This is a genomic window from Kordia sp. (assembly GCF_050633145.1).
Classification (GTDB): domain Bacteria; phylum Bacteroidota; class Bacteroidia; order Flavobacteriales; family Flavobacteriaceae; genus Kordia.
The window spans coordinates 114,173-171,843 of sequence record NZ_JBOEFY010000002.1 but is presented as its reverse complement, the minus strand read 5'-3'; the positions used below and the strand labels follow the sequence as shown (position 1 = coordinate 171,843).

50 protein-coding genes (2 of these 50 running past the window's edge) are annotated in these 57,671 nt (G+C 33.6%); 15 read left to right on the top strand and 35 right to left on the bottom strand.

From position 1 onward, the window contains the following. Positions 1–356, top strand: partial view of a glutathione peroxidase gene (locus ACRBBL_RS01205; protein ID WP_431367204.1) — the 3' portion only. The gene continues 130 nt to the left of window position 1, outside the view; only the last 356 of its 486 coding nucleotides appear in the window; its start codon lies off the left edge, out of view; the stop codon is at positions 354–356. 428 nt (positions 357–784) lie between these two features. Here the strand turns inward: ACRBBL_RS01205 and proC are convergent, their stop codons facing one another. From proC to gcvP, 3 genes are all read right to left on the bottom strand, one after another. Further along, complete coding sequence (gene proC / locus ACRBBL_RS01200; protein WP_431367203.1) at positions 785–1,579, bottom strand: pyrroline-5-carboxylate reductase; 795 nt, start codon at positions 1,577–1,579, stop codon at positions 785–787. A 1-nt stretch (position 1,580) separates the two neighbouring features. Then, complete coding sequence (locus ACRBBL_RS01195) at positions 1,581–2,639, bottom strand: 3-oxoacyl-ACP synthase III family protein (RefSeq protein WP_431367202.1); 1,059 nt, start codon at positions 2,637–2,639, stop codon at positions 1,581–1,583. 228 nt (positions 2,640–2,867) lie between these two features. After that, positions 2,868–5,714, bottom strand: coding sequence for an aminomethyl-transferring glycine dehydrogenase (gene gcvP / locus ACRBBL_RS01190; protein WP_431367201.1), 2,847 nt, complete (start codon positions 5,712–5,714; stop codon positions 2,868–2,870). Positions 5,715–5,861: 147 nt separating this feature from the next. On the opposite strand from gcvP, the gene ACRBBL_RS01185 reads away from it, so the two are divergent. Next, positions 5,862–6,677: a hypothetical protein gene (locus ACRBBL_RS01185; protein ID WP_431367200.1), complete on the top strand. Its 816-nt coding sequence runs from the start codon at positions 5,862–5,864 to the stop codon at positions 6,675–6,677. Here ACRBBL_RS01185 and ACRBBL_RS01180 read toward each other — a convergent pair whose 3' ends face one another. From ACRBBL_RS01180 to ACRBBL_RS01130, 11 genes are all read right to left on the bottom strand, one after another. After that, the gene (locus tag ACRBBL_RS01180; protein ID WP_431367199.1) at positions 6,678–6,935 is read right to left on the bottom strand and encodes a hypothetical protein; all 258 of its coding nucleotides are present in this window, start codon (positions 6,933–6,935) and stop codon (positions 6,678–6,680) included. 11 nt (positions 6,936–6,946) lie between these two features. Continuing rightward, a complete protein-coding gene (locus ACRBBL_RS01175) occupies positions 6,947–7,501 on the bottom strand; it encodes a sigma-70 family RNA polymerase sigma factor (RefSeq protein ID WP_431367198.1) in 555 nt (184 codons plus the stop codon). A gap of 72 nt (positions 7,502–7,573) precedes the next feature. Continuing rightward, the gene (locus tag ACRBBL_RS01170) at positions 7,574–8,041 is read right to left on the bottom strand and encodes an SRPBCC family protein (protein WP_431367197.1); all 468 of its coding nucleotides are present in this window, start codon (positions 8,039–8,041) and stop codon (positions 7,574–7,576) included. 35 nt (positions 8,042–8,076) lie between these two features. Continuing rightward, positions 8,077–8,508 (bottom strand): hypothetical protein, encoded by a 432-nt coding sequence (locus ACRBBL_RS01165; RefSeq protein ID WP_431367196.1) that lies wholly within the window; start codon positions 8,506–8,508, stop codon positions 8,077–8,079. Positions 8,509–8,548: 40 nt separating this feature from the next. Then, entirely contained in the window at positions 8,549–9,466 is a 918-nt protein-coding gene (locus ACRBBL_RS01160) for a TIGR01777 family oxidoreductase (protein ID WP_431367195.1), read from the bottom strand. A 92-nt stretch (positions 9,467–9,558) separates the two neighbouring features. Then, on the bottom strand, positions 9,559–9,960 hold the full coding sequence (locus ACRBBL_RS01155; RefSeq protein ID WP_431367194.1) for a hypothetical protein: 402 nt from the start codon (positions 9,958–9,960) through the stop codon (positions 9,559–9,561). A gap of 6 nt (positions 9,961–9,966) precedes the next feature. Beyond that, entirely contained in the window at positions 9,967–10,320 is a 354-nt protein-coding gene (locus tag ACRBBL_RS01150) for a hypothetical protein (RefSeq protein ID WP_431367193.1), read from the bottom strand. 401 nt (positions 10,321–10,721) lie between these two features. After that, entirely contained in the window at positions 10,722–11,609 is an 888-nt protein-coding gene (locus ACRBBL_RS01145; RefSeq protein ID WP_431367192.1) for an SAM-dependent methyltransferase, read from the bottom strand. Then, positions 11,606–11,938, bottom strand: coding sequence for a hypothetical protein (locus tag ACRBBL_RS01140; protein ID WP_431367191.1), 333 nt, complete (start codon positions 11,936–11,938; stop codon positions 11,606–11,608). Before ACRBBL_RS01140 ends, ACRBBL_RS01145 begins: the two co-directional genes overlap by 4 nt. 85 nt (positions 11,939–12,023) lie before the next feature. Then, complete coding sequence (locus ACRBBL_RS01135) at positions 12,024–12,527, bottom strand: GbsR/MarR family transcriptional regulator (RefSeq protein ID WP_431367190.1); 504 nt, start codon at positions 12,525–12,527, stop codon at positions 12,024–12,026. A gap of 437 nt (positions 12,528–12,964) precedes the next feature. Further along, the gene (locus tag ACRBBL_RS01130) at positions 12,965–14,998 is read right to left on the bottom strand and encodes a M3 family metallopeptidase (protein ID WP_431367189.1); all 2,034 of its coding nucleotides are present in this window, start codon (positions 14,996–14,998) and stop codon (positions 12,965–12,967) included. A gap of 166 nt (positions 14,999–15,164) precedes the next feature. On the opposite strand from ACRBBL_RS01130, the gene ACRBBL_RS01125 reads away from it, so the two are divergent. Both ACRBBL_RS01125 and ACRBBL_RS01120 read left to right on the top strand, forming a co-directional pair. Then, entirely contained in the window at positions 15,165–17,618 is a 2,454-nt protein-coding gene (locus ACRBBL_RS01125) for a T9SS type A sorting domain-containing protein (RefSeq protein ID WP_431367188.1), read from the top strand. 81 nt (positions 17,619–17,699) lie between these two features. Next, a complete protein-coding gene (locus ACRBBL_RS01120) occupies positions 17,700–18,488 on the top strand; it encodes a T9SS type A sorting domain-containing protein (RefSeq protein WP_431367187.1) in 789 nt (262 codons plus the stop codon). A 563-nt stretch (positions 18,489–19,051) separates the two neighbouring features. Here the strand turns inward: ACRBBL_RS01120 and purE are convergent. Both purE and ACRBBL_RS01110 read right to left on the bottom strand, forming a co-directional pair. Next, complete coding sequence (purE, locus tag ACRBBL_RS01115; RefSeq protein ID WP_431367186.1) at positions 19,052–19,537, bottom strand: 5-(carboxyamino)imidazole ribonucleotide mutase; 486 nt, start codon at positions 19,535–19,537, stop codon at positions 19,052–19,054. A 1-nt stretch (position 19,538) separates the two neighbouring features. Then, a complete protein-coding gene (locus ACRBBL_RS01110) occupies positions 19,539–20,693 on the bottom strand; it encodes a 5-(carboxyamino)imidazole ribonucleotide synthase (protein WP_431367185.1) in 1,155 nt (384 codons plus the stop codon). A gap of 154 nt (positions 20,694–20,847) precedes the next feature. Here ACRBBL_RS01110 and ACRBBL_RS01105 point away from each other — a divergent pair, with 154 nt between their 5' ends. The 5 genes from ACRBBL_RS01105 (at position 20,848) to ACRBBL_RS01085 (ending at position 25,223) form a co-directional block, all read left to right on the top strand. Continuing rightward, a complete protein-coding gene (locus tag ACRBBL_RS01105) occupies positions 20,848–21,993 on the top strand; it encodes an adenylate kinase (protein ID WP_431367184.1) in 1,146 nt (381 codons plus the stop codon). Beyond that, positions 21,983–22,789 (top strand): DUF3050 domain-containing protein, encoded by an 807-nt coding sequence (locus ACRBBL_RS01100; RefSeq protein WP_431367183.1) that lies wholly within the window; start codon positions 21,983–21,985, stop codon positions 22,787–22,789. The genes ACRBBL_RS01105 and ACRBBL_RS01100 overlap by 11 nt, the downstream gene beginning before the upstream one ends. A gap of 19 nt (positions 22,790–22,808) precedes the next feature. After that, entirely contained in the window at positions 22,809–23,807 is a 999-nt protein-coding gene (obgE, locus tag ACRBBL_RS01095) for a GTPase ObgE (RefSeq protein WP_431367182.1), read from the top strand. Positions 23,808–23,869: 62 nt separating this feature from the next. Further along, positions 23,870–24,310: a hypothetical protein gene (locus tag ACRBBL_RS01090; RefSeq protein WP_431367181.1), complete on the top strand. Its 441-nt coding sequence runs from the start codon at positions 23,870–23,872 to the stop codon at positions 24,308–24,310. A gap of 223 nt (positions 24,311–24,533) precedes the next feature. Then, on the top strand, positions 24,534–25,223 hold the full coding sequence (locus ACRBBL_RS01085; RefSeq protein ID WP_431367180.1) for a Type 1 glutamine amidotransferase-like domain-containing protein: 690 nt from the start codon (positions 24,534–24,536) through the stop codon (positions 25,221–25,223). A 187-nt stretch (positions 25,224–25,410) separates the two neighbouring features. Here the strand turns inward: ACRBBL_RS01085 and ACRBBL_RS01080 are convergent, their stop codons facing one another. Continuing rightward, positions 25,411–26,067, bottom strand: coding sequence for a carboxypeptidase-like regulatory domain-containing protein (locus tag ACRBBL_RS01080; RefSeq protein WP_431367179.1), 657 nt, complete (start codon positions 26,065–26,067; stop codon positions 25,411–25,413). A gap of 178 nt (positions 26,068–26,245) precedes the next feature. On the opposite strand from ACRBBL_RS01080, the gene ACRBBL_RS01075 reads away from it, so the two are divergent. After that, positions 26,246–26,629 (top strand): cyclophilin-like family protein, encoded by a 384-nt coding sequence (locus ACRBBL_RS01075; protein ID WP_431367178.1) that lies wholly within the window; start codon positions 26,246–26,248, stop codon positions 26,627–26,629. Positions 26,630–26,635: 6 nt separating this feature from the next. Here ACRBBL_RS01075 and ACRBBL_RS01070 read toward each other — a convergent pair whose 3' ends face one another. Together ACRBBL_RS01070 and ACRBBL_RS01065 are read right to left on the bottom strand one after the other, a co-directional pair. Beyond that, positions 26,636–28,417, bottom strand: a complete 1,782-nt coding sequence (locus tag ACRBBL_RS01070; RefSeq protein WP_431367177.1) for a T9SS type A sorting domain-containing protein — start codon at positions 28,415–28,417, stop codon at positions 26,636–26,638. Between the two features lie 153 nt (positions 28,418–28,570). Continuing rightward, a complete protein-coding gene (locus ACRBBL_RS01065) occupies positions 28,571–35,197 on the bottom strand; it encodes an MG2 domain-containing protein (protein WP_431367176.1) in 6,627 nt (2,208 codons plus the stop codon). A gap of 166 nt (positions 35,198–35,363) precedes the next feature. Between ACRBBL_RS01065 and ACRBBL_RS01060 the strand changes: the two genes are divergently transcribed. The 4 genes from ACRBBL_RS01060 (at position 35,364) to ACRBBL_RS01045 (ending at position 38,320) form a co-directional block, all read left to right on the top strand. Beyond that, complete coding sequence (locus tag ACRBBL_RS01060; RefSeq protein ID WP_431367175.1) at positions 35,364–36,494, top strand: hypothetical protein; 1,131 nt, start codon at positions 35,364–35,366, stop codon at positions 36,492–36,494. Positions 36,495–36,575: 81 nt separating this feature from the next. After that, positions 36,576–37,094 carry a hypothetical protein gene (locus ACRBBL_RS01055; RefSeq protein ID WP_431367174.1) on the top strand — a complete coding sequence of 173 codons (519 nt, stop codon included), beginning with the start codon at positions 36,576–36,578 and terminating at the stop codon, positions 37,092–37,094. A 12-nt stretch (positions 37,095–37,106) separates the two neighbouring features. Then, complete coding sequence (locus ACRBBL_RS01050) at positions 37,107–37,751, top strand: hypothetical protein (protein ID WP_431367173.1); 645 nt, start codon at positions 37,107–37,109, stop codon at positions 37,749–37,751. Between the two features lie 50 nt (positions 37,752–37,801). Further along, complete coding sequence (locus ACRBBL_RS01045; protein WP_431367172.1) at positions 37,802–38,320, top strand: hypothetical protein; 519 nt, start codon at positions 37,802–37,804, stop codon at positions 38,318–38,320. A 68-nt stretch (positions 38,321–38,388) separates the two neighbouring features. On the opposite strand, the gene ACRBBL_RS01040 is transcribed toward ACRBBL_RS01045, so the two are convergent. The 3 genes from ACRBBL_RS01040 to ACRBBL_RS01030 all read right to left on the bottom strand — a co-directional run bounded on the left by ACRBBL_RS01040 (position 38,389) and on the right by ACRBBL_RS01030 (position 45,707). Beyond that, positions 38,389–38,643, bottom strand: a complete 255-nt coding sequence (locus ACRBBL_RS01040; RefSeq protein WP_431367171.1) for a hypothetical protein — start codon at positions 38,641–38,643, stop codon at positions 38,389–38,391. 341 nt (positions 38,644–38,984) lie between these two features. Beyond that, positions 38,985–39,239 carry a hypothetical protein gene (locus ACRBBL_RS01035; RefSeq protein ID WP_431367170.1) on the bottom strand — a complete coding sequence of 85 codons (255 nt, stop codon included), beginning with the start codon at positions 39,237–39,239 and terminating at the stop codon, positions 38,985–38,987. Between the two features lie 369 nt (positions 39,240–39,608). Beyond that, complete coding sequence (locus ACRBBL_RS01030; protein WP_431367169.1) at positions 39,609–45,707, bottom strand: alpha-2-macroglobulin family protein; 6,099 nt, start codon at positions 45,705–45,707, stop codon at positions 39,609–39,611. 294 nt (positions 45,708–46,001) lie between these two features. On the opposite strand from ACRBBL_RS01030, the gene ACRBBL_RS01025 reads away from it, so the two are divergent. Further along, a complete protein-coding gene (locus ACRBBL_RS01025) occupies positions 46,002–46,955 on the top strand; it encodes a tetratricopeptide repeat protein (RefSeq protein ID WP_431367168.1) in 954 nt (317 codons plus the stop codon). A gap of 4 nt (positions 46,956–46,959) precedes the next feature. Here the strand turns inward: ACRBBL_RS01025 and ACRBBL_RS01020 are convergent, their stop codons facing one another. From ACRBBL_RS01020 to ACRBBL_RS00960, 13 genes are all read right to left on the bottom strand, one after another. After that, the gene (locus tag ACRBBL_RS01020; protein WP_431367167.1) at positions 46,960–47,271 is read right to left on the bottom strand and encodes a type II toxin-antitoxin system RelE/ParE family toxin; all 312 of its coding nucleotides are present in this window, start codon (positions 47,269–47,271) and stop codon (positions 46,960–46,962) included. Further along, the gene (locus ACRBBL_RS01015) at positions 47,259–47,492 is read right to left on the bottom strand and encodes a hypothetical protein (protein ID WP_431367166.1); all 234 of its coding nucleotides are present in this window, start codon (positions 47,490–47,492) and stop codon (positions 47,259–47,261) included. The genes ACRBBL_RS01020 and ACRBBL_RS01015 overlap by 13 nt, the downstream gene beginning before the upstream one ends. Before the next feature lie 92 nt (positions 47,493–47,584). Then, complete coding sequence (locus ACRBBL_RS01010; RefSeq protein WP_431367165.1) at positions 47,585–48,523, bottom strand: DUF3137 domain-containing protein; 939 nt, start codon at positions 48,521–48,523, stop codon at positions 47,585–47,587. Next, the gene (locus ACRBBL_RS01005) at positions 48,520–49,089 is read right to left on the bottom strand and encodes a LemA family protein (protein ID WP_431367164.1); all 570 of its coding nucleotides are present in this window, start codon (positions 49,087–49,089) and stop codon (positions 48,520–48,522) included. The genes ACRBBL_RS01010 and ACRBBL_RS01005 overlap by 4 nt, the downstream gene beginning before the upstream one ends. Before the next feature lie 108 nt (positions 49,090–49,197). Continuing rightward, a complete protein-coding gene (locus ACRBBL_RS01000; RefSeq protein WP_431367163.1) occupies positions 49,198–49,650 on the bottom strand; it encodes a hypothetical protein in 453 nt (150 codons plus the stop codon). Positions 49,651–49,787: 137 nt separating this feature from the next. Then, positions 49,788–50,144 carry a hypothetical protein gene (locus tag ACRBBL_RS00995; protein ID WP_431367162.1) on the bottom strand — a complete coding sequence of 119 codons (357 nt, stop codon included), beginning with the start codon at positions 50,142–50,144 and terminating at the stop codon, positions 49,788–49,790. Positions 50,145–50,156: 12 nt separating this feature from the next. Beyond that, entirely contained in the window at positions 50,157–50,918 is a 762-nt protein-coding gene (locus ACRBBL_RS00990) for a cyclase family protein (RefSeq protein WP_431367161.1), read from the bottom strand. Positions 50,919–50,933: 15 nt separating this feature from the next. Next, positions 50,934–52,271 (bottom strand): hypothetical protein, encoded by a 1,338-nt coding sequence (locus tag ACRBBL_RS00985; RefSeq protein WP_431367160.1) that lies wholly within the window; start codon positions 52,269–52,271, stop codon positions 50,934–50,936. Between the two features lie 96 nt (positions 52,272–52,367). After that, on the bottom strand, positions 52,368–52,835 hold the full coding sequence (locus tag ACRBBL_RS00980; protein WP_431367159.1) for a hypothetical protein: 468 nt from the start codon (positions 52,833–52,835) through the stop codon (positions 52,368–52,370). Positions 52,836–52,882: 47 nt separating this feature from the next. After that, positions 52,883–54,037, bottom strand: coding sequence for a serine hydrolase domain-containing protein (locus ACRBBL_RS00975; protein WP_431367158.1), 1,155 nt, complete (start codon positions 54,035–54,037; stop codon positions 52,883–52,885). 206 nt (positions 54,038–54,243) lie between these two features. Next, complete coding sequence (locus ACRBBL_RS00970; protein ID WP_431367157.1) at positions 54,244–54,765, bottom strand: NUDIX domain-containing protein; 522 nt, start codon at positions 54,763–54,765, stop codon at positions 54,244–54,246. A 179-nt stretch (positions 54,766–54,944) separates the two neighbouring features. Then, positions 54,945–55,679 carry a TerB family tellurite resistance protein gene (locus ACRBBL_RS00965; RefSeq protein ID WP_431367156.1) on the bottom strand — a complete coding sequence of 245 codons (735 nt, stop codon included), beginning with the start codon at positions 55,677–55,679 and terminating at the stop codon, positions 54,945–54,947. Between the two features lie 200 nt (positions 55,680–55,879). Then, positions 55,880–57,671, bottom strand: the 3' portion of a protein-coding gene (locus ACRBBL_RS00960) for a glycoside hydrolase family 2 TIM barrel-domain containing protein (RefSeq protein ID WP_431367155.1). Its footprint extends 26 nt past the window's final position; 1,792 of the gene's 1,818 nt are visible here — the last part of the coding sequence; its start codon lies off the right edge, out of view; it ends in the stop codon at positions 55,880–55,882.

Genomic DNA, 57,671 nt, shown 5'->3' with positions numbered 1-57,671 from the left:
CCAAACAATATAAAGAGTTGCAAGAGTTGAGCGATACGTATAAAGATCAATTGGTTATTATTGGTTCGCCATGCAATCAATTTGGGAAACAAGAACCAGGAGATGCTTCTCAGATTCAAGAATTTTGTGCCATTAATTTTGGTGTAACGTTTCCGCTTACGGAGAAGTTAGAAGTAAAAGGAAAAAATCAACATCCACTATATACCTGGTTAACGTCAAAGAAATTAAACGGAAAAAAGCGTTCGAGTGTAAAATGGAATTTTCAAAAATACATCGTTGATGAAAATGGTGAATTACTCAATTATTATTACTCGCTAACTAAACCAATGAGCTCTAAGATTACGAAGTATTTATAACATGTTCAAAGCGTCAGATCGAGTGGGTTTGTGCAACAAATTTGTATCGAGATCAGCTAGGAAGTGATTAGCTAGTTTAGGAGTTTATTTTACTAAGAAAATTCTAGATTTCAAACCAAATACCAAAAGCAAAAACACTCTCTTTATAAAGTACTTCTCGATACTATTTTTCTTCATTTCCTTCTGAAAAATCACTCGAAGAGACGTTTGGGAATTTCTAAATGTCAGTTCGAGCGCAGTCGAGAACAGTTATGTATTTCTAATAGACTAGTTTCCTGAGAAGATTCTAGATTTCAAAAAACACCCAATACCCAATACCAAATACCCAAAAATCTAAAAGCGCTTTAGCGCGATCTAAAAGCAAAACGATCTAACAGATTCCCGCCTACGCGGGAACAAGTCTAAAAGCAAAGCGGTCTAAAATAAAATCAATCCTTCTGAATCGTTTCAATAGATGTTTTTATTCCTTTAATTAGTGATGAACTAAATCCTTGATGCTCCATTTCGTTCAAACCAGCAATGGTACAGCCTTTTGGCGTGGTTACTTTGTCAATTTCTTCTTCAGGATGATTGCCGTTTTGAAGTAACAATTCGCTCGCACCTTTTACGGTTTGTGATGCAATTTTGGTCGCTGTTTTGGCATCAAATCCAATTTCAATTCCACCTTGAATCATTGCACGGATAAAACGCAATACATACGCAATTCCGCAAGCACCAAGAACGGTTGCGGCATCCATCAAGCTTTCGTCAATTTCAATAGTTTCGCCCAAAGCGTCAAAAATAAACTGAGCCTTTTTTATATTTTCTGCGGAAGCGTTATGAGACGCCAAACATGTAAGCGATTCGCCAATTGCTGCTGCTGTATTTGGCATCGCGCGAACGATTTGAATATCGCTGGCAACACAGTTTGAAAGTTGTGACAAAGAAAAATCACTGATCACAGAAATAATCAAATGTTCGGTTGTAATATAGGGTGCTAGTTCTTTAAGTACACTCTCTATACGATACGGTTTGAGTGCAAAAATTAATATTTTAGACTGTTGTACAGCCAAAACATTATCAGAAGTTGTATGAACGCCTTGTCCTTTTAGATCTTCTAAAAGTTCCACTTTTGTACGCGTCACATAAATTTGTGAAGGATCATTATGTTGTTTTAACAATCCTTGTGCAATAGATTTTCCTAAGTTTCCGCCACCAATAATGGCAATTGTATCTTGATTCATGCTAATATTTATAAACAATCGCGTTGATGTTCATTCCTGCACCAACACTTGCAAACATAATAATGTCGCCTTTTTGTATATCTTGATTATCTACTTGTCCTTTGGTTACCATATCAAATAAAGTAGGAATGGTTGCAACCGAACTATTTCCTAAATTGTGAATGATCATTGGCATAATACTTTCGGGAGCTTCTTTGTCATACAAACTGTAAAAACGTTCTACGATGGCTTCATCCATTTTTTCATTGGCTTGATGAATGAATACTTTCTTCAAATCATCAATAGCAACACCACTTTTGTCTAAACATGCCTTCATGGCAGACGGTACATTTGTCAATGCAAACTCGTATATTTTACGACCGTACATTTTTATATAACGTGTATCATCACTCAACTCAGGATTGTTTGATTTTCCAAAGTATAAATAATGTGCTTCATCATACGAATGTGTTGCGGTTTCATGTGCAATAATACCACAATCTTCGGTTGTCGTTTCAATAATAGTTGCACCAGCTCCATCTGAATAAATCATAGAATCTCGGTCATGTACATCTACAACTCTTGACAATGTTTCCGAACCAATAATGAGGCATTTCTTTGCAATTCCTGCTTTGATAAATGCATACGCTTGTATCATACCTTCAAGCCAGCCAGGGCAACCAAATACAACATCGTAAGCTACACATTTTGGATTTTTTATACGCAAATTGTGTTTTACTCTACTGGCTAAACTTGGTACCATATCGCTTTGAACGGTATTGTGTTTTACATCCCCAAAATTATGTGCAAAAATGATATAGTCTAACTCTTCCGGATCAATATTAGCATTTTCAATTGCTTTCTCAGCTGCAAAAAATCCTAAGTCTGAAGAAGAATGATGAGATTCAGCATATCTACGTTCATCAATTCCAGTAATAGACTTGAATTTTTTTATAATTATGTCTGTATTTTGTTTAAACGGGCTACCATCTTCATTTAAAAATTGGTGTTCAAGGAAAGCTTCATTGATTTCAACTTCAGATGGAATATAGCATCCTGCCCCAGTTATTTTGACATTCATACTAATTTTAATTTAGGGATTAAGACTACTAAATTAAGGATTATACGCCGTGAATGACTTTAAAAATAGGATTTTTGAGGATAATGCATTCAAATGTTAAAGATTTAGTGAATTTGTAGGATAAAACCTTTTAAACTGATAATATTTCAACAGAAATTGGAAAGGACTCAAAAAAAAGGAGCGTTTGTTTGAACGCTCCTTATTACTTTGCTTGTATGTTTTAAAACTTTATGCTTCCGCGTACGCTTCAATTGGAGTACATGTACAAATTAAGTTTCTATCTCCATAAGCATCATCAACTCTACGAACTGATGGCCAAAATTTGTTATCTTCAACATACGGTAATGGGAATGCTGCTTTTTGACGTGAGTATGGAAGGTCCCAAGTGTCTGAAGTTAGCATACCTAAAGTATGTGGTGCATTTCTCATCACATTGTTTGCATCGTCTGCACTAGCTTCAGATATTTCACCAAAAATTGCTAACATCGCATCGCAGAATCTATCTAATTCAGCTACGCTTTCGCTTTCCGTTGGCTCAATCATAATAGTTCCAGCTACCGGGAAAGATACTGTTGGAGCATGGAAACCATAATCCATCAAGCGTTTTGCAATATCGGTAACTTCAATTCCGTGTTGCTTGAAAGGTCTGCAATCAATAATCATTTCATGCGCACAACGTCCGCGTTCGTTTGTATATAAAATATCAAATTTAGTTTCTAGTCTTCCTTTGATATAGTTTGCATTTAAAATTGCATATTCTGTAGCTTCTGTCAATCCTCTAGAACCTAGCATAGCAATGTATCCGTAAGAGATTAAACATACCAATGCGCTTCCCCAAGGTGCTGAAGAAATTGCTGTAATTGCTTTTTCTCCACCAGTTTGAATAACTGGATTGCTTGGTAAGAAAGGTTTTAAATGAGCCGCTACACATATTGGTCCAACACCAGGTCCGCCACCTCCATGTGGAATGGCAAATGTTTTGTGTAAGTTTAAGTGACAAACATCTGCGCCAATTGTAGCAGGATTTGTCAATCCAACTTGCGCATTCATGTTTGCACCATCCATATATACTTGTCCGCCATTATCATGAATGATTTGCGTAATTTCCATGATTGTGGCTTCAAAAACACCGTGCGTTGATGGATATGTTACCATCAATGCAGCTAAATTATCTTTGTGTAAGATTGCTTTTTCACGTAAATCATCTACATCAATGTTTCCATCTTCTGTAGTTTTTGTAACGACAACTTTCATTCCAGCCATTACTGCACTTGCAGGATTTGTTCCGTGTGCAGAAGCAGGAATTAAACAGATGTTTCTGTGTGTATCTCCTTGAGATTCGTGATATGCTCTAATAACCATTAATCCAGCAAATTCTCCTTGCGCTCCAGAGTTTGGTTGCAATGAAGTTCCTGCGAATCCTGTGATTACATTTAATTGGTGTTCTAATTCTTTTAATAGAATTTGATAGCCTTCAGCTTGTTCTACAGGAACAAAAGGATGAATGTTATTCCACTGTGCAGAACTTAACGATAACATTTCCGCCGCAGCGTTTAATTTCATTGTACAAGAACCTAAAGCAATCATAGAATGGTTTAATGATAAGTCTTTACGCTCTAGTTTTTTGATGTAACGCATCATTTCTGTTTCAGAATGATAACTGTTGAATACATCATCTTCCATAAAAGTAGTTTCACGAACTACAGCTGGTAATATTTTTGAAGCATCTGTGCTGTCAATTTCGATAGTTTCTTTTTCTACAGAAGTAGCAAAGATGAAAGCAATGTCTTGCAAATCGAGAGCTGTTGTTGCTTCATTGATTGAAATTCCAACAGTTTCGTCGTCTATGTATAAAAAGTTTACTTCGTTTTGCTCTGCAATTTCTTTGATCTTTACTGCATTTGCTTTAACAACAATTGTGTCAAAGAATGCTGTGTTTGTTTGTTCAAAGCCTAATTTTTCAAGCGTGTTTGCTAGGTTAACAGCTTTAGAATGTACATTGTTTGCAATATAACGCAATCCGTCTGGACCGTGATATACAGCGTACATTCCAGCCATAACAGCTAGTAATACTTGCGCCGTACATATATTAGAAGTTGCTTTATCTCTTTTAATGTGTTGCTCACGTGTTTGTAACGCCATGCGCAATGCACGATTTCCGTCAGTATCTTTTGTAACTCCAATGATACGACCAGGAATGTTACGTTTGTATGCTTCTTTGGTAGCAAAGAAACCTGCGTGTGGACCACCATAACCTAATGGAATTCCGAAACGTTGTGTTGTTCCAACAACAACATCTACTCCAAAACTTCCTGGTGATTCTAGCAATACCAAACTTAAAATATCAGCTGCGACTGCAACTTTAATTTCGTTTTCGTTGGCTTTTTCGGTGAATGCTTTATAATCAAAAATTTGTCCGTATTTCCCAGGGTATTGTAATAAAGCTCCAAAAAACTCTGATGAAAAGTCAAATTCTTCATGATTTCCAAAAACCAATTCAATTCCAATTGGAATGGCACGTGTTTTTAATAAAGAAATCGTTTGCGGTAATACTTCGTCAGAAACAAAAAACTTGACAATATTAGCCTTTTTTTGCGCTCTTGATCGTACTCCATATAGCATCGTCATTGCTTCAGCAGCTGCAGTACTTTCATCTAAAAGAGAAGCATTGGCAAGTTCCATACCTGTCAATTCAGTTACTACAGTTTGAAAGTTTAATAAAGCTTCCAGTCTTCCTTGTGCAATTTCGGCCTGATATGGCGTATATGCAGTATACCATCCTGGATTTTCAAAAATATTACGTTGAATTACAGGAGGCGTTACTGGCTCATGATATCCCAATCCAATATATGTTTTGAAAATTTTATTATGTCCAGCAAGGTTTTGCATGTGCGATAAAAATTCGTTTTCGCTTAGTCCTTTTGGGAGCGCAAGCGGATCTTGTAAACGAATTCCATTTGGAATAGTTTCGTCAATAAGTTGTTCTAGTGAATCAACTCCAATAGTTTGCAACATATATGGAACATCTTTTGCACGTGTTCCATTGTGTCTCAATGAAAAAGAATCAGTTTTCATCAGCTATAATGTTTTCTTTTTTATAGTTGTGTTTATGGCACGAAAATACAATTAAAAAATCACTTCTTTATAATTTTATAATCTTATGAGCAGGGAAAGTTCTTAACGAAAAAGATAGGTTATGAACAGTTTAGTTATTTTTGTGTAATGAATGTTTTAAAAAAACTTTTCAATTTTTATTTAGACAGTAGTATTCATATAGGCTTTAGCGTATATGCATTGACGTATTGTACGCTGCTTTTATTTGAGTTACCGTATGATGAAGCTGTTTTATATTTCACATTTTATGGAACAATTGTGACGTATAATTTTATAAAATATGGAAGTTCTGCGAAGCAATATTTTTTTGTGACTAGAAAATATATGAAAGTAATTCAATTATTGAGTTTTATTTGCTTTGTTTTGGCTTGTTATTATGCGTATCAATTGCAATTTAAAACATTGATAGTTGCGATTGGATTGTGCTTATTATCGTCTCTTTATATTATTCCATTTTTACCCAAGCAAAAAAATTTGAGAACTTTAGCTGGATTAAAAATTTCTATTGTAGCGTTGTGCTGGACAGGTGTTACTGTGCTATTACCTATTATAAATGCGAATGTATTTGTTGGAGAAACAAACGTTGTTTTAACAGGTCTTCAACGTTTTATTTTGGTGTTAATTTTAATGATTCCGTTTGAAATTAGTGACTTGTCGTATGATGCGTCAGCTTTAGGAACCTTGCCACAACGTATTGGAATTAGACGTACAAAACAACTTGCTTATTTGTGGGTTGTACTGTTTGTAGTGATAGAATACCTTATTAGAAACTCAGTATCTACAGCATTTTTTATAACAGTAGGCATTGGTTCTTTATTAGGATTCTCTATTTGGAAATCGGCCATAAAAAAATCGAAATACTTTACAGCTTTTTGGGTTGAAAGTATTCCGATACTATGGTTTTTACTTTTATTACTTACGTAATTAGTATTTGTTCATTTCTTCTTGCAATTTGCGTTGCATTTCGTCTTTCTTGTCTTTTTCAATTGCATCTAACTTTGACTTGTCGAGAAGCTCTGTTAGTTTGCTATTTTTACTTGAGTATGCTCTTGTAATGTGACACCAAGAAAGTCTCAATTTGAGTTTTATTGTTTCCCAAAAGCCAGCTTCTCCATACTGCGCTTTGTCACAGATATGTTTAGCTTCTTCACAGGAAATAAAAAATTTATATTTTGTACTCATTTACTTTATTATTAATACCAATTCTGTTCGAGGCATCCAGAAAGTGCGGTTCTCGCTCTGTGGATGATAACCCAAAGGTTAGACGCAGTAATATTTAATTCATTACAAATAGTTTCGGTGTCGTATCCTAAAATTGTTTTCATTTTAAAGATAGCGGCTTGCTTTTCGGGAAGTTTGTCTATGCAGTCTTCAATTGCAAGTCCGAGTTCTTCGTTTTGTATTTGGTCTTCGGCATTTTTGTCATAATTGTCAGCAACACGTTCTTCTAACCAATCTCCTTCAGATTCTGTATCAGAATTGTAATTTATTCTAACTTCAGCTTGCCCTTTTTTAGAATTTATTTTTCGATAATAATCAATGATTTTTCGTTTCAAAATAGAGATAAGCCAAGTTCTCTCTGAAGCTTCTCCTTTGAAATTTGCCATTGATTTTAATCCTGCGAAAAAAGTCTCTTGGACTAAATCTTGCGCAGTCTCTCTATCTTTCACCCTTACAATTGTATAATTGAAAAGATAATCAGCATAGAGGGTAATCCACTTGTTAGGATCCAGTTGATTATTTGGCATTTGCGAACTAATTATTTTTTCAAAAGTAATTGATAATTGTTGAAATAAAAAATAATGCAGAGATTGGAAAACCTAACAAACTGTTAAATTTAACAATTCAGCTCTTTGTTTGATATGTTGATTGCGTTCTTGTAGAAATCTTGTGAGATATGATTTTAATATAAAGTAGTTAAAAAGGCGACCAAAAATACCATAAGGCACTTGATATTTAAAAATATCGACCATTTCCGTTCCATTCTCCATTGTTGCAAAAATATGCTCGTGTCGTAAACTTTTGAAAATTCCTTTTACCATTTCATCCACAAAATAGGTTGGCGATTGAAATTCAGAAATTATACTTGTATGTTTTAGATAGAATCCAAAGTGTTTAGCGCGCCAGGTAACCGTTTCTCCTAAGCCGATTTTCCCTGAAGTTACACCAGCGATTGCTTTTTCGCGTGTGTTTTTGGTTGAAGCTTCATGTTCTGAAATGTCTCTAGAAATATCAAAAACAGTCAAGATTGGCGCTTTGATATGTGTTTTTAGTGTAATAGTAATCAAAGCTTATCTTTATTTGATTTAGAATTAATGATGTATCATTCTATTATGTTTCTATGAATAAAACTGTTGTAGTCATGTTTTTGATATAATTTCTTATCAATGAAAGTATCAATTCTCTTTGTTAAATTTAACTCATAAATACTATTACTTGAATTAGCTACTTTTAATTCAAAGCAATCATTCAATTTTATTTTATGATTATTAATTACACCTACAGTCTTAGTTAATATTTTATGGTATACAATGTCATTTTTGATAAAGTAGAAATAAATAGCATCTTTAGAACGTTTTCCTATTGATTTTTTAGGGTGCAACTTTTCTATTACACCAACAGTTTTAAAGGAATCGTTAGCTAGTTTATTTTTATCATATATGTTTATTTTTAGTAAAACAACTATGATTCCAAAAAATAAGATAAGATTTATAATGTTTTTCTTAGTCCAAATATTTTTTTTCTTTCTTCCCAAAATTAGATTTAAGACTACAAAAATAGGATAGTTTTTTTATTTAATGACGATTGATAATTTCTTCAACTGCCTTTTCAGCAGTCGGATAATGAAATTGAAAACCAGCAGCGACTAACTTTTCAGGAATTACATACCTACTTTTTAAAATCAATTCGGCTTCTGTTTTTATGATGCGTGCACCAAATTTGAGTAACCATTTTGGTTGAAAGAGTCCAAAAGGAACTTTCATTATCTTACGAATAACTTTCATAAAGCGCTTGTTCGGAATTGGGTTTGGAGCCGTTACATTAAAAATTCCAGACAGGTGTTTATCCAACAAAAAATCTACAGCGCGACAAAAATCATGTTCATGAATCCAGCTTACTTTTTGTTTTCCGTTTCCTTGTGCTCCGCCCAAACCTAGTTTTGTTAAGCTTTTCAATGGAATAAAAGCGCCACCATTTTTTCCTAATACAATTGAAGTCCGCAATGCAATTTTGCTTGTTTTTGGCGTTTTGCAACTATAAAAAGCTTTTTCCCAAGATTTTGCTACGTTCATTGAAAAGTCGTCTCCAATAATTCCATTCTCTTCTGTCATTTTTCGTTCTAGCGAATGCTTATAAATGGTTGCTGTAGATGAGTTCATCCATACTTTTGGAGGTACAGCACACGCTTGTACAGCTTCTCCTAGCACTTTTGTGGAATCAACTCTGGAATTTAGAATTTCAGCTTTGTTTTTTTCGCTGTAGCGACAATCAACTGACTTTCCCGTGAGGTTGATTAATACATCGGCACCTTCCAATTCGGTCATCCAAATATCAAGTGTTTTTGCATTCCACTCTATATAACGCAGGTTGTCATTTCCTGTATTTTTAGTGTTTCTTGATAAGACTATGATTTCATAATCTTTTGGCAAGAAATAGGAGATGAGCGATTGCCCTAAAAATCCACTTCCACCAGCAATAATCATTTTTTTCATCTGTTTATATTTATTTTATTGAATCGGTTAGATGGAACATTTATAATCATTTCGTTGTGTATTTTACAATTAATCATGAATGTTTCATCTGTTTATTTTTCTGTTGTGAATGTTGGAGTTACAGGCGGTCTTTGGGCTTGTCTTGTTATTTTTCTCCCACGCAAGAATAAAAATAAGTTTAAGAAAAGCATGACTCCCAAATAGATAGAAAAACTTCCGATTTTTAATCCCATCACTTCTATGAGTGACTGATTGTCAATGTTATAACTGTAATTTGAGATTTTCATCAGAATTAATCCCATTCCAATATTAACGAGGTAGAAACCAACCTTAAATAATTTGTTGGTTGCCAATGCAATGTTTTCTTGCCCTCTAAAGATTTCGATCATAAAGCTTTTTCCGCTTTCAAATAGTCTTTTTGAAACGAAAATGGTCAATCCAATGACAATTGGTAAATAGATGAAATACGCGATGATAATTTTTGTTGATCCCATAATGTGTTAATTTATTTTTTGTTTTTTTCTGTTTAAAAATTTAATCCAAAAGATATTATTGTAATGTAAAAGTGCTAATAACAGTATTGTTTTTCCAAGGATATTAGAAAGCGTATTGATCATTTCTTGGATGTTTTCTACGCTGTCCCAATACGTAATTGTAATTGTTGCTGCTCCTAAATTGATTAGGTAATACCCCATTAGTAAAAGCCTGTTTAAATTTTGTGTCATCTCAATATCATTCTGAAAAATGTTACATAAAAACACTTCGCCACTTTTGTATAATATCCAACCTACTTTTATCGTAATAAAGAAGATTATTGGAATGTATAGTATGTAACTGATGATATTGAAGTTCATATTGATCTACTTTTTAACTATGATATCTTAGCTTCTTTACATAGTACATACCCTACGAAAGCACCGAGACTGACAAACAAAATTCCAATAGGAATAGCGTAAAATAATAGTATGATTGTATACAGGTTAAAAAATACAAGCAATAGTAGAAAGTATTGAAAAATTAGAATCAATATTGTCTGGTTTAATGCGAATTTTAACGAAAACGAATCCTGATAACTTAAAATTAAAGTACTTACAAAGCCTGAAAATGTTAGAATTATAGCTGAACGGATTATTTCTAGGTCTATATCTAACTCATTAATGGTGTAAAAAAACAGTACATACATTAATGTTGAAGTCACAAAAGCAGTGATGAAATTTAATTCCTTGTTTTTTTTCAAAATTGAAGTCATAGTTTCTTATTTTTTAGCTGTAATCATGTAATACCCAAAATTCATCATGCTTAGACTAGTTAGTAGGGCAAAGAATGAACCTTTTAAATTCTTCTTACTTTCAGGTTTTAATGACTCTTTTTTGAATAGTTTTTTCAAAATAAATCCGCTAATCGCAAATGGAACATGTAATACAGATGGCGCTACACGATACCATATATTTTGTACTTTGATGTCTTTAAAACCTAGCTGTTCCATGTCAGAAATTACACGGTTGATATTTCCTAAGCTTTCTAAACTCCATGAATCACACAAACCTTTATATGTGTATTTTGCGAGCGGATTCATTTTTTTAAAGTCTTTTTTTGTGAAAGCATCTGCAATAACAAATCTAGAATTTGGTTTGAGAATGCGATAGGTTTCTTGCAAAGCATCTGTGCTACAACCTGAATGACACAAACTTTCTATCGCCATTGCACCATCAAACGAGTTTTCTTTAAAATGGGTATTGCGGTAATCTCTATTTAAAATTGTTCCGCGATTAGTGTCTAAGAGTTCATTTCCTTTTTCCACTTGAAATGGAGAAATTGTCAAACCAGTGATTGCTAATTTTGGATGATTTGCAATTCCGTGACGAATAGAAGCGCCCATTCCGCAACCTAAATCTACAATATGCTTTTTTTGATTTTTGATATCTAATCGTTTTAGCACTTCCGTATTCATCTGATTCAGCATTCCATCACGTGTAAATAAAGAGGTCTTGAAAGGAATAAAATACCCAAAATGCATATTTAGATCCTTACTCCAAAAACGATAATCGTCCGTTGCTTTGTCATAAAAATCAATGATCTGTTCTTTATTTGTGGATTTTTGAAATCCTTTTTTTAGATAGGTGAGTAGACATATATTTTTCATAATACTTTCTGATTAACTTTATACACGATATAGGTAAAATAAGTTCCAATACTCATGGGGACTAATGTGATAAGTAATAACATCCAATCATCTTTAGGGTAAAATCCAGAGAAAAACCAGAGTAAATATACTCCTGTGAGCACACCATAAATTGTAAGGTGACTTTTTATTTTTTCAGAAAACTTGTCATAATTAAATAGTAGTATTAGGAAAAATAGAACTTGAAAAATCCCTAAAACTATTTGCATATACATACCCAAAATAATAGTAAGATACAGTAAGAGTGTTATGCTGTAGATGATGCCGTTGATGTTGTATATGAATTTCATAACTATTGTGTTTTTAAAACTTTCAATAATTTTTGAAAGTTATATTGAAAATAAAAAGGAAAATGAATTCCTTTCGTGTTTGTTTCTATTTTAAGAGTTTAATCAGTGTTTTTGTCACCCAATTTGCCTCTTGGTTAACGACTCGATTCATGAGTGAGTCTGCCGTTTCTGCTAATTCATGTAGCGCTTTTGTTTGTTTGATGAATTCTTTCGTTTTTTCAGAACCATCTGCTTCTATAGAACTTATTTCTTTTAGTACTTTTAGCGTTGGTTGAATTTCTCTTCGACTGCGTTCTCGTGCTATTTGTTTAGCGAGTTCATTGACATCTTTCTCTGTTCCGAAGTATTCTTTTCGCTCACCAACTTTTGATGTTTTGTATACAATTCCCCAATCGATCAATTGGCGTAAGTTCATACTTGTATTTCCTCTTGAAATATGCAATTCTCCCATAACATCTTCCATCGATAAAGGTTCAGGAGAAATTAAAAGTAATGCATGAATTTGTGCCATTGCTTTGTTAATTCCCCATAAGGTTCCTAATGATCCCCAAGTCTGTATAAATTTATCTTTTGCTTCTTTGTATTCCATGGTTCAAATATATAATAATTTTTAAACTTTCAAAAATTATTGAAAGTTTAATTTGGAAAAATATAATTTTAATACTGTAAAATTGCCCAGGACTTGATTAAAAGAAGCAAATTTTGAATTTCTGTTTTTTAGTTATATGAACGTCAGACCGAGTGAATTTGTGCAACAAACTAGTATCGAGATTTCCCTTGAAGCAAAATATTTCTATAGTACTTCTCGATACAGTTTTCTTCATTTCATTTCGACTTCGCTCAATGTAAACGTTGCGAAAACCACTCGAAATGACACTTTGGTTTGCTAGTTATTCAGTTAATAGCAACTCATTAAAACGGAAAAAGTTCGTTTCAAACAAGATATTAATGTTTGAAACGAACTTGACATTTTATGTATTTCTAATAGTCTAAGCTAGTCTAAAAATCTAAGAAGTCTAAGAAAGTCTATTCAACCAACAAACCAGCACGTTTTAATAATGCTTCTGGTTTAGGTTCACTTCCGCGGAAGCGTTTGTATAATGTCATAGGATGTTCTGTTCCTCCTTTTGATAGTACATGTTCCGCAAACTTAGAGGCAATTTCTTTGCTGAAAATATCGTTTTCTTTAAAATATTCAAATGCGTCTGCATCCAATACTTCTGCCCATTTGTAGCTGTAATATCCAGAAGAGTAACCACCTTGAAATATATGTGAAAAGGCTGTACTCATAGCAGTTTTAGGATTTTTTGGAAATAAACGAGTGTTTTCAAAAGCGGCTTGTTCGTGTGCTTTTACATCAGTAATATTTGTAGGATCTGTTCCATGCCAACTCATGTCAAGCAATCCAAAACTAATTTGACGTAATGTTGCCATTCCTTCCAAGAACGTTGCCGAAGCTTTTATTTTTTCAATGTATTCCATCGGAATCACTTCGTCAGTTTCGTAATGTTTTGCAAATATTGCTAGTGCTTCTGCTTCATAACACCAGTTTTCCATTACTTGACTTGGTAATTCTACAAAATCCCAAAATACAGAAGTTCCACTTAAGCTAGGATAGGTTGTATCTGCTAACATGCCATGTAATGCATGTCCAAACTCGTGGAAAAGTGTTGTAACCTCATTAAATGTTAATAAAGATGGTTTTGATTCTGTTGGCTTTGTAAAGTTGCATACAATTGATACATGCGGACGTTCTACATTTCCATCTTTTCGTTGTTGCGACTTGTAAGAAGTCATCCAGGCACCATTTCGTTTTCCTTTTCTTGGGTGAAAATCAGCATAAAAAACAGCCACAAAGTTATCATTGCTATCAAACACTTCGTATGTTTTTACATCTTCATGATATACATCAATATCAAACACTTGTTCAAAGCGAATATCAAACAATTTTTCTGCCACGGTAAATGCACCAGCAGTTATGTTTTCAAGCTTAAAATAGGGTTTCAATTTTTCATCATCTAAATTGAAGAGTTCCTGCTTTAATTTTTCGGAATAATAAGAACTATCCCAACTTTGCAATTCCTCAATACCATCTAGCTCTTTTGCAAAATTTGATAATTGTTTAAACTCACGTTCGGCAGCTGGCTTTGCTTTCTCTAATAATTCGTTCAAAAAAGAAATTACCTTCTCAGGTTTTTCTGCCATACGTTCTTCCAATACAAAATGTGCATGCGTTTCATAACCTAATAAATTAGCACGCTGATGACGCAATTTGGCAATTTTCAATACATTTGCTTGATTGTCTAATTCATCATTTTTAAAAGCTTTAGAACCAAAAGCCGTTGCCATTTGTTGACGCAATGCTCGGTTTTCTGCATATTTCATAAAAGGAATATAGCTTGGGTAATCGAGCGTAAAAATCCAACCTTCTTTGTTTTCGCTCTTCGCGATAGTTTTTGCAGCTTCTAAAGCACCATTTGGAATACCAGCTACATCTTTTTTGTCTGTTAAATGCAACTGAAACTTATTCGTTTCTGCCAATACATTTTCACCAAATGTTAGACTTAGTTTTGAAAGTTTTTTATCAATCTCACGAAGAATTTCTTTTTTATCTGCGGCTAAATTTGCACCATTTCGTGAAAACGATTTAAATTTTTTATCTAATAATGTTTGTTGCTCTATTGTTAAATCTAAAGAATCTTTTGTTTCATACACGGCTTTTACGCGTTGAAATAAAGCTTCATTCAATATGATATCGTTAGACAACTCTGTTAATTTAGGTGAAATTTCTTGAGCCAACTTCTGAATTGTTTCGTTCGTTTCTGCTGAATTTAGGTTGAAAAAAATACTTGTAATACGATCTAACTGCGCACCGGAATATTCCAAAGCTTCAACAGTATTTTCAAATGTAGGTATAGTATCGTTTTCAATTATAAGATTAATTTCTTCTTTTGTACGTGTGATTTCTGCTTCAATAGCCAAATTGAAGTCACTTACATTGATTAAAGAAAAAGGTGCTGTTGTATGTTTTGTGGGAAATTTTTTATTTAAAACTGTCATTTGATCGGTATATTTGTTTGCTTGGTCGATTTCGAACCTTTACATTTGTAGGAAAAGGTTATTTTTATAAGAAGTGTTATAGATTTATAAATATAAATTGTTTTTCACTGAATTTTTTGAAAACCAAAGATAAAGAATTTACGTATATAAACTTAAAATCGCCCCAATGATGAAAAAGATATTACTATTAAGCATTCTACTACTCTCTGCAATAGGAGTAATGGCCCAACCACCTACAGATGGCTATTATTTAGATGGAACGGATGACTTTATTGAATTAACCGATTCAGATAACATTAATACTACTACAGTAAATAACAGAACTGTTGAAGGTTACTTTAAAGTGAATGATGCTACTAGTAGACAAGTAATTTACAAAGAAGGCGGAGGATCACGAGGAATTCTTATGTACGTAGAAAATGATTATGTAGTTGTTGGCGGATATAATAGATCTAATAGTGATTATTCACCTCGTTGGAATGGAACCTATTTTAGAGAGCCAATTAGTGATGATACTTGGTATCATATAGCATTAGTGTTTGATAATGTTTCTACTCCAGTAAATGACCCAATTGCAGCTTCAGATAATACAAACTTAAAATGGTATTTGGACGGAACTTTAATGGATTCACGTGCAGGTTTTGAAATTAGAAGTCACTCAGGAGATGCAAATCTTGGGCGATCAGATTCTAATGTGCGTTATCCAAATTGCGGAACTTGGACTTCTGGTGGAAGTTCGGAATATTGTTTTAATAGCAATTCTCAATCGAACTCTAATAATTATTTCGCAGGAAATATTTGGGGATTTAGAGTTTGGGATGATGTACGTACGGCAACTGAAATAGATGATAATAAAGATGTGTTAATAACTACTGTAGGAACAGATAATTTAGTAGCTGCTTTAGATGGAGACACTATTTCATATTTGGATGATAATGATGCTGTAGTGACAGATACAGGAAGCAATAAAACCGAAATCACTTGGTCTGCAACTGCTGCAACAACAAGTTGGACAACAGGAACGAATTGGGTTGGAGGATCTGCTCCTGATGCAACAAAATTAGAATCTGTAGTAATTCCATCATCTACAAATTATCCTGTACTAACAGCACATACAGTTGTTGGAGAATTAACAGTAGAAGCAACAGCTACTATTACTGTGAATGCAGATGCTACTTTAGATGTATATTACGATCTTACAAATAATGGAACAATTACAGTTGAAAATGATGGATCGTTATTACCTAGAAAAAACATAGATGTAAAAGGAACAGGGAACTTTGTTATAAAACGAGATTCACCTGATTATACAGATGCAATGTTTTACTCATATTTTTCTACACCAGTCAATGAGGCCGATGCAACCATTGCCACTATTTTTCCAAATGTTGGAGGATATGACTATTATTGGAATGCTTCTGCTACCAACGCAGCTTGGAATAATGATCATACAGATATGGAAGTTGGAAGAGGATATGCATTTAGAGCAAATCATTTTAATGTAGAAACGGCAATCTTTGATGGAACCGTAAATAATGGAGATATTACGGAGCCAGTTTATTACACAGTAGATCCAGGCACAAGTGAGTCGGGATATAATATTATTGGAAACCCGTATCCTTCTGCAATCGATTGGGAATCTTTTCAAAAAGATAATTCGGATGAAATTGAAGGAACAGTATATTATTGGAGACAAACAGATGCGCCAATTGGAGACAATTTAGCCTCCGATTATATTGAATATAACAACACAGGTTCAAATCCGCTTGGAGCTGCCGATGGAAATATTTCAACTGCACAAGGATTTGCTGTTCAAGCCAAAAGTACTGGTTCTGGAACTGTAACATTCAAAAATTCACATAGAGTTGTAGCCAATAATGATCAATTCTTTAGACCTAGCGGAAGTGTAGGAGCATTTACACTAGAGTCTACAGTCGAAATCCCAAGTAATAGTTTAACAGATGGACGTTTGTCATTACGCCTTTCAGGTGGCGGATTATACGCAACACAATTACTAGGTTTTATTCCACAAGGAACAACAAGTTATGATGATACTTACGATGGTCCATTTATCAATGAAGGTTCAGGGATTGAATTCTATTCTTATGTAGCAGATAGCAAGATGTCTATTCAAGCATTGCCAGAATTGACGAATGTAGATTTTGAAATTCCTTTAGGATATCAAGTACTATCAAGCGCAACGTATACCATTGCAATTGATGCGGAATATTTATCCGAAGACTTTGATATCATATTAGAAGATAGATACGAAGGAGTATTTACAGACTTACGTCAAGCTTCATACTCGTTTACTACAAGTCCAACGGAAGAAAATGATCGTTTCTTTATCAATGTTCAATACAAAAATACCTTGAGTATAGATGATTTAGAAATTACAGCAGACCAAGTAAATGTATTGTTTAGTGGAGACGAATTGCAAACCATCACAAAACGTACAGATTTTGAGACAATTACGATGTATGACATTTCAGGAAAACAACTCATACAACGTGCGTATGCAAATACTATTGTAATGCCACAATTAGCTAAAGGTGTATATGTTGTACAATACTTGACAGAAGGTGGAATTATATTCACGAAAAAAATCCTAAAGTCTTAACAGTGAGAAGCAAGGAATAGAAGTAAATTTTGTGTATCATTGTTGTAAGAGATTCCTATAACACTTTAAATAATCTCTATCATGAAAACAAACCTACTTGTATCGCTTTTATGTTTTAGTTTATCGTTCACTTTTTATGGTCAAGAATGTGGAAATCCTTGGGCACATAAAGATGTAAGGGCGGCTTTTTCAAATCCAAAGAATAGTCCAACTGACGGACGTATTTCATTGCGATTGGCTGGAAATGGTTCTTTTGTTACTATTCTATTAGGATTCATTCCAGAAGGAACTGTAGGCTATGATGATGGTTATGATGGTCCGTTTATCAATGATGGTGCAGCTATAGAATTTTATTCGTTTCTAGGAACTACGCGACTATCTATTCAAGCATTGCCTGAATTGGTAAATACAAATGTACAAGTGCCATTAGGATGTGAATTCACTTCAGATGGATCATATACAATATCAATTGACGCAGAATTTTTGAGTCCTAATTTTGATATTATTTTGGAAGATACTCAAGAAAACGTATTCACAGATTTACGTCAAACTGGATATACCTTTACAGGTGTCACAGGAGAAGCACACACTCGTTTCTATCTTAACTTAGACTATCGGAACACATTAGACATAAAAGATGAACTAATAGCTTCTAATGATGTAAAAGCTTATTTCTCTTTAGATAAACTTAAATTTGAAACGAAACGTACAGATATAAAAACTGTTGAAGTCTTCAATATGACAGGAAAACGTATCATATCTTCAAAATTCACAAAAGAAATTATTGCTAAAAACTTAACTCATAGTATCTATGTTGTTCATTTTGAAACTACTACAGGAGCTAAAATCATCAAGAAAATTGTAAAATAAACACAGTATTTCACAATTTATCGATTTTTTATACACTTTATCGATTTAAAATAAAAACACTTTCCACTATCATTCAAATTACTAGATAATTAGGAATTTTGTCCTGTTGATTTAGTAGAGATAAAAGTTTTTCATGATATAAAATAATATATGTAACCTACTTGACGCATAATTACAATGTTGATAGCCCTAATTAACTGTATTATAATTAAATGGATTGGTTGATGTAAAACCCTTTAAGAAAGCTTAGAGGGTTTTTTTGTGGATTAAAATGAAGCTAAAATATGTCTTTAAGCAGTAGAAATGCCTTTCGTCGAAAAGTTTGTGCATTTAAACGATAAAACGGATTTTAAATGATTTCCAAAGTAGAAAAAGTAAACAATACAATACATTTGAACCATCAATACAAACTACTTTATCCAAATTTATTTTTGGGGTAAAAAATGATTAATAATATGGTAGGTTAGTTTTATTTTTGAATGGTTTGTAAAGATAAAAAAGCCGCTTTTCGAAGCGGCTTTTATTATTTTATATAAATTGGTATTTAAAAATTGCGGCAAATTTTACTTTGAAACCTTTTTCGCTCCTTCAATTACTTTTTGTTTCAATCCTTCTTTATACACTAAAATTTTATCCAACACACATTTATCAGAAGTTCCAATAATCTGAGCTGCTAAAATTCCTGCATTCTTTGCGCCATCTAACGCTACTGTAGCAACAGGAACTCCACCAGGCATCTGTAAAATAGACAATACAGAATCCCAACCATCAATAGAATTTCTAGATTTTACAGGAACACCAATCACAGGCAATGGAGACAACGAAGCTACCATTCCAGGTAAATGTGCTGCGCCACCAGCGCCCGCAATAACAACACTAATTCCGCGTGTATGTGCATTTTTTCCATAATCGAATAACTTCTCTGGAGTTCGATGTGCCGAAACAATATCGACTTCAATTTCAATATCGAAACCTTGTAAAATATCAATTGCTTCTTGCATTACAGGAAGATCACTTGTGCTTCCCATAATAATTCCCACTTTTGCCATATTATTTGCTAATTACGTTGATTGTTTGTTTTACTTCTGCAGCTACTTTTCGCGCTTCTGCCACATCTTTATTCACAATAGTAACATGTCCCATCTTACGAAACGGACGTGTTTGTTTTTTTCCATAAATATGAGGTGTTACACCTTCTAATTGCATGATTTTTTCAATGTTTTCATACACAACATCACCTGTATGTCCTTCGGCTCCAACCAAATTTACCATAATTCCAGCCACTTTACTTGCTGTATTTCCTAACGGAAGATTTAAAATAGCGCGAATATGTTGTTCAAATTGATCTGTATAACTTGCTTCAATACTATAATGTCCACTGTTATGTGGTCTTGGTGCAACTTCATTTACCAAAATTTCATCGTTCTGTGTTTGAAACAACTCTACGGCTAAAATTCCGGTGTGTTCAATTGCTTCTGAAACCTGCAAAGCCACTTTTTCCGCTTTCGCTTGAATCTCCTCAGAAATTCTTGCAGGGCAAATTACATACTCCACTTGATTGGCTTCTGGGTGAAACTCCATTTCCACAACTGGATACGTTTTTATTTCGCCTGAAACATTTCTGGCAACAATAACAGCAAGTTCATTTTTAAAATCAACCAGCTCTTCACACATACATTCTACATTTGGTAAATTCTCTAAATCGGCTAACGTACGAACCACTTTTACGCCAGTTCCGTCATAACCAAACTGAGTGCTTTTCCACACAAATGGAATAGAAATCACTTCATTTTCTACACTATGCATCAACTCTTCTAGCGACATATAAATAGAAAATGGCGCTGTTGGAATGTTATGTTTCTGATAAAAAAGCTTCTGAACTCCTTTATTCTGAATAGTTTGTAATGTTTTTGAAGAAGGATATACATGTACGCCTTCGTCTTCAAGTTTTTGCAATGCATCAACATTTACGTGTTCAATCTCAAACGTAAGTACATCTACATTTTTACCAAAATTATAAACAGTTTCAAAGTCCATCAAGTCACCTTCATGAAACTCATCACAGGCTATTTTGCAAGGTGCTTCAGCGCTTGGATCTAAGACAGAAGTATACACATCAAACTTTCGAGTTGTATACAGTAGCATTTTACCTAATTGGCCGCCACCTAGAATTCCTAATTTAAAATTAGAGGAGAAATAATTCATTAGTTTTCACATTTTGTGACAAAAGTACAAATCTAAACTCGTAAAAGTAAACTCGTTAAACGTTATTCATAAATCAATTTGTATCTTTGCGCTTTTAAAATGATTTTGTACCAGTATTTGGGAGAAATAAACCGATAAAACACTGCTTTTTTAGATGGAAAAAGAGGTGGTTTATCAAAAAAACATTCAAAACGTGATTAAATTACACGACAAATATTTCAAGAAATTCATTTCTGAAGCTCAAATTCAGGAAGCTGTCGCTAAAATGGCCACTGAAATGGCAGAAGACCTAAAAGATGAACGACCAATTTTCATCGGAATTTTGAATGGTGTCTTTATGTTTTTTGCAGATTTTATGAAAGCCTATCCATATACATGCGAAATGAGTTTTATAAAATTGGCATCTTATCACGGAACTTCTTCTTCGGGAGACATAAAAGAATTAATTGGACTTTCTCAAGATATTGAAGGAAGAACAGTTGTTGTCCTAGAAGATATTATTGATACAGGAAATACTTTAGAAGAATTACATAAAATATTTAAGGCAAAAAAAGTAAAACAATTTAAAATTGGAACCTTATTTTTTAAGCCAGAAGCATATACAAAACAACACAAAATAGATTATATCGGGATGGAAATTCCTAATGAATTCATTGTAGGCTACGGATTAGACTATGACGAGTTGGGAAGAAACTTACCCGAAGTTTATCAATTACACAATCACAACATGATCAATTTAATTTTATTCGGAAAGCCAGGTGCTGGAAAAGGAACACAGGCAAACTTCTTAAAAGAGAAATACAACTTAGTACATATTTCTACAGGAGATGTATTTAGATACAACATGAAAAATGATACGGAATTAGGGAAATTAGCCAAATCATACATTGATAAAGGTGATTTAGTACCTGATGAAGTAACCATTAATATGTTACAAGCAGAAGTTGAGAAAAACCCAGAAGCTAACGGATTTATTTTTGATGGTTTCCCAAGAACTACAGCGCAGGCAGAAGCACTTGATAATTACCTAACGACAAAAGAGATGGGAATTTCTGCAACAATTGCGATGCAAGCTGACGATGAAATTTTAATTCAGCGTTTACTTGAACGTGGAAAAGTAAGCGGTCGTGTAGATGATCAGGATGAAGATAAAATTAGAAATCGTTTCGGAGAATACAATCAAAAAACATCTCCATTAATCGATTTTTACAAGAAACAAAATAAGTTTCATAGTGTGAATGGAATTGGAACTATTGAAGAAATTACTGTGCGTTTAAGTGCTGTTATAGATGGTTTATAATAAAGAAATATACATACAAAAACTTACACAAGAATTGGCGCCACTACAACAACAAATAGTGGCACATTCTTTATATAACAAAGTGAATTCTGTAGCAGCGTTAAATGCGTTTATGGAATATCATGTGTTTGCTGTATTTGATTTTATGTCTTTATTAAAGGCATTACAAATACACTTAACACAAACAAATTTACCTTGGGTTCCAAAAGGAAATCCTGTAACAAGACGCTTTATCAACGAAATTGTTTTTGGAGAAGAAAGTGATATTGATAAAGAAGGGAAACCACTAAGTCATTATGAAATGTATGTGGAAGCCATGGAGGCATCTGCAGCAAACACTCAAATGATTTCGGAATGCATCACGCAAATTACCAATGGTAAAAGTATTGCCGAAAGTTTAATCGCGGTAAACGCACCAAAAGCAGTACAAGAATTTTTTAACTTTACCTTTGCAGTGATTGAAACAAAAGAAGTACATAAAATTGCAGCGGTATTTACTTTTGGTAGAGAAGATTTAATTCCAGACATGTTTTTAGAAATGGTGAAAGGAATAGATCAAAAAGGGATTCATGTAAATTTGGATAAGTTTATCTATTATTTAGAGCGACATATTGAATTAGATGGAGATGAACATGGACCATTAGCATTACAAATGGTACAAGAATTATGTGGTTCGGATGCACAAAAATGGGAAGACTGTATTGCCGTAAGCAAACAAGCTTTACAACATAGAATAGCACTTTGGACAGCAATTGAACAAGAAATAGAAGTACATTCGCAGCGTCAACTTGCATAGCGAATAAAATATAGAGACAATGACAGAAGGGAATTTTGTAGATTATGTAAAGATGCATTTGACTTCCGGAAACGGAGGAAAAGGTTCTATGCACTTACTGCGTGAAAAGTATAACGCAAAAGGCGGACCTGATGGTGGTGATGGTGGACGTGGAGGACATGTTATTTTACGAGGAAATCAAAATCTTTGGACACTATTTCATTTCAAACTAAAAAGGCATTACAAAGCAGAACACGGATCGCACGGAAGTAGTAACAGAAGTACAGGTGCCGACGGACAAGATGTGTATTTAGATGTGCCGCTAGGAACTGTGGTTCGTAATACTGAAACGAACGAAGTAATTTTTGAAATTACAGGACATGGCGAAGAGCAAATTATTGCGCAAGGTGGAAAAGGCGGACGTGGAAACTGGCATTTTAAATCGCCAACGAATCAAACACCACGCTATGCACAACCTGGAATTCCTGGTGAAGAAATAGACATTATCCTTGAACTGAAAGTATTGGCAGATGTTGGTTTGGTAGGATTTCCAAACGCTGGAAAATCAACCTTACTGTCTGTAATTACTTCAGCAAAACCAAAAATTGGCGATTACGAGTTTACAACTTTAAAACCCAACTTAGGAATTGTAGAATACAGAGATTACAAATCGTTTGTAATGGCAGATATTCCTGGAATCATTGAAGGAGCTTCTGAAGGAAAAGGTTTGGGACATTATTTTTTACGTCATATTGAGCGTAACTCAACTTTACTCTTTTTAATTCCTGCAGATAGCCCAGATATTTCCAAAGAATACGACATCTTACTCAACGAATTAAAAAAATACAATCCCGAAATGCTCGATAAAGAACGCTTCATCGCTATTTCGAAATCGGACATGTTAGACGATGAACTAAAAGCAGAAATGCGCGTAGAACTCGATAAGGACTTAAACATTCCGTATATGTTTATCTCTTCGGTGGCGCAACTAGGCATCATGGAGTTGAAAGACAAACTCTGGGAAATGTTAAACAAATAATAATGAGCGACTTTAGAGTCGCTTTTTTTGTATCTTTTTTTCAGAAACAACAATCAATCATCATGAAAATCATCAACTCAAAAAAACTATTCATTCTATTTTTTTTAATTTCCATACAATTTTCGTTTGCGCAAAAAAGTGAACGGATTTCCACCGTAGATTTTGTTCAAATTATAGATGGAAACAAAGCAGAAACCATGTTTTATTACCAATACAATTGGAAAGTTTTGCGTGTAATGGCAATGAAGAAAAGGTATATTGCTTCTTTCGAAATTATGGAAACTCCGTATTCTGAAGAAGCACCGTTTCACCTCATGTTAATTACAACATACAAAGACAAAGAACAATATGAGCAACGTGAAAAACACTTTCAAGAACTCATTAAAGAAAAGGGAGCACTTCATCTATTAAATGATAAAAAGCCAGCAGAATTTCGAAAAAATCTATTTCATAAAGAAAATGTAATACATGAAGCTAAAGAAATTTATGTAAGAAAAGGTTAAAAAATACGTAAAAGAATATGGGTGAATGTTTAAAAAATCGTAATTTCAAACACCAACAACGAAGTTAAAATGTTAAGTTATAAATGTTGAATTACGATCATAGTAAAGTTTGCGAAAGGTAAATTAGCTGATAAATAAATCAACGAAATTTAAAATGCTAAATATTAAATGTAAAAATATTTTCCAATAACCAATAACCAATAACCAAAACCCAAACACCAAAATGACAACACCAACTTTATTCGTTTACGGCGGACAAGTCAATCAAGGATTTGTAAAATACACGGCAAAACTCACTGGAAAAAAGAAACCTCGAATTTGCTTTTTACCAACTGCTACAGGCGATGCCGCTTGGTATATAGAATACTGGTACGAGTTGTGTCACGATTTGGAAATTGAGCCGCATGTACTAAAAGTTTGGATCAGTTCGAGTTCACAGAATTGGGATTTTGAAGATTATTTATTAGAAATGGATGCCATTATTGTCGGAGGCGGAAATACGCTGAACATGATGACACTTTTAAAAGCCCATGAAATAGACAAAGCATTGATGAAAGCTTACAAACAAGGAATTGTTTTGGCTGGCGGAAGTGCAGGTTCGTTATGTTGGTTTAATGGCGGATTTACAGATTCACGACCAAAACAATTGACCTTTGTAGAAGGTTTCAATTTCTTGCCATTCAGTCATTGTCCACATTACCATTCGGAAGCATCGCGTCGTCCGTTATTTCACAGTAATATTGCTAACGGAATCCTAACTGATGGTTATGCATGTGATGACTTATCAGGAATTGTTTTTGAAGATGGAAAACCTGTTAAAGCAATGTCTTTAGATAAAGAAAATCATTCATATTATGTCTATAAAAAAGACGATCAAGTGATTGAAGAACGATTGGAATCGGAGATTGTGTAGTTGATACTTTGTCATTTCTATGTTCAATCACAAAATCGTTACTTCGAGTGATTTTTAAAGCGAAGCGGAAAAAATTATATCGAGAAGTACTATGAAAAATAATATTCCTCAGTAGATCTCGATACAACGAATCACAGATTCGCCACTCGATCAGACGCTTGTCTTTTATTTTCAAATTAAGAAAAACTTAGCTTCGAATCGCTTTCTTCGTTTCCAACACATTTCCATCAGCAATAACTCGAATCAAATAGATACCTTTTGCTTGTTTTGATAAATCAATCTGTGGAATTTTTGAAAGCTTTGTATGTGTGTTTGATTGTAGCAATTGACCGTTCATGTTGTACACTTCAAGTGTGAGCTTTGTGTAACTTTCATTCAGCTGTAGCTGAAAAATTCCGTTTGTAGATGGATTTGGGAACAATGAAGTCAAACGTTGTTCGGTTGGAATTCTTTTAAACGCAGTTACATCCTCTTCTTTAATAGTCCACTGACAAATAGTTCTTCTTGAAGATTTGACAACACCACAAGCAATTACTTCCACAGCATCAATTTTTTCCCAACTAGATACTAAAGTAATTTTTAATTCTTTTTGTTCTGAAATGACGATTTCTTTCGTTTCAAAGCTCAAATACGAAACTTGAAGAATATCTTTTGCTTCAACTTCAAGTCTAAACTGTCCTTTTTCATCTGTAATAGTTCCCTTTTCGGAATTTTTCACAATCACATTCGCGTCTGCTAATACATTTTTTTCATCATCATAAATAGTTCCTGTAATGGTTCGTTTCTGCGCAAAGCAGCAAATAGAAAAACTTAAAAATAGTGTGAATAGTAGTGTTGACTTCATAAGCGATATGTTTGTCATTCCTATAGTCACATCGAGCGTAGTCGAGATGCAATCAGGAATCTGTTTTTGGTTTGATTACGGTTCAAATCTATTGTATCTTACACATTCTAAAAACAAGGAATGCGTGAACGAAGCTTTTCAGTGAGTAAACGTTCATTTTTTATAAAACCATCATTTTATGCAACCCATTCTACAAACTGATACAACGCAACTTACTATTACTTGGGATGAATCGTGTAAAATTATCAATCGTATAAAAGAAAGTAATTCACTAGAAGGAACAGCAACACATATTCAAGGTGAAGTGTTTTTTTATCAATATGAATTAGACATTCCGTTTAACGGAGAGGAACGTGAAGTTTTTGACGTTGGCGATGTCGTCTATTGGCGTTCGCAAACAGACAAGACAAAGTTTGGAATTTTGTGTATGTACGGAAACACAACCTATGGCGATGGCACAAAACCACGCACATCAAGTCCAGGAATTAAAATTGGACAGGTTGTAAATCATGAAGATATTCAACAAATTCAAACAGGTGAAAAAGTACTGCTTGGAAATTGATCGCTTTTATTCCTTTATAAAACGTGTGGTAAATACAGTTTCTTCAGCAGCAATTCTTATAAAATATTGACCAGTTTTTAAATCAGTAACATCAATAGACGTCAATTCTGTATTTCTATAAGGAATGGTTTTTACTTTCTGTCCAAACATATTGTAAATGGTAAAAGAAGAAATAGCAAGTTCCTTTTTAAGTTTCATGTTCAATGCATTACTCGTTGGATTTGGATACATTGTAAAATAATCACTAAAAGCAGTTTCGGGTGTACTTAAAAGACAACAGAAAACTTCGTGCGTAAATGAGGTAGTATTATCTGCAGGCGTAAAATCAGTATCATTAGGCGTTACTGTACCACTATGTGGAAAACTATGCATGTGTTGCCCTGTAAACTGAATGACAACTAAAATTTCGCGAGTTTCAAAAGGTCTTAAGTTTGTAAAATTCCATGTGAATGAATTGCTAGTTTGATTGTTGGCGATAGGAGTTGCATCGATTGAAGTAACTTCTGTAGGATCAAATCCGTAACTCAGTGTTCCTGATTGTGTAGTAGTCCCTTTATTTTTATATCTAATTCTAAACGAAAATGATAAATTATTATCACTTAAACCTATTTCATATTCATCACTTATAGGATACGCTTCACCTGTTAGATAAGAATCATTAGCGGATACAAATTCTATTTCCAAATCATGGTATACGCCATTTGGAGTTAGGCAGAAATCTTGAATATTTGGAGAAGTATCCGTAGGAAAATTTACGGTTACCGAAGCAGGAGAAACACTAAAATAAGTTGGGTTCACTGACGCAGGTGCTACGGTATAACTTCCATCTTGAATGTTAAATTGAAAGTTTCCTGTTTCATCAGAAAACTCAGTAGCAGTATCAGTTCCATCGGAAAGTGTAAACTCCAAATCGGGATAAATAGCGTCATTCATATCACAACCATTCTCGTCTTCATCAAATAAAACATCACCAGAAATGGAATAAAAATCTTGTCCAGAAACATACGAACACAAGGAATTTAGCTGACAATCTGTATATCCGTATTGAATGATTTTATTTTCGACGTCAGTAAATTGAACAACATCTGCGCAAATGTACCTTAGTGTTGGATTTCCTCCAAAACCCCAGCTAAAGCGTTCGATACTTCCATTTTTGACATTTAATGATTCAAGTAGGTTGTCGTTACATTTAAATAGTGTAAGTGCTGACAAATGACTCACATCCAAACTCGTCAATAAGTTTCCATCACATTCAAGACGAGAAACCATAGGAGTCAAACTTTGTTCATCTAATGATGCAATTTGATTATTATTAACAACTAGGGCACGCAAACTGGTCAATCCTGTATAGTCTATAGTAGTTAATTGATTGTTGCTTAGGTTTATATAATCCAAATTTGCTAAACCAGTAATGTTTATCGTTGTTACATTGTTGTCATTTGCGTTTACATGTTCTAAGTTGACAAGTGTCGAAAAATCTAGTGTTGTTAAATTATTGTGATTACAGTTTAAATCTCGAATATTGGTAAAGTATTCTATTCCTGTTAAATCGGAAATATTTGTGTATCCTAAATTAAGCTGACCAACTAACAAAGCTTCCGAAACTTCAATTTCTCCGTTGGTGTTTGCGTCCAACTTAAACGAACTTCCGTTAACTCCATACGCAATTCCATTACCAGATTCAGCAGCTAATAATCTAGCTTTAAAATTAGCGTCAGGAAAGTTAATAATTTGTGCATACGAAGACGACACAATACATAAAGTAAGGAATAGTAGTAGTTTTTTCATGGTATGGTTATGTAATGATATTCTCAAATATACTTAAAATATATTCTTAAAAGAATTACATAAAGAGGTTTTCAAGTAGATTTTGATACAATTTTTTCCGTTTCATTTCAAAAAATCACTTCAAGTGACGATTGAAAAATCTAAAATTGTATATCAATCCACTTTAATTCGAATTCCTTTTGTATGACTTCTCAATTCTGGCGCATACATACTTTCTATCGTTGTAATTCCGTTAGAAAATGCACCTGTATTATTTACACGCACATTGTATTCTAAAATAAAAGTGCCTTTTGGAATTCGGTCAAAAAAGAAGTTTGTACTAGTATCGCGTGTGCTTTCATAATAGCCAACGCCATCTTGCCATTTGTATTCTGATAATACATTAATCGGTTCCAAACCTGCTGCGCGCATATCTTTTAAGTGAATAAACTCAGCTTCTTTTTGGTTTTTAATTGTCAGACGAACGGTAATTTCATCGCCAATTTTCAATTTTTTTGTAGCCAAAGGAACTAAGACTTCTTTTCCGTTACGTGTTTCTGTTACATACAATTCTTTAGAAATTTGTAATGTAGCCTCTTCGTTTTGCGTGATTTTATCTAGTTCTTCAAAATATTGCCAGTATACCGCGCCAAAACCAGTCGTTTTTCCATTGTTTTTAATGCGGATAGTCGCTTTATCTTTAGTTACCTCATCTTTCTTCCAAGAAGTTTTAAAATAACCTGTACCAGCTTCTTTTGCGGTTTCGTCTAGTTTTTTTGTGCTGATTTTTTCTGTTCCGATGGTGAATTTTGTATTGTCTTTGATAGAAACGAATGACTTCGGATTCAACAATAAAGCATACACCGCTTTTGTGGTACTTTTAGTTGTTGTCCAACGATTGTACTGTTTTTGTTGCAACAACCATAATTGCAATTCTTGAACCATCTTATCGTCCTTAGTAATTTCTGCAAAAGCTTCAATCAATAAGGCTTGCGTTTCTACTGCGCTCGAATTGTAATACCGATTTTCGGTAACAGATTTCCAATACATACCATTTTCCTCAGATTTTACTGCAGATTCTTCCAAGGCTGTCATAATCTTTTTGGCATCTTTTTGTTTGTCCATTCGCGCTAAGCTAAGTGCCAACATGGCTTTTTGATTTACAGATAATAACAACCAATTTTTTCGTAAATGATCTAGATAAAAAACCATTGCAGTTTTTACATCTTTCGGAATTTCCATAAACTCAGGAGTCATAGTTCGCGTATAGATGTATTCAATTTGCGGAGTATATGCAGCGTCTTTAGGTGCTTTATCAATAGTTGCATGCGCGACTAAAAAACGTTCGTCTGCATATTTGTATGCAGCTTTCATGATACTGTTATAATACTTTTTTTCAGTTGCTTCTGTAAGTACATCTAGCTGAACCAAATGCGCAAATGTTTGTAAAATATGAAGTGTAATGTAATAGTTTTCATTTCCGCCAGCAAACCATGGAAATCCGCCAGATTTGGTTTGCAAGTTATCTAATGTATACCACAAATCTAATTGCATTTCGTTGAGTGCTTTTTTGTCAAAGAGTTTTGCCAATTGTTGTTTCTTTTCACTTTCTGAAGCAGCATCACGAACCCAAGGTGTTTCTGAAATCAACAAGGATTTTAACTCCGGATTTTTCTCTAAGTCAGAAATCAACTGTCCATTGGCTTTCCATGCTTCAAACACTTCCTGAATTTTTGGAGAACTCTGTAAAATATGCGCAGCAAGCATATTGGCATACAAACGCGCAAAGGTTTGTTCGGCACATTCATACGGATATTCCATCAAATACGGCAATGACTGAATAGCACTCCAAGTAGGATTGGACGTGTATTCTAAGGTCAATTGATGTTGTTGCAAACTTTCACTCGAAGTATTGGCGAGTTTGCTAAACGTAATTTCTTTTTGTTGGCCAGCTTTGACTAAAATTGGCTTTGCTTCGGTAATCAAAATACTATTTTTGAGCACGGGAAGTACACTTTCTTCTCCATCAGAGAAATTTTCCGCTTTAGCGATCACTTTATACTGAATAGCATCAACACCTTGTGGAATATAGAGTTTCCAAGAAACAGTTGTATTGCCTTTTGCATCAACAGTAAAGCTTTTATTTTTTTCGCTAAGATGTGTCTTTGCATCAATTGATTCCATCGTAGTAGCATCAAACAAACGCAACGAAGCTATTCCTTTGGTTGTTTTCTTTTGAAGATTGACCACTTTTGTGGAAATGACAATCGTATCTTTTTCACGTAAAAAACGTGGCATATTTGGTACAACCATCAATTCTTTTTGTGTAACGGCGTTTTTTGTTAGCATTTCAAACATTCCGTTTTTTTGATGTGCAAATAGCTGAAACTTCCAGCGTGTCAACGATTCAGGTGCTTCAAATTCTACTGCTACATTTCCTGCTGCATCCGTTCGTAAATGTGGATAGAAAAAAGCAGTTTCTTTTAAATTTGTACGTGCGTCAACCATATCTAAATCTTCTTCGGTCAATCCGACAATGACTTCTAGATCTCCATCCATTTCTTTTCGAGTTCCGTATTTTGTGGTTACAAGTATAACTCCACCAGCACCACGATTTCCATACAATGCAGTAGCTTGCGCATCTTTTAAAACGCTTAGAGAAGTAATATTTTTGTCTGATAAGTTTCGAAATACATTTTGATCTACAGGAACGCCATCTATTATAAATAATGGTTCAATGTCGCCTTGTAACGAACCTCTTCCTCTAATGGTAATAGTAGCATTAGTTCCAGATTGTCCACTAGCTGTATTTATGTTTACTCCAGCGGAAGCACCTTGCAATATTTGATCTAAAGTCCCAATAGGAACATTACGAACAGATTCGCCATTTACCGATAAAGTTACTCCTGCAGCTGAAGTCGATTTAATCTCAGAAATGCCATACGCAACTAGCGCAACCGATTCCAATGCGTTTCCTACAGTTAAACGTGCACTGACTGCTTTTTGGTTGCCAACTTTTATTTCTTCGGAACTGAAACCTACATAACTAATTACCAACACATCTTCGGGAGTTGCATCAAGGCTGTATAAACCATCAAAATCGGTAGTAGTTCCTATTTCAGTTCCTTTTATAAGTACTGAAGCGCCAGGTAGCGGGATGCCATTATCATCTACAACGTATCCAGAAATACTTCCTGTGTATACCGTTTTGTTTTTATATTTTCGTTGCCTCTTTATTTCGCCAAGGTATTGATTATTAGTGTTTGTAAAGTTTCTAAAACTTAACCCAAACCATTTGAACTTTAAGTGTTTTTTGAATATTGGAATTTTGAAGTAATTGTTCAAATTGTATACTTCGTGCGATCTTTTAGTGTTAAAACCTGTTGAGTTTGTTTGTGGAGTTGAATAGTATTTTCCGTGGAAGCGATCAAAATTTACGTCCCAATTATGTGGTTGAAATTGATCTAACGATTCGTCATACATAGACGCTAACACTTCTGCATTGCTTGGGTTTTTCTCTAAATCGAGAATTTTAAAACGCCAAGTCTCTTTTTGTCCAGGTTGCAATTTGTTGCGAAAAGTAGCCGTTTCAACCGTTAAAAATTTCTTTTCTTCATATTGATGAAAAGTAAATTCGTCTTTATAAAATGTATTAAATTTTACAAAACTCATACGAATCGTAACATCATTGGTCAATTGTTTGGAAAGCGGAATGTCAAGAATTTCTGAGCCTTTTTCAATTGTAAGAACTCTAGAAAAAACTTGTTTGCTTTCATGAAAAGCCTGTACAAATACATTTAGTGCATCATCGCGCAAAGCGGTTGCCAATTTTAGTTTTAAAAAGCCATCGTTCTTAAAGTCGCTATTCAGTATTTCATGATCAAATAGTGCATTATTTGCTAAGTATTGATCTTTTGGATCAATCAATAAAAAGTTTTTCGATTCAGCAACGCTGTCCTTTATTTTTTCGTCGTACATCACAGTTTCAATAATATACGAACCAGATTTCCATGTAGAAGTATTCAAATTAAATGTTGACTTTTCGCCAGTATTGAATGTTATATGTGAGACTTTCGTTTCTTTTTCTAGAACTTCTTCAGCGGAGTTATATGACATGTTTGGAAATTGTTGTACAAATGTCTCTTTCGGAATAATGTGATATTCTGGAGTTGACCAAGGTCTTTTTTTGAGAACACGTGTAGAGTTTTTGAGTTTATATATTTTAAAACTTCCATTTGCAGCTACATCAATTTCGTTTAAATCTTTGGTAGCTATTTTAATGTTTAACGGCTGATTTTTATTACTTTTTTGCGGAACATTCAACACAAGATCAAAACCTTTGGTACTTACGCTTACCATTTTTTCAGCAGTTTGTGTTTCGCCATTAATATCAGTAACTTCTATAGAAACCGTATATTCATAAGCGTACATATTTTTTAGATCGCTTTTGGAATCAAGTGTTGCAACAAACGGAATGCTAAAGTTTCCTTTTTCATCTGTAGTGGTTACGGCTTCTGCAATAACTTTTGTTTTATCTTCATTGCCATATTTATACATATTGGCATAGCGAGATATTTTGTAGGCAACTTTTGCATTGGTCACGGCACTTCCTAGCAAGGCTTTTGCATTTCCTGTTACTTTTATAGTGTCGTTAAATGAAATATTATTGTTCATGGCGTCTACCGTAACTTCAAATCGCGGACGTTTGTATTCTTCTACTTTAAACGTGTGTTCTGTATAATGAAATTGATCTATAAAATCCCAAAATGGATGATCATCCTCTTCATAATCCAAGTCTTCATCAACTCTAATCGTAAAGTCGCCTGTAGGACTATTTTTAGGAATTTTGAATGAACCGCTAAACGAGCCAAATTCGTTTGTTTTTAATCGGAGTAGTTTAATTTCACTATCATCGGAATCGATTTCAATTTCGCAAAATACATTTGGTACAACAGAACTGACTCCGTTTTTTTGTTGAATGACCACCGTTTTAAAATGAACGGTTTGTCCAGGTCTATAAATAGCTCTATCAGTAAACACAAACGGTTTGGCTTCCCAATAGGATTCTTCTTCATCGTCTTTCTTTCTATATTTTTTATTTAGCGAAACTGCCGCAGTATATAGTGTATCACCTTCATGAATGATAAACTTTTTAATAGTTCTGTAGCTCGAACGTTTATTGATGGTTGCTTGTCCATAAATATTGGTGCGTTCAATTTGATTAATGAGTCTTTTTTTATCTGAAATTTTAATACGTGCCTTGTACACAGGTTTTCCTGTAGCACGATTTAAAATAGTATGTACTTGTTTGTCTTTGAACTCTGTAATGATTTCTGAAAGATTTGTTTTTTGAATGAAGTTAAACGAAAAAACACCTGTAGCAGTATTTCCTTTGGCATTGTCAGAAAGTACAATTAAATACTTGCCTTTTGGAAGTGCAGGAATTGCAATTTCGGTAATGTGTTCGTAATAATCTTTTGGAATATTGGTATGATAACTTTTGCTGAGTACCGCTTTTTTGTTTTTGATAAAATTTCCAATCAAAGAATCGCGCGTGGCATAATTTTTATCTTCCAGAAATGTGTGTGGAATGCGATACGCTTTTAAAAATAAGGTATCTACATTTTTGATTTTCACGCTTGCCAGCGTAGGTTTGTTTGGAATGCTAAATTGTTCAGTAGTGAAATGAATACTTTTTTGTTCAATCTTTTTTTGAAGCAATTCACATTTAATTCCGCCTTCGGAGTTTGGATATTTAGACGTCATTTCTTTGGTAAGTGCTATGGCTTTTGTACGCAATTCTTTAGGTTTTTCATAAGAATTGTAATGATAAAGTTCTGAAATGTCTAAATAATGACTGGCGAGTTGAAAGTTAATCAATGCTTCAAGCGGATTGGCTTGATATTTCTTTGCTAATTGTTTCAGTGCATCAATATAATATGCATTTCCTCTAGGTTCTGTAAGTATTTGTGCATATAAAAAAAGAAAGCGCTGCAATACAATATCTACATGTGCATTCGTGTTTTTTAGTGCAATTTTATCCAATTTTTGAAACAGTCGGAGTGTATTATTCATGGCAAATACTTGTTCGGTATTTACCTCAAAAATTCGTTGCGTAAAAGCTTCTGTTAATGAAAAGTCTTTAGCAGAAATTGTATAACTTTCATCACTTTTGTATGCGTATGGAATATCAGTTTTGTAAAAATTGAGTGCGTTGTGTGCTAAAATTTCATATAAACTAGCACGGTATATTTTCATGGTTGGTTTCCCTTCTAAAAGCGTCATATACTTTTCTACAGGAAGTTGTAATAATTCATCTTCACGCGCAATAGAATGCTGAAAGTGCTTGTGAATTTCGGTAACAAACGTTTTAATATCCCACAAACTAACATCACTTGGAATTGTTTCTGAAACGACTTCCGAACGCGAACTAATTTTATATTGATACTTTCGTGCATACTGGGTTAACAAACGCGCATACATGTTTTCTAAAATAGCATTTGCAGGAAACGCTTGCTGATCAATTTCTGCACGAAGACTTTGCAATACGGCAACTTCCGAATCTTCCGTAAGGAATAAAGCAAACTTAGCACGATAAATAAAACTTTTTACAATTTGTTCTGTTTGTTGTGTTGCATTTGCTTCTTTGTAAATACGCTCTACTACTTTTTGGGCAGAAGCAAATTTCCCTTCAAGTTCTAAATCTTCTACTTTTTTCCATTTCTTATCATAATCAAATTGCGCAACACTTAGTTGTACACATAAAAATGTAAAAAGGCTGAGTACGTATATTTTTCGCATAGAATCTATTAATTCAGTTGGTATTACAAATAACAAGAAACCGTTTTAAAGATACAATAATGGTTTAGGGAACGCGCTTTATGAGTTAGTAAACTGACTTGTGTGTATTTTATTTTTTGACTCTTAGACTATTGTAGTAACTTTAGTGACATAAAATATACTTTTCATGCATATTAAATTGATTCTTTGTCTTGTTTTTGCTTTCGCGAAAGTACACGCGCAGGAATTTCCCAAACCAACACTTGCTTCTCCTGAAGAAACATTTTATTCATATCTAGATAATGAGAAAATTTCTGATCCTACGAAGTTTACTGGAAAAGTAAAAAAAGTAGTCCGCACCTTCAGAGAATACGAGCAAGGCATCGATGTAGTTACGTTGGAAAAAACGAGTTTATTTTTAAACAAGAAAAAGCAACTTGAAAAAACAGTAAAACGTTCGTATTTGTTCGGAATTGAAGATTCTAAAGAAGTCATAAATCATTTAGTAGCACCGAAAGCTGAAATTAAAAAGGAAGGTGAAACTACTATAAAAATGATTAAAGAAGATTTGCCTGAAGATGTCTATTATGCTGGCGATCAAAAAGGAGATGACTATTATGTCTATGTCAATGATCGTTTGCAAGCTTTCTTCAATAATAACGATAGCATTTCGTATGCCTATGATGCTAAAAATCGTTTACTATCTATACGGAGTTCAGAGAGTTTAATTTTAGAAGAATACAACGAAAATGATGATTCTGTCGTATATATGCGTTCGGATTTTGAAGATAGAGCATTTGAGAAAATACATTTTATAAATGACTTGCCTGCTCGAAAAATAGTCTATGATAAATTCGGAGAAGTCATAGATATTTACAAAAAGTCGTATACCTATAATGCCAATCAACAATTAGAGAAGTTTCAAACAGTTTACAAACGTTATTTGTTTGATTATTACGAAGCGAATGTTCCGATAGATAAACAGAAATATGAAGAATTTCCTCGCGTAGAAACGAATGACAGTATTCAAACAGGAACATTTCAATATTCAAAAACAAACAAAATTACTTCGTATCATAGAACAAAAGGAGAAGAAAAAGAAACTTATACAGTAATCTACGATACAAATGATCGTATGCATTTAGTTACAGGAACGCTGGTATTTTATCAAAGAGGGAATTTGGTTTCACTTGATGTTGAATACGAATATTTGTATGATGAAAAAGGAAATCCAAGTTCCATACGATCATCTTATTACAATGGAGGAGAAAAATTACTGCATAGAGAAACTGTTTTTGAGATAGAATATTATGAATAAACTAGTATTTATTATATGAAAAGCATTTTATATTTAGTTGTTATATGTTGTTTGTTCAGTTGTGAATCGAACGTAAAAAAAATGACAGAACCAGAAACTAAAAAGCCACAAGAAGCTATAGTAATAGATACTGCACGTATCGTTTCTAACGCTATGGATGGTTTTGAAGTTTTAGCTCCAAAGGGAAGTCAAGTATTTAGTGAGAGTGTCAAACTTCGATATTTACGATATGATGGATATTTTTTACAAAAGGTTCAAGTGTCGCCTTGTGAAGAATCTGGTGATGGAACGCAAGATCCAAATGATGACAAAAAAATCAAATCAATTAGTTTTAAAGATAATACATTTACAATCGAATTTAGCGTAGTTGAAAATTGTTGTTCTGAATTTTTGTGTGAAGCTGAACTTGTAAATACATCTACATTAAATATAGTTTATCAAGCTTTTGGGAGAGAGTGTTCGTGTAATTGTAAATTTACATTGAAATATACTTTTGAAATAAATGATTTTCGAGAACAAATAGGAGAGAAACGAACTCCTATTTCCCATATACAATTCAACAATGATCGAAATTCTAGAATTGCATTTAAAAAATACTAAAATACAAAGTCAATGAAATACCTCAGCTTATGTATAATTTGCTGCTTACTAAGTTGTACAACCGAAACAGAACCTATAGATATCTGTTATCCAGATAAAGGTGTTAAGACGTCAAAAGAGTATGTTGAATACGAACCAGAAAACTATAGGTTGACAGAATATAATGAAGAAGGGTATCCTATAAGAGCAGAACATAGTGAGGCAAAAAAAGTATATGAACATGTATATCATAAGGATGCACTACAGTACTCCATAGTCACAAATTTAGATCAAGGTAATTACACAGAAGGTGAGTTAGATTCAAGTTCTATAGACACGCTATTTGTAATCAAACGTCAAAAAGACCCAAGAAGATATCTTTATCTTGAATTAGAGAGCGCATCTGGTACCCGAATAGAATATACATCTACTGATTGTAGAAAAGAATCATTGATAGTGTATGAGAAAAATAGAAAAACACAAGATATAGAAGCACTAAAAAAAGATGGATATGACCTCAAAGTGATTACTATTTATTATGAGGGTAAAGAAAAAATAATCGTAGTGTCTAATTATATAAATTATAAATTTGACAGTCACGGACATTGGATTGAGCGAACAGAAAAATTGGACGATGGTCGTACTTTTGTAGAAATACGAGAATTAGAGCATTATTAGCATATTTATCCATAATGAACGTTATTTTTACAACGTTAAAAAATTACTTCATGAAAAGAATACTTATTGTATTATGTATTGTATGTGTAAGCTGCAATAGTTGTCCTGAAACGGAATCTTTAGCAGCTTCGTGTTTTCAGAATGCTACAAAAATCATTAAAGACAAAACAACAAGCAACCTAAATTTTGCTGAGATTGTCAATTGCTTTGAATGGGATCGTATGGAAATTCATTCTGACAGTAATCATGAAGAATATGCCTGTTTTAAATTTCATCAAATAGATCATGATGATGGAATTCATTTAGGGAAAAATCTTGAAGATAAAATGGATTTTCTCGATGGCGATCGGCATTGGTATTTTATACATTTTTATAAAGGAGAAGTCTTATTGCCCGAAATTTTAGCGGTTTCCGAAAGTTTTGCAAGTTTTGACAATTTAACACAAGACAGAAAACTAACACCATCTTTCCAAAAAGAAAATACTAACTTTTACATAACTAAAAGAATATACGGTGGCGTTGCTGGTGAAACTATGTTAAAACAACGACAAATTATCAAGTTGCCGTAAAAAACAAAGCTATTCCTACTGTATAGAAACAGCTTCATCTTATAAGCTTTTTTTTAAAGAATTATAAATTACAATTCCCATGCAATTTTTGCCTGTCCACTCACAACTCTATACTGTAATTGCAAAGAATTGACAGTAATAGGAATATCTACTGTTTGTCCGGGTTTTACAGGAATTGTTGGACGTTGTCCATTAACTCCATAAAAAAGTTCCGCACGCTCTTGTGGACTAAATGTCAATCTAACATTTGCAGGAAAACGATCTGGTGAAATTTGTGCACCACCATTAGTTCCTGGATCTAAAATTAAGGTTGAAATACTCATACTATTTGTTTTAAAATGATTAATAATTGATTGATGTAAAATTGAAACTTTTTAAAACAGGAGGTAAGCGTGCAATTGCGGAATCTGTAAAAACCGTATTTTGCGCAGAATGTAAGTGTTTATACTGGAATTGAAATTAGATTGCTTTCGCTGTTAGACTCGTTCCCGTTTACACGGGAATCTCTTAGACCGCTTCGCTTTTAGACCGCGCTAAAGCGCTTTTTAGATTTTTTTTCTTGTAATGTGGTAATGAAACTTTTCATTGTCAAATTAAAAACAAAAAAAAGAAGCTATTCCTAATTTTTAGAAATAGCTTTTTGTTATAAAATGGTTGTTGCTTTTTATTCTACATCCCATTGAAGTTTTGTTTGCCCTTGTGAAATTCTGTATTGTAATTGTAAAGTGTTAAATTCTATAAGAACTGGAGTTTGACCAGGATGTAAAGGAATTGTAGGCTGTTGTCCGTTAACACCATAATACACTTGCGCGTCTCCTTGTGGTTCGAAACTAAGCAAAACTTGTGAAGGATATTTGCTTGGTCTTACTTGTGCTGTTCCATTAGTCCCTTGGTCTAAAATTAAAGTTGAACTTGTCATAATGATTTGTTTTTAAATGATTAATAAATAATAGGTGGGTTATTGATATTGTAAAATTGCAACTTTATAAAGTATTGATTCAGCGTAGTATTAACCAATGTGAAATACAGGTGTATCAACATGATTATGTAGGTAGTTTCGCTTGTTTGTTGGTAGTGAGTAGTATTCGCGAAAGAGGAACTAATTGAAAATCAGTTTGTTTTGGGTTACATGAAGAGGAAGACGCTTGTAGTATCCTAATTACTTAGATACTACAAGCGTCTTTTTATTTTTAAAAATGATATTTTATTAATCAACAATCAACAATCAACAATCAACAATCAACAATCAACAATCAACAATCAACAATCGTAAATCTTCAATCACTAATTAATCCACATTCACTCTCACACCTTCACTATGACTGCTGAATTCTGGTGCGTACATGCTTTGAATGGTAGAAATTCCGTTAGAGAAATTCCCAGCGTTATTTACACGTAAATCGTATTCAAACACAAAAATTCCTTTTGGTAAATAGTCAAAGAAGAAGTTTGTACTTGCATCTTTGGTGCTTTCGTAATAACCCAAACCATCTTGCCATTTGTATTGCGACAATACATTGATAGGTTCAAAACCTGCCGCGCGCATGTCTTTTAAATGGACAAACTCCATTGGTCTGTCGTTTCGTAATTCGATTCGAACACGCACCAAATCGCCCAATTCAAGTTTTGTGTTTTCATCAATTTCCGTAATTACTTCTCCGGTATCATCATACGTACGTTTGAATAGCTTCTTGCTCAATTTTAACGAGGTTTCTGCCGTGGTAATTTTATCTAAATCTTCAAAATATTGCCAGTACAATCCGCCCCAAGCAATACCTTTTCCTTTTTTAGTGATGGTAACTTTTGCCATTTCTGGAGTTACCTCGTTTCCGTTCCACGAAGTTTTAAAGTAGCCTGTACCAGCTTCTACTTTTACATTCTCTAAGGTTTCAGGCGTAATTTTCTGATTGCCTATTGTAACATCAACCATGTCCGTTACCGAAAGCCAGTCGCTTCCTTGCAATAAAAGCGCGTATACAGCATCTGACGTTGCTTTGGTTGTAGACCAACGATTGGTTTGTTTGTGCTTCAGCAGCCAAATCTTTAAATTATCTACAGTAGTGACATCATTAGAAATTTCGGCAAAGGCTTCAATCAATAAAGCTTGTGTTTCAATTGGCGCTTGATACCAATACCAAGAAGATGTATTTGCTTTCCAGTACATACCCAATTCTTCACTCGTAATACTATTTTCTTGTAACGAACGTAAAATGGCAGTTGCCGTTTTTGGATGATCCATTCGGTGCGAAATCAACGCCATTAAACCTTTAGAATACAAACTACGTTTTAACCAATATTTCTTAATTTGACCTAAATAATAATCTCTAATTCCTTGTGCTTCTTTTGAGAGTTGGATTTCATCAAAGAAACTACGCATGTACAAATAATGCAGTTGCGAATACGACAAATGATCTTTCGATAAATCTGCCTTTTTATTATACTTCTTGATGTTTTTATATTCTTGAACAAACTCTTGATCTAAATACAGTACCGCTTTTTGCACGAGTTTTTGTGTGTCATTATCTTCTTTTACATTTACGCCAAGCTTTCTCAAATGACCAAAACCTGTCATAATATGTTGTGTGATGAATCTATTTTGGCGTCCGCCAGAAAACCAAGGGAATCCGCCAGATGGCAATTGCATTTGCTTCAACTTTTGGAACGTGCGTATTTCTTCATTTCTCATACGATTGAGATCGAATAATAACGCAATACGTTTTTTCTGCTCCGTTTCCGATTGTGCATCACGAACCCAAGGCGTTTCTTGTAAAATCAATGATTTTAATTCCTGATTCTTCTCTAAATTACTCAACAGAGCATCTGAAGATTTCCATTGATTGAACACCTCTTGAATTCTAGGATTGCTATTCGCGATATGACTCGCCAAGGCATTTGCGTAATAACGTGAAAATGTCTGTTCCGAACATTCATACGGATATTCCATTAAATACGGCAACGCTTGTACTGCATACCACGCAGGATTGGACGTCATTTCCAAACTCAGTTTGTGATGTTTTAATGTACTTGAATTTGTATTCGCTAATTTATCTAAGGTAAACGTCTTAGTTTCGTTAGAACGAATCCACATTGGTAAGGTTTCCGTTACCAACATTCTATTTGATAATACTGGCAATGCGTTTTGTTCACCATCGCTAAATTCGCCTGCTTTTGCAATAACAGTATATTGTACTGCTTGTAAACCTTCAGGGATTTCTAATGTCCATGAAACCTGTGTATTTCCGTTTGCATCTACCGAAAATCCTTGTGACGGAGTACTTACGCTATCAAATAAAACAGCGTCTAGGCTAGTTCCGTTAATAGGGTTTACGAGTTGTAACGTAGCTTGTCCGTTTAGGTTCTTTTCAGAAAGATTCGATATTTTACTACTGATGATTACTTTGTCACCTTCACGTAAAAAACGCGGTGCATTTGGCAATACCATCAATTCTTTTTGTGTGACTGTCGTTAGTGTTTTTGTTGCAGAATTGAGGTTTTTGGTATGTGCTAACAATTGTACATTCCACTTTGTCAATGCTTCTGGCGTGGTAAATGTAAATGAAACATTGCCTTCACTATCGGTTTGTAATTGCGGAAAGAAAAAGGCAGTTTCCTGCAAATTCTTTCGTGGAACAACTGTTTCTGTTTTTCCTTCTTCGAATAATTCATATTCTTTAGCAGAAGAAGCATCGCCATCTTTGTAATTTGCATTTTGATCTCCTCTTCCATATTTTAATTCAGAATTTCCTGCTAGACCAATAGAATCATATTCAGCATCCTCTTCAACTTCAACCATTTTCATTGCAACTGGTGCAGCCATTCGTTTTTCTGACATACTAACAGACTCTAACGCCATGCCTTTTTTTCTAAATCTTCTAGAGTTATGAAAATACAAACCAAACCAATCCAAACTATCATAGAATTGTGAGGAGTAACTGTAGTTTTTGTTGTTGTCGAAATGATCTCCAAAACGCGTAATATTAAAACTTCTACCAGCATTGATAGTAATATAGCTATAATATTGAGGTTTGTGTATTGGGTTAAAACCCCATTTATGTCTACTAAATTCATCTAAAGAAGCATCATACATGCTAGAAAGCAATTCTGTGGCAACTTTTTCTCCTTTTGGACCTTTGATGTGGAAACTCCATGTTTCTTCTTGTGCAGGTTTTAATTTGTCTCTAAATGTTGTGGTTTCTATTGTTAATTCCGAAGGTGGATATTTTACAACAATAGGCACTTGTATTGCTACGTAACTATTAAAAATAGTTCCTGAACAGTGAATTGTAAATCCGCCTTCATCTTTTTTATCTACAGGAATTCGAATGGTTTGTTTTCCATCTTTCAAAGAAACTTGATACGATTTTACAATCTGTTTTCCTTTTTCAATATCGATAGTAACATTAAGTATTGGTGTACCCGAATTAATTGTAAGTACTACTTCTTCACCTGGTAAATATGCTTTTTTATCAGCATAAACTTCAAGCAATTTATTGTCTGCTGTTACTTTATCCTTTGCATTCCAAACATCTGTATAAGCAATATCTTTGATTTCAAAACCATTGGCATCTGTAGAGATTATTTCAACTACATATTTTCCAGATTCCCAACGTTTTATTTTTCCTAAATCTAGTTTGCTTTCTTTTCCAGTGTCAAACGTTTCCTCAAATACGTTTTTGCCTTTTTTCCATGTTTGATATTTTAATTCTTCTTTAGAATAGGCATCGTGTGGAAATAGTTTTTTAAACTCAGTTTCAGAAATTGAATTATAATCTGGCACTTTAAAAGGACGTACACGCAATACACGATCTGGTGCTTGTAATTTATGAATGGTAATTTTTCCTTTTGCAGGAACTTTTTCACCGTTTAAATTTTTTGTGATGATTTCTACTTTATAGTCACGCTTTGTTGCTTCTAGTTTTGGAGCAATGACAATGTTTGCTTTTAAACTATGATATCCTACATGTACAATTGTTGAGGTACTGCGCGTTTCTCCGTTGATATCGGTAATGTCTGCTGTAATTTCATAATCAAATACAGGCAATAGTTTCTTATCTGCGCTTGCATCAGGAATGGCTTTAAAAGTAATTTCAAAATTCCCAGCTGCATCTGTCGTTGTTTCTCCGCTTGTAATTTGTTGTGAAGCTGTGTTTATATACGGACTTCTCCAATATACCCAATGTGGATAGCGTGGTGTACGTTTTACCGAATATGCCACTTTTGCATCAGAAATGTTACTTCCTGCAAATGCTTTGGCGTTTCCTTTGGCAACTACAGAATCATTCACTGAAAACGTTTCTGTAATTGGTAAAAACTCCGCTTCGAATTTTGGACGTTTGTATTCTTCTACAGAAAAATTGGTGCTTCCAAGTTGATCTCTACCAACTGAAGCATGAATAGAAAAGTTTCCTGTTAAGCCATTGTTTGGAATTGCAAATTCACCTTTAACCGAACCGTATTCGTTTGTTAGTAAGTCTACTGTGCTTACTTCTTGATAATTAGCATCGCGGAATGTAAGTGTTACTTTTTGACTGCTAACAATCGTTGATCGCTTTCCTTCTCTACGCACAAAGATTCCTTTGAAATAGACCATTTGAGAAGGTCTGTAAATGCTTCTGTCTGTAAATAGAAAGAGCGTTCTTTTCGGATCAGTATCTTCTACAACATTGCGTGGATAGAAATTGAAATTACTAAAATATGCGGCATCATTTTCTTTTGGAACCTCAATGTTCAAATTATGAATACGCCCATTTTGTTTTCCATCTAATATAGCATTTCCCCTATCATTTGTAGTAAGCGTTTGTTGCCCTGTTTTTCCTCTGTATCCTATTTTGTATGTGATATTTATTGCTTGATTTGCAATAGGTTTTCCGTCATTTCTATCTGTTAGTTGGAAAATGTATTTAGACGGTGTTTTTTTATGTGTAATGGCAACATTTGTTACTTGTAATAAATCGGTTGCGATAAATTTAGGATTCAACTTTTCAGTATTTGAAGCTGTAATGATGTAAAACCCATTTTGTAATGGCGGAATAGCAATTTCGGTCGTATGAGATTGGTAATCATTTTCCGTTGGTAAAGTTGCGTTCCATGTTTCGTTAGCAGTCAATTTGTTGATGAAATTGATGCGTTGTTCATTCTTGTATAATTTCTTGTAAGCATCTAATTGATTGTGCTTAATTTTATGAACTGAAAAATAGAGCTTGTCAACATTTTTATAGTTGATTGACATTCTTGAGTACTTCGCAATTGGAATTAATTCTTCTGTTGCAATAGAAAACTCTTTTTCTAGAATTGTCGCTTTAATTACATTGCATTTTTTTGCAGCTTTACTTTTTGGGAATTTTGAAATTACACTTTCACATAATTCAATTGCTTTTTTGTATTCCCATTGATGCTTTTCTGGAGTATTTGAATTGTATGTATCACCAAATTCTTTGTGTAATTGAGCAGTTTTAGCATCGTACATTCTCGAGTATGGATGTGATGCATGCGTTGTTTTTTCATTCTGATACGCTTCAATAAGTTTTTGTTTCGACGCATCAAAAGTTGCATTTTGTTGTATGAATTTTAAACGCTCAATATTTACATTGATTAATGCTTCTGGAGATGCATCATTTAAGTGAAAACGAATTAAGTTTTGATAAATTTGAAGTGCTTTAAATTCTTGCGAAAGCATATCTTTTGTTGTCAAATTCAATTCTGAAAACAGTTTCGCGCCACATAAATATTCTTCATCGTCAATTTCAAAATTCTCACTAGGTTTGGTAATGCTATGTTCTGGCGATTTGTAAAATTCTAAGGCATTGTGCGCTAAAAAGTCATACACGGTTGGGCGAAAGGTTTTTGAACCTTCTTGTGTTCTTAGAATTTCATTAAACTCTTTTAAATTAATGTCTTGCAATTGACCTGCATTTTCAAGAGAAGCATCTAAATGTGTAAATATTTCTTTGAACAAAGTGTTTAAATCCCAAGTTCTAAAATCATTCGCATCTACTTTTTTGGCTGTTTCGGTACGATTGTAAAATTTATAACGATTCGATTTAAAATATTGCCAATACAACTGACCTAGAATACTTTCTAAAATATTTTTAGAAGGAAATGATTGCGAGGCTATTTCTGCTTTGAGTTCATTGACAATCGTCAATTCTGCATTTTCTTCTAAAGTTAATTGATAGTTTGCTTTGTGCAGAAATGCTTTGATAATTTGCGGATTGTTTTGATCACGCTTGGCAATTTTATAAATTTCCGAAGCTTTTTCAAAAGCTGATTTGGTCAATCCTTTCTTTTCAAGAGTTGCAACTTCTTTCCATAATTTGGAATACTTTTCTTGAGCGTTTGAAAATTGACTAAATAATACGATCATAAATATAGCGAGGACGTTTTTCATTCGGTTTTAAATTTGTTCACAATGTAAAATCTATTTTTTCGTTGTCTTTACATAAAACTTCAAAAGAGGTTTTTACGTATGTAAAGTAAGAATTTTTACAAAACAAAACGGTTTTATTCAATATAAAAACAAAGAGTATTCCAAAAAGTAAAAGTTAATACTATTTATTTTTTTTAATATAGTAAGTAAGAAGCGAAATTGATGAACAAAGCTTTATATATTTTGTTTAACAAATGCAGATGAAATAGTATCTTTGAAACAATAACTGATACTAGTTATTAAAATTACACACAAATGAAGCATTATTTTTTAGTCCTTTTATGTATTCCGATGTTGTTAATGAGTCAAACAACAGCAGAAAGAGCAGCACAATTATTAGAGAGCAAACAATACAGTCAAGCCGAAACTATTTTAAAAGATGCTGTTGCAAAATCACCAAATGATCGTCAATTGCTTGAACTTTTGGGCGATTCGTACGGATATCAGAAGAAATGGGATGAAGCCATTGAAAACTATGAGACGTTGGTTGAGATGGACGATTATAATGCGAATTATCATTATAAATATGGTGGTGCAAAAGGAATGAAAGCTTTGGAAGTAAATAAGTTTAGAGCTTTGGGTATAATTGGCGATGTAAAAAGAGCTTTTAAGCGTGCTGCTGAACTCGATCCGACACATATTGATGTTCGTTGGGCAATGGTAGAATTGTATATGCAGTTGCCTGGAATTGTTGGTGGAAGCTATAAGAAGTCAATGAAATACGCCAATGAATTGGAAAACCTTTCTAAAGTAGACGGGTATTTGGCAAAAGGATATATTTACGAATACGATGACGAACCAAAAAAGGCAGAAGAATATTATAAAAAGGCAATTAAAGTTGGTGGTTCTATGACTTGTTATGATAAGTTAACCAACTTATATGAAAAGAACGATCAGCCTTTAAAAGCAATTGCAAACATTGAAAAATCGCATAAAAAACACCAACGAAATGCCATGCATTATCAAATTGGAAAAGTTGCTGCCGATTATAATCTTCAACTCGAAAAAGGGGAGAAGTGTTTGTATTTATACATTACAAATTATACGTCTAAAGATGGTGTTCCTGTGTCTTGGGCATATTACCGTTTGTCACAAATTTTTAAGCATAGAGGCGACAAACAAAAAGCACTGGAATGGATTAATAAAGCCTTAGCGAAAGATAAATTAGATCCTTTTACGGAGCATAAAGCGAAGGTTTTGGAGATGTAATTTTTTAGATTTTCTTTAAGAAATCAAATAATTTTTTTGAGTCTTGTCGATTATCCCAAAAAGCTAGAATAATAATTTGAGACTGTTCTATTTTATAGATGATGGAGTAATGTTTTAGCGAAATAACTCTCGTATTTTTAAAATGAGTCTTTTTGCCAATTTTTGGTTGAGTTTTAAGAAGCTTGGTGCGTTCTCTTATTGAAAGATTTAGTTTTCTTGAATATGATTTGTTTTGATTCCTTTCATTCCAGTATTCAAAAATGTGATTCCTTTGCATTTTTGCGGAAAGTGTCCAAAATATTTTTAATTCATCCATTCAGAATCTTCTTCTTCTAAATCGGATTCAGAAATTAGTCTGCCTTCTTTGATATCTTTTTCACTCATCAGTAACATTTCAACTTGATACGAATCCAACACTAGTTTTTCTTCTGTAGCAGTAGCACTAAATATATTTTCTATGGCAGACAGTAATTTTTCATTCTTTGTAATAAGAATTTGATCAATTAACTTGTTTTTAATTTCATTCAGCGTAGCCATCTTATTTTTTTATTAAAATTCGTAATTTTTATTCTTTCTACCAAAAATAAACAATTTTGAAGATGTAATTCAATGATTTTTCTTTGATTAAATCATCGTTTCGTCCAAATTCGCAGATTCAAATCCAAATCATTGATGATGGCTAAAATGCTATTGACTTCTGCAAGAAAGCGTTCAATTTGATTGAAGTTTACCTCATCATGAATACTAGCTTCAAACATATCGTACGATTCGCTGATAGCAATATATACATTGTATCCTCTAAAGGATAGATATAAGTTTGCGCCAAATCGATCTTCGAGTTCTACAATTCTGTTCATAATCTTAGGAGTGAGAACATATCTTGCTTCCACTTGATCGTCACTGTATACATTGAATCGATCTTCAAAGACTGGATCTTCGAGTCGTACACGTTTGAATCGTGAAAACCATTTTCCGCCAGAAGAATACACATAGGTTTCGTTTTGAATTTCCTTGTTGAAATCGGCAATTAAAAAAAGGCCTTTAAAAATAGTGCTATATGAAGTAGTTGTATTTCCATCTTTGTCTTTACTTTCGTGTTTTTCTTCGGCATGAACTTCAGAAAAAGTAAAGGCAGTAGCTTCTAGTTTTCCGCTGAATAAGTCTTCACCTTTAAACCGATCAGGATTTGAGAAAATATTACTTGCATTGAACATTCTTTCAGAAATATGCTGTCTGTCTTCATATATAATCCCTGGAAACTGAGCTTCTACAATAGGTTTCAGTACTTCATCTTTATATTTTTGAACCCATTTCCCTTTGAGCGTAGAAGAAATAATTGCAGGAATTATAAAAACAATGGCAGGCACAATAAATAGTATGAGTATGGCAGAACCTTTTAGTTTAATAACACCAAAAGAAAATAATAACAATGCTAATACGACAAGACCAAGATATGCGTAAAATGCGTTTTTCCAGTTTTTTTTAGACCTCGCGAAAATATCTTTTTTGGTAGCTTTAAAAATGGCAAGGATGCCTTCATATTTATTTTTAACTTCTTCAGAAATCATTCGCTATCAAATAAGTTTTTCACGTTTGGATTGCTTCTTTCTTCAGGATATACATCAAAAAACTCTTCTCTTCTAAAATTGAAAGCATTGGCAATGATATTTGAAGGGAATTTATCCAATCCGTTATTATAATCCAATACAGAAGCATTGTACGCTCTTCTGGATGCCGAGAGTTGACTTTCAATTTCGTTTAAGTTATACTGAAGATTTAAAAAGTTTTCGTTTGCCTTTAAATCGGGATAATTCTCAACACTAATATTCAATTGTTGCAAGCCTTGTGATAATTCATTTTCTAAGGCAATTCTTTTGGGTTTATCTAATGAAGATGTGACTAATTTTGATCTGAGCGCGGTGATGTTTTCTAATAAATCTTTCTCATGATTCATGTATTGTTTTACCGTTTCTACCAAATTTGGAATGAGATCATACCGTTTTTTGAGCATGACATCAATAGAACTTTCTGCATTCTGAACTTGATTTCTTCTACCGATTAAACTGTTATAAGTAGCAGCAACTGCAATTAAAACGATCACAACAATTACAATGAGCGCAATAGATATTTCCATAGTTTTTTAATTTTAGGTTAGTGTGTGCTTTATGGTATACGTATGTGTTTTTGCCTTAATGTTTCACTTTGAGTGAAAATTCTTTATGAAAACAAGAATTTTAAGCGATTAATTCAAATACGGAATTTCTTTTCGTAATCGTTTTTTATATGCTTTCGCTTTGATCAGAAATGGAATGGAAACAAGCACTCCAAAAACACTTAAAAAGAACAAAACGTTTCTTGAAAAGGAATATTTTGTAAGACTCAAAACTGTAGAATCAAAATATATAAGCCCAATAATAGTTAATGGCAATGAAATTATTAGTATAACAGTAGTAACTATGATACTTATGTTTATATTTTTAAACTTCTTATCATTTCTTTCTATCAATGCAGTAATACGTTCAGAAAAAGTTCCGTCCCAATGACATTTGTAACATTTCCCTCTTTTCATTTCATGCTTACATTCCTTCTGTCCATACAAATAATGAGCACAGTTTGGACAGAGGTTTTCTTTTTTAGATTTTTTAGTAAAGTAGTCACTTTTACATTCTTTGCAAGTATTGATTTCTTTATTCATTCACTGTTGAATTTAATACAGGTTTTTGAGGGAAGAAGCATTAAAATATGCTTAATTGATTTGTAAAGCATTAAAAGTCGTGAATTTTATGCTTTCAACCAAAAGAAATCTTTTTGATGGTACGACATAAATCTGATTTAAAATTTTACAGGTTCATCAAACCATGTATGAAAGCAATGTCTGCATTGTCTAGCTTTTGGTGTTCTGGCAAGTCTGTTGCATTTTGGACAAAAGTTCAATAATTCAGGATGTTCTTTCAACAAGCGATTTGCAATTTTATTCTGGAGATGCTCTAAACCAAGTGCGACAATGTTGTTTATTTTTTCATTTTGAAAACCATAACTAGCTTCCATTTTTTTAGAGACTTTAGCATTTTTTCTAGTTGTTTCTTCTCCATAAGCTGTTAAACTGAATCTTCTAAGCGCAATTATTTCCTCTTCTAAGTACCAGTTATAGCATTTAGTTAGAAAATATTCTCTCATTTCTTTATCCACTATCTTTTCTTTTTATTCCAACATTGCTACTACACGTGCTGGAGCTGCAGAAGCTCCTACAATTTTTAAAGGAAATACTGCAACCTTAAATCCGGAATATGGCAATGCATCTAAGTTAACCAATTGTTCCATGTGGCAATATTCTTTGCGTTGTCCGACTAAATGTGCTTCCCAAAATAATTCAGAATTTCCAGTTTCTTTGGCTTTTTTTAGCATGTATGGCAATGGCAAATCCCAGCCCCAAGAATCAATTCCCATGACTTTAATTCCTTTATCAATCAACCATTCTGTAGCCGCGGCGCTCATGCCTGTACCGACTTTATGGAAATCTTTTGTGCCGTTAAATTTGTCTCTTCCTGTTTTAATCAACACAATCATATTTGGCTGAATCGTTAGATTGTTTTCTTCTAAAAATCCAGTGATATCTTCTACTGTAATCGCATCAAAATCGGCTTTGTGTTTCATGTCAATTACAATTCCATCACCATAACACCAATCGAGCGGAACCTCATCAATAGTTTTCGCTTTCTCACCATTTACAGTAGGCGAGTAGTGCCAAGGCGCATCAATATGTGTGGTAGAATGTACGCCCATTTTTTGAATCGTATCATCTGCCCAACCTGTAAAGTTTTTTGGAAATAATTTAAAAGGCAATCCCAACACACGAATGAGCCATTTGGCTTTGCGATGTGGTTTATGTTTGATTTTAACTTTCATAAACCAAGGATCATTTTTGTTGTATTGAATCGGTTTGGAAAGATCGATAATTTTCATGTTTGGTAGTTTTGGTTAGTTGGTTTTTATTTTAATTCCCGAAAGTAAGTAATCAGGATTATCTGTTCCGAAAGTTAAAAATAAATACAGATAATTGTCATGAAATATTGGAGAAATAAAACCGCCTAAATGATCGGAAGTCCATTCGTATTCAGGATATTTATTGTGAATCGTCATTGGGTTTACTATCAACGGACTACGCTCATCGTGAATCCATTCATCATTTTCAAGCGAAAGCAAACCATATTCGCGATTGAATGAAGTTAGATATTCAGAAGGCAATTCTTCGCTTCCTAATAAAATATAGAGCTTGGATTTGTAGGTAATATAACTGGCATCATCAGCTTTTCCATGTACATATCCAGTTTCATTTTTGGCTTTTTGTATGATTTTAGATGAAATAATTCCTTTGTTTTGATTGAATGCTTTTAGAATGTTTTTTGTGGTGATTTCATGCACTTCCGATTCAATAAATCGTTTGCTTCTTCTGTGAAACAACACTCTGTAAACTCCTTTGTGTTTTGTGATTGCCAAGGGAAAACTATTCTGAGTTTCTCCATGCCAATTTGGAATCTTGATTTCCTGTGGTGCTTGTACAATTTCTAATTTTTTGTTCAGCATCATATATGCAGACGTATACTTTCCGTTTGGTTGTTCAACGCCAAGTAAAACTAGATATGTACCGTTTTGTAATTGCAACGGATTTCCTGTACTGAATACATTTCCTGTTTTCTTTGCGAATGGAATTTGTGACGTATCGAGTATTTTTTTCTCTTGAAAGGACCAGTTTTCCAAATTAGAACTTGTGGCATAATAGATTGCTCTTGTTGCATGCGCGCCAAAAACCACAGGCGTAAGTAATACATACTCATTCTTGGCTCTTTCTATAATGCCGCCAGCTTGAATATAGTTTATTTGTTCGTCGTTGATGTATGTTGGATATTCTTTAAATAAAGGTCTATTCTGAATGATTTTGTAATTGATAAACGGATTAAAGAATTCTAAAGTTTCGCCTTCGTCCATATTAAAAACACCTGCGTAAGTTTCGCCAAGTGTAATCCAACCACTTTTTACATCCACCTTCAAAATTTCTACAATGGTAGACGCTTCTTCACTTTGTGTGATAAACCACGATTGCTTTTCCGTTGCTTGTACGAGTAGATTTTTTAGTTGTGTGTAGTTTGTTTTGATGCGATTGTTTGCTTCATCAATTTCCGTAATATGAATCGGATTTGCACGTGCCATATTACTTTCCGTATCTGAAATCAGACAATTGGCAAAAATGTCGTTTAAGTTTTGCGATTGAAGCAACATGCTTAATAGCATACTTAGAAAGAAAAACAGTTTTTTCATGAGTTTACATATACGGAGTAGAAAGGTAGGGAAATTTTGGGTGGTGTGGAAGTTTGGTGTGTTGTTGAATTATTGTGAGTAGGCTATTACCTTTATTTATCTTTTTTCAGCGTATGTATACTTCTCAAATTTATTCGGTAACTCATTTGTTACTATTAATCTATTAGATGTAATATTTGGCTTGATTTTAATAACTTTAGTAGTTGCATCAATTTCCACAACGTGCGTACTTCTCATGTTAAAAACATCAATATGTAAAGCTTTAAATTCATACGTTCCATCTTTAAGATTAATTATAACGTATTCTCTCGATCTAATTTGTCCTAAAGCTTTGTCATCAATCCATATATTTAGTCTTGCTGTATTATCAATTTTATGCAATATATCTGCTCCATTATAAATTAGAACTGTTCCATTTCCCAATTTGTCAAGATCAACTTTTTCTAAATCAGTTTCTATAAAATTATATTCAGAGGTTATTGGTCTCAACGCACAAGAATTAAATAATAATACCATTGAAAATAGAATTAGATATTTGATTTCTTTTGAAAAGTACGTACTCATTTATTATTTGTTTTAGTTTATTCTGTTAAATTAGAGCGTGTTGGTTTTTAGTGTTTTTCTAACCAATTATTTTTCTCGAGTATAGTAATTGAGTTTAGTACTAACTTTTTAAAATCTTTTAATGGTCTATTAAAAAGTCCCACAAAAAGAATGTCTTTTTCAGGTATTGTAATGTAAAATGCCCTAAAACCTCCTTGAGAACCAGTATGATAAACAAGATCAACTTTAAAATTACTTTGACCTTTTAATAGATTTTGTTCACCTGTGAACCAGCTATATCCAATAAAAGGAGCTGATGTTTCTGACCAGTTTTTAGGATGAAAGACCGTTCGAGATTCATCTACCATTTTTTTACTTAGAAACACGTTTTTTTGAATAGCTTCTTCGTATTTAGCAAGGTCTAATACAGATGACCAGATACCACCATTTCCTGCAGCGGCAAAAGTGGGCAATTCTCCATAATCATACTCATAATATGAACCGTAATAAATGCTGTCTCCTTCTGTATAGTAATTGTCATAGCCATGTGCAACACCAGATTCAGGATAAGAACCATTAGTTATTTTGCTATGTTTCATTCCTGATGGTTTAAATATGTTGTTTTCAATAAAATGTTGCCAAGGTTCATCTGCTAATTGTTCAATTATTAATGCTAATCCATTATACGAAGGATTTGAATATTCATGTTGTGTTCCAGGTTCAAAATTTAAACTGTCTGCTTGCTTTAAAGGTGCAAAATTTCCCTTATCCTTTGCAGTGAGATAAAAATCGAAGTTATCCCATACTTTTCGAAGATCGGGCAATCCAGATGTATGTGATAACATGTGCCTGATAGTTACTTTTTCGGCAAGCGTTTTATTCTTGAAATCATTAAAATATTTATAAAGATTATCATCCAGTGATAGCGAGTCTCGTTCATTAAGAATCAAGATTCCATTTGATACAAATGTTTTTGAAATTGAGCCTGTATTGAAAATGGTATTTTCGGTAATCTTTTCTTTAGTTACAATATCTGCAAGTCCATAACTTTTTAAAAATGCTATTTCATTTCCTTTTTTTACTAATATAGAACCTCCTGGTTCATCTTGGGAGAACTCCTTTTCAAACAATGTATTGAGTTGTAATTCTAAACTGTCATTAGTTACTTTATCAGAACACGAAATTGCTGTAATGCAGATTGTAAATAATAAAATATATTTCATTACGATTATGAAGTTTGAGTCGTATTATAGTTAGTCGTTGCGAATGTAGTACAAGTGAAAGGTATTAAATAATTGAATACTTCAGTATAGACAAGGCAAAAAAATATTAAGAATGAAGCAACATCACTTTTAAAGAAAGATTATATATACACAATGGTATTTTCTGTAATCACTTACAAATTCAGCAGTATGTTGTTAAAAACAAATCAACACTTCATATTCGTTACTATCAACTCTAGTAAAAAAGTTTCTCGTTCAATAGACATTCCTTTTTTTTCACTTGTAGCCATGGTCTTTTTATTATGTTTAATGGCTTCATGAATATCAATCCAAACCGCTTTCATGCCATTCTTTTTTTCGTAAGACTCCAAGTTTGAATTACCTAGTTCTTTGTCAATATCGCAGGTATAGCAATACGAAATCATGTGTTGAACGTCATAATCTGATTTGTACCAAGGTCTATATTCTTCATAAATGCCAAAAGGTTGAATGTTTCTAATAGATTTGGCTCCAGTTTCTTCTGTAAGCTCTCGCATCATGCCTTCTATTTTATCTTCACCTATATCTAAACCTCCACCGGGAAGACTGTAATCTTCATATCGTTCCGTATACAGTAATAAAATGTTCGTTCCTTGCGTAGCTATACTTCTAGTAGCAAGTCTTGTAAACATCGATTTATGTTCTAAATCTTTTAGCTCAGGATGGTAATGGGTTTTTAAATTTTGCATTTGGGAAGTCTAATCATTAAAAGAGTTCACACCATTTTTTGTGTGAACAATAGCGCGCAAAAATACACTAACTTTTCGGTTTTGTTTATAACAGGTCAATTTTAAAAACTACTCAAAAACAACCTCATTGATATACATGTTTCACGAAAAATTGTGGCTGAGTTGATTGCTCACAATTTTTAAAATTTCCGTTCCTTTTTTATAGTCTCGTATGCAAGTTGGATTTCTTGAAATTTATTTTTCGCAAATGCTTCAAACTCTTCAGGAAGTCCTTTTGAAACTACTTTATCAGGATGATATTCTGATGCTAATTTTCGATAGTTCCTTTTTATAGTTTCAGGCGTATCATGCTTTGTGCAGTTTAATACTTTATAGTATTTGTCAGTTTCTTCAAAAAATAAAGATTTCATGTTGGAATACTCGACATCAGATAAACGAAAGATGTTGAAAATACGTTTTATCATTCTTTCTTCATTGGCGTGATAGACACTATCCGCCGCAGCGACAATGAATAATATTTCAACAATCATTAGCAATTGTTCTTTATCGTATGGAAAAGCATTGTAATAATCGTTCGCAATTTCTTCAAATGTTTTGTTGGACGATTTTGCTTCTCTAAAGATTTTAATAGCGGCATTCTGTCCATCGGCATCTAACTTTAAATCGTTTTTCATTAAATGCTTTAACGTATTTATTTCTTCTTGAGAAACCACACCATCTGCTTTTGCAATTTTTGCACTTAGTGAAAATATTGTTATAAATGTTACATATTGTTTTTGCTCTAAGTTTGAAAGTTGTTTTTGTTCTGTATTTCTACTAGGTCCAGCTCCTAATCCGACACCGATAATGGCACCGATAGGACCTCCAATTGCAAATCCTATGGAACCTAAAATAGCTGAAGATATCCAACCCATAATTGATTATATTTTTAAAGTTTTTGAAATTTTAGAGAAAAGATTTATTCTAGGATAAAGATAGTACATAGTGTATTCCTAATACTACGGTTTCCCATAATTAACTATTGTTGAATAATTTTTCAGTCGCAAAAATATGAAAAAACAACAGATTGCTTCATTGGAATTTCTCATAATACGATAAAAAATAACATAGAAACTTACTCAAAAACAACCTCGTCAATATAAATGTTTTGCGAAAAACCGCGACTGCTGGAAAAGAGTACCAAGCCAGAACGAATGCAACTTAAATCAGCACGTTTTATTTTTAAAGTATATTTTTTCCACTTGCTGGTCAATTTAATTTCTTTAGATTTTTTTGCGGTATCAGGAAAAGGTTTGTCTTTGTCAATCAGTCCGAAACCAATTGTTGCATAAACACCATCAAAATCGGATTTTGCCCAAAATGAAAACTTTTTAGCGCCTTCTATTTCATAACCACCTAAGATATTTCCCCAATCATTTTTTGGATCTACAAAGGCAACTCCGTACCAACCACTTTGTGCTTTATACTCAATTTTGATAGCATACTTTCCAGAATGTACTTCTTCAGTACTTTGAGTATCTACAGCTATGGCTTTGTAGTTTCCCATGTAACCTGTTGGGATATATGGCAAATCGTTTCCATCTTTGTACACATAAAAAGGTGCTTGTACTTTTGGAACTAAATATTTTTTGTTTTTGGCAGCTTCATCTATCACTGCAATTCCTGTAGAAGCAATTCCGACATTATTGAAGCTGTCTTGCACATGTACATAGATTTTAACAGCGCCGTGTTCTTTTGGAACTTGAACTTCAAAACCATCTGTAAGCGAACCTCTGTGATTTATTTTGGTGAGTTGATCTCTGCGTTTGCGACTTCCTGTACGTTGATTGTAATAGAAGTGAATGTCTAAATTTTCATTTTCGGCATCCGTAACCTTTAAGTTTACAGGAATCCAAGTATTGCTTTGTACTGCGGTTTCAAGCAGTTTAAATGTGTCTATTTTCGGAATGGCATTCGTTGGTTCTTTTCCAGTGTATGCTTTGCGAATTGCCCAATATGTTGGACGATATAAATCATTATAATGTGTAAATAGCCAAGGTGATATAAAATCGTTTCCGTTGGCATAATGAAATATATATACGCCAAGACAGTTTGATTTACTTTTAATCCATTTATTGTAACCATCTACAATTGTAGTGTATTTTTCTTCGTCAGATGGTTCTACTTTGACACCATTTTGAACATTTTTAATATCCCATTCGCCCGTAACATTAAATTCGGTAATGATATATGGTTTGTCAATGTTTCTTTTTAGTAATTCTTCCGAAAGGAAATTTGCGCCAGCGCCATAACTATTCAAACCATAAATGTCAATGGAAGGCACGTGTTTTTGCCACCAATCGAGTCCAAAGGTCCATGCTTCTGTAGAAGTAATCGGATGATTTTGATCTATTTTTTTAATGTCTTTGCAAATTCGTTCAAGTAGTTTTGAATAGGCTTCTTTTTCGGCGTCTGTAGCCATGTTGAGGTAGACTTCATTTCCAATTCCCCAAGTCAAAACGGCAGAATGATTTTTATAGGTTTCCACAACTTTTAGTGCATTTTGGTACATGACTTCTTTGCCTTCAGTATCTTCTAAGTAATTGAAACTGTCGTCATCTTCCATACCAGGTCGTCCGTGTCGCATCCAAATACCAAGCATAATTTTGATATTGTATTTTTCAGCAGCGTCAAGAAGTTTTTTAGCATTTTTTCCGGCTGCCCACGTACGAATGGTATTCACGCCAAGTGATTGTAAATCTTTAAAATAGGTTTCGTAATTAGCAACATCATCCGAGTAACCAAATGTAGCGCCTTTTACTTCAAATGGTTTTCCATCAACGAGTAAGTTCCAAGTAGCATCTTTTTTTTCAACGGTTACTTGTGCATTCGCAAAAAAACAACAAAAGTAGGCTAGGAGTATGCTG

Excerpts from the sequence above, each read along its gene's own strand:
- proC (WP_431367203.1), bottom strand. The coding sequence starts at position 1,579 with ATGAATCAAGATACAATTGCCATTATTGGTGGCGGAAACTTAGGAAAA.
- ACRBBL_RS01195 (WP_431367202.1), bottom strand. The coding sequence starts at position 2,639 with ATGAATGTCAAAATAACTGGGGCAGGATGCTATATTCCATCTGAAGTT.
- gcvP (WP_431367201.1), bottom strand. The coding sequence starts at position 5,714 with ATGAAAACTGATTCTTTTTCATTGAGACACAATGGAACACGTGCAAAA.
- ACRBBL_RS01185 (WP_431367200.1), top strand. The coding sequence starts at position 5,862 with ATGAATGTTTTAAAAAAACTTTTCAATTTTTATTTAGACAGTAGTATT.
- ACRBBL_RS01180 (WP_431367199.1), bottom strand. The coding sequence starts at position 6,935 with ATGAGTACAAAATATAAATTTTTTATTTCCTGTGAAGAAGCTAAACAT.
- ACRBBL_RS01175 (WP_431367198.1), bottom strand. The coding sequence starts at position 7,501 with ATGCCAAATAATCAACTGGATCCTAACAAGTGGATTACCCTCTATGCT.
- ACRBBL_RS01160 (WP_431367195.1), bottom strand. The coding sequence starts at position 9,466 with ATGAAAAAAATGATTATTGCTGGTGGAAGTGGATTTTTAGGGCAATCG.
- ACRBBL_RS01155 (WP_431367194.1), bottom strand. The coding sequence starts at position 9,960 with ATGGGATCAACAAAAATTATCATCGCGTATTTCATCTATTTACCAATT.
- ACRBBL_RS01150 (WP_431367193.1), bottom strand. The coding sequence starts at position 10,320 with ATGAACTTCAATATCATCAGTTACATACTATACATTCCAATAATCTTC.
- ACRBBL_RS01145 (WP_431367192.1), bottom strand. The coding sequence starts at position 11,609 with ATGAAAAATATATGTCTACTCACCTATCTAAAAAAAGGATTTCAAAAA.
- ACRBBL_RS01140 (WP_431367191.1), bottom strand. The coding sequence starts at position 11,938 with ATGAAATTCATATACAACATCAACGGCATCATCTACAGCATAACACTC.
- ACRBBL_RS01135 (WP_431367190.1), bottom strand. The coding sequence starts at position 12,527 with ATGGAATACAAAGAAGCAAAAGATAAATTTATACAGACTTGGGGATCA.
- ACRBBL_RS01130 (WP_431367189.1), bottom strand. The coding sequence starts at position 14,998 with ATGACAGTTTTAAATAAAAAATTTCCCACAAAACATACAACAGCACCT.
- ACRBBL_RS01125 (WP_431367188.1), top strand. The coding sequence starts at position 15,165 with ATGATGAAAAAGATATTACTATTAAGCATTCTACTACTCTCTGCAATA.
- ACRBBL_RS01120 (WP_431367187.1), top strand. The coding sequence starts at position 17,700 with ATGAAAACAAACCTACTTGTATCGCTTTTATGTTTTAGTTTATCGTTC.
- purE (WP_431367186.1), bottom strand. The coding sequence starts at position 19,537 with ATGGCAAAAGTGGGAATTATTATGGGAAGCACAAGTGATCTTCCTGTA.
- ACRBBL_RS01110 (WP_431367185.1), bottom strand. The coding sequence starts at position 20,693 with ATGAATTATTTCTCCTCTAATTTTAAATTAGGAATTCTAGGTGGCGGC.
- ACRBBL_RS01105 (WP_431367184.1), top strand. The coding sequence starts at position 20,848 with ATGGAAAAAGAGGTGGTTTATCAAAAAAACATTCAAAACGTGATTAAA.
- ACRBBL_RS01100 (WP_431367183.1), top strand. The coding sequence starts at position 21,983 with ATGGTTTATAATAAAGAAATATACATACAAAAACTTACACAAGAATTG.
- obgE (WP_431367182.1), top strand. The coding sequence starts at position 22,809 with ATGACAGAAGGGAATTTTGTAGATTATGTAAAGATGCATTTGACTTCC.
- ACRBBL_RS01090 (WP_431367181.1), top strand. The coding sequence starts at position 23,870 with ATGAAAATCATCAACTCAAAAAAACTATTCATTCTATTTTTTTTAATT.
- ACRBBL_RS01085 (WP_431367180.1), top strand. The coding sequence starts at position 24,534 with ATGACAACACCAACTTTATTCGTTTACGGCGGACAAGTCAATCAAGGA.
- ACRBBL_RS01080 (WP_431367179.1), bottom strand. The coding sequence starts at position 26,067 with ATGAAGTCAACACTACTATTCACACTATTTTTAAGTTTTTCTATTTGC.
- ACRBBL_RS01075 (WP_431367178.1), top strand. The coding sequence starts at position 26,246 with ATGCAACCCATTCTACAAACTGATACAACGCAACTTACTATTACTTGG.
- ACRBBL_RS01070 (WP_431367177.1), bottom strand. The coding sequence starts at position 28,417 with ATGAAAAAACTACTACTATTCCTTACTTTATGTATTGTGTCGTCTTCG.
- ACRBBL_RS01065 (WP_431367176.1), bottom strand. The coding sequence starts at position 35,197 with ATGCGAAAAATATACGTACTCAGCCTTTTTACATTTTTATGTGTACAA.
- ACRBBL_RS01060 (WP_431367175.1), top strand. The coding sequence starts at position 35,364 with ATGCATATTAAATTGATTCTTTGTCTTGTTTTTGCTTTCGCGAAAGTA.
- ACRBBL_RS01055 (WP_431367174.1), top strand. The coding sequence starts at position 36,576 with ATGACAGAACCAGAAACTAAAAAGCCACAAGAAGCTATAGTAATAGAT.
- ACRBBL_RS01050 (WP_431367173.1), top strand. The coding sequence starts at position 37,107 with ATGAAATACCTCAGCTTATGTATAATTTGCTGCTTACTAAGTTGTACA.
- ACRBBL_RS01045 (WP_431367172.1), top strand. The coding sequence starts at position 37,802 with ATGAAAAGAATACTTATTGTATTATGTATTGTATGTGTAAGCTGCAAT.
- ACRBBL_RS01040 (WP_431367171.1), bottom strand. The coding sequence starts at position 38,643 with ATGAGTATTTCAACCTTAATTTTAGATCCAGGAACTAATGGTGGTGCA.
- ACRBBL_RS01035 (WP_431367170.1), bottom strand. The coding sequence starts at position 39,239 with ATGACAAGTTCAACTTTAATTTTAGACCAAGGGACTAATGGAACAGCA.
- ACRBBL_RS01030 (WP_431367169.1), bottom strand. The coding sequence starts at position 45,707 with ATGAAAAACGTCCTCGCTATATTTATGATCGTATTATTTAGTCAATTT.
- ACRBBL_RS01025 (WP_431367168.1), top strand. The coding sequence starts at position 46,002 with ATGAAGCATTATTTTTTAGTCCTTTTATGTATTCCGATGTTGTTAATG.
- ACRBBL_RS01020 (WP_431367167.1), bottom strand. The coding sequence starts at position 47,271 with ATGGATGAATTAAAAATATTTTGGACACTTTCCGCAAAAATGCAAAGG.
- ACRBBL_RS01015 (WP_431367166.1), bottom strand. The coding sequence starts at position 47,492 with ATGGCTACGCTGAATGAAATTAAAAACAAGTTAATTGATCAAATTCTT.
- ACRBBL_RS01010 (WP_431367165.1), bottom strand. The coding sequence starts at position 48,523 with ATGATTTCTGAAGAAGTTAAAAATAAATATGAAGGCATCCTTGCCATT.
- ACRBBL_RS01005 (WP_431367164.1), bottom strand. The coding sequence starts at position 49,089 with ATGGAAATATCTATTGCGCTCATTGTAATTGTTGTGATCGTTTTAATT.
- ACRBBL_RS01000 (WP_431367163.1), bottom strand. The coding sequence starts at position 49,650 with ATGAATAAAGAAATCAATACTTGCAAAGAATGTAAAAGTGACTACTTT.
- ACRBBL_RS00990 (WP_431367161.1), bottom strand. The coding sequence starts at position 50,918 with ATGAAAATTATCGATCTTTCCAAACCGATTCAATACAACAAAAATGAT.
- ACRBBL_RS00985 (WP_431367160.1), bottom strand. The coding sequence starts at position 52,271 with ATGAAAAAACTGTTTTTCTTTCTAAGTATGCTATTAAGCATGTTGCTT.
- ACRBBL_RS00980 (WP_431367159.1), bottom strand. The coding sequence starts at position 52,835 with ATGAGTACGTACTTTTCAAAAGAAATCAAATATCTAATTCTATTTTCA.
- ACRBBL_RS00975 (WP_431367158.1), bottom strand. The coding sequence starts at position 54,037 with ATGAAATATATTTTATTATTTACAATCTGCATTACAGCAATTTCGTGT.
- ACRBBL_RS00970 (WP_431367157.1), bottom strand. The coding sequence starts at position 54,765 with ATGCAAAATTTAAAAACCCATTACCATCCTGAGCTAAAAGATTTAGAA.
- ACRBBL_RS00965 (WP_431367156.1), bottom strand. The coding sequence starts at position 55,679 with ATGGGTTGGATATCTTCAGCTATTTTAGGTTCCATAGGATTTGCAATT.